Annotated in this window: 50 protein-coding genes, 3 tRNA genes and 1 pseudogene; 39 read left to right on the top strand and 15 right to left on the bottom strand. The window is 64.0% G+C overall.

Translation table 11 applies throughout. The annotated features are described in order from the left end of the window. Positions 1–29: 29 nt before the first annotated feature. Positions 30–407: a helix-turn-helix domain-containing protein gene (locus FXV83_RS32600; RefSeq protein ID WP_148743675.1), complete on the top strand. Its 378-nt coding sequence runs from the start codon at positions 30–32 to the stop codon at positions 405–407. Positions 408–512: 105 nt separating this feature from the next. Here FXV83_RS32600 and glnA read toward each other — a convergent pair whose 3' ends face one another. Beyond that, positions 513–1,922, bottom strand: a complete 1,410-nt coding sequence (glnA, locus tag FXV83_RS32595; RefSeq protein WP_148743674.1) for a type I glutamate--ammonia ligase — start codon at positions 1,920–1,922, stop codon at positions 513–515. Between the two features lie 152 nt (positions 1,923–2,074). Beyond that, positions 2,075–2,413, bottom strand: a complete 339-nt coding sequence (locus FXV83_RS32590; protein ID WP_007603495.1) for a P-II family nitrogen regulator — start codon at positions 2,411–2,413, stop codon at positions 2,075–2,077. A gap of 377 nt (positions 2,414–2,790) precedes the next feature. Here FXV83_RS32590 and FXV83_RS32585 point away from each other — a divergent pair, with 377 nt between their 5' ends. Beyond that, positions 2,791–4,290, top strand: a complete 1,500-nt coding sequence (locus FXV83_RS32585; protein WP_148743673.1) for an NAD(P)H-hydrate dehydratase — start codon at positions 2,791–2,793, stop codon at positions 4,288–4,290. 4 nt (positions 4,291–4,294) lie between these two features. Here the strand turns inward: FXV83_RS32585 and FXV83_RS32580 are convergent, their stop codons facing one another. Continuing rightward, complete coding sequence (locus tag FXV83_RS32580; RefSeq protein ID WP_148743672.1) at positions 4,295–5,599, bottom strand: multicopper oxidase domain-containing protein; 1,305 nt, start codon at positions 5,597–5,599, stop codon at positions 4,295–4,297. Between the two features lie 153 nt (positions 5,600–5,752). On the opposite strand from FXV83_RS32580, the gene FXV83_RS32575 reads away from it, so the two are divergent. The 6 genes from FXV83_RS32575 (at position 5,753) to FXV83_RS32550 (ending at position 13,270) form a co-directional block, all read left to right on the top strand. Beyond that, positions 5,753–5,837, top strand: a tRNA-Leu gene (locus FXV83_RS32575). A gap of 181 nt (positions 5,838–6,018) precedes the next feature. Continuing rightward, positions 6,019–7,380: a trigger factor gene (gene tig, locus FXV83_RS32570; RefSeq protein ID WP_148743671.1), complete on the top strand. Its 1,362-nt coding sequence runs from the start codon at positions 6,019–6,021 to the stop codon at positions 7,378–7,380. Between the two features lie 277 nt (positions 7,381–7,657). Continuing rightward, positions 7,658–8,293: an ATP-dependent Clp protease proteolytic subunit gene (locus tag FXV83_RS32565; protein WP_148743670.1), complete on the top strand. Its 636-nt coding sequence runs from the start codon at positions 7,658–7,660 to the stop codon at positions 8,291–8,293. 472 nt (positions 8,294–8,765) lie between these two features. After that, complete coding sequence (gene clpX, locus FXV83_RS32560) at positions 8,766–10,037, top strand: ATP-dependent Clp protease ATP-binding subunit ClpX (protein ID WP_148743669.1); 1,272 nt, start codon at positions 8,766–8,768, stop codon at positions 10,035–10,037. Positions 10,038–10,365: 328 nt separating this feature from the next. Continuing rightward, positions 10,366–12,789: an endopeptidase La gene (gene lon, locus FXV83_RS32555; protein ID WP_148743668.1), complete on the top strand. Its 2,424-nt coding sequence runs from the start codon at positions 10,366–10,368 to the stop codon at positions 12,787–12,789. A gap of 76 nt (positions 12,790–12,865) precedes the next feature. After that, positions 12,866–13,270: a GFA family protein gene (locus FXV83_RS32550; RefSeq protein WP_148743667.1), complete on the top strand. Its 405-nt coding sequence runs from the start codon at positions 12,866–12,868 to the stop codon at positions 13,268–13,270. A 119-nt stretch (positions 13,271–13,389) separates the two neighbouring features. On the opposite strand, the gene FXV83_RS32545 is transcribed toward FXV83_RS32550, so the two are convergent. Both FXV83_RS32545 and FXV83_RS32540 read right to left on the bottom strand, forming a co-directional pair. Further along, positions 13,390–13,466: transfer RNA gene (locus tag FXV83_RS32545), tRNA-Val, on the bottom strand. Positions 13,467–13,772: 306 nt separating this feature from the next. Further along, the gene (locus tag FXV83_RS32540) at positions 13,773–14,135 is read right to left on the bottom strand and encodes a hypothetical protein (RefSeq protein WP_148743666.1); all 363 of its coding nucleotides are present in this window, start codon (positions 14,133–14,135) and stop codon (positions 13,773–13,775) included. Positions 14,136–14,360: 225 nt separating this feature from the next. Here FXV83_RS32540 and FXV83_RS32535 point away from each other — a divergent pair, with 225 nt between their 5' ends. After that, on the top strand, positions 14,361–15,221 hold the full coding sequence (locus FXV83_RS32535) for a class I SAM-dependent methyltransferase (protein WP_148743665.1): 861 nt from the start codon (positions 14,361–14,363) through the stop codon (positions 15,219–15,221). A gap of 223 nt (positions 15,222–15,444) precedes the next feature. Here FXV83_RS32535 and FXV83_RS32530 read toward each other — a convergent pair whose 3' ends face one another. The 10 genes and pseudogenes from FXV83_RS32530 to FXV83_RS32485 form a co-directional block, all read right to left on the bottom strand. Then, a complete protein-coding gene (locus FXV83_RS32530) occupies positions 15,445–16,434 on the bottom strand; it encodes a cation diffusion facilitator family transporter (protein WP_187436315.1) in 990 nt (329 codons plus the stop codon). Positions 16,435–16,436: 2 nt separating this feature from the next. Beyond that, positions 16,437–19,649: an efflux RND transporter permease subunit gene (locus FXV83_RS32525; protein WP_148743664.1), complete on the bottom strand. Its 3,213-nt coding sequence runs from the start codon at positions 19,647–19,649 to the stop codon at positions 16,437–16,439. After that, positions 19,642–20,619 (bottom strand): divalent metal ion exporter adaptor subunit IhpB, encoded by a 978-nt coding sequence (ihpB, locus tag FXV83_RS32520; RefSeq protein WP_148743663.1) that lies wholly within the window; start codon positions 20,617–20,619, stop codon positions 19,642–19,644. The genes FXV83_RS32525 and ihpB overlap by 8 nt, the downstream gene beginning before the upstream one ends. Further along, complete coding sequence (ihpA, locus tag FXV83_RS32515; protein ID WP_148743662.1) at positions 20,616–21,890, bottom strand: divalent metal ion exporter subunit IhpA; 1,275 nt, start codon at positions 21,888–21,890, stop codon at positions 20,616–20,618. Before ihpA ends, ihpB begins: the two co-directional genes overlap by 4 nt. Positions 21,891–21,943: 53 nt before the next feature. Next, positions 21,944–22,312: a hypothetical protein gene (locus FXV83_RS32510; RefSeq protein ID WP_148743661.1), complete on the bottom strand. Its 369-nt coding sequence runs from the start codon at positions 22,310–22,312 to the stop codon at positions 21,944–21,946. A 119-nt stretch (positions 22,313–22,431) separates the two neighbouring features. Continuing rightward, the gene (gene pepT, locus FXV83_RS32505) at positions 22,432–23,682 is read right to left on the bottom strand and encodes a peptidase T (RefSeq protein ID WP_148743660.1); all 1,251 of its coding nucleotides are present in this window, start codon (positions 23,680–23,682) and stop codon (positions 22,432–22,434) included. Between the two features lie 118 nt (positions 23,683–23,800). Further along, positions 23,801–24,100 carry an HU family DNA-binding protein gene (locus FXV83_RS32500; protein ID WP_148743659.1) on the bottom strand — a complete coding sequence of 100 codons (300 nt, stop codon included), beginning with the start codon at positions 24,098–24,100 and terminating at the stop codon, positions 23,801–23,803. A gap of 207 nt (positions 24,101–24,307) precedes the next feature. Continuing rightward, positions 24,308–24,384: transfer RNA gene (locus FXV83_RS32495), tRNA-Asp, on the bottom strand. A 159-nt stretch (positions 24,385–24,543) separates the two neighbouring features. Next, on the bottom strand, positions 24,544–24,747 hold the full coding sequence (locus FXV83_RS43175) for a hypothetical protein (protein WP_187436314.1): 204 nt from the start codon (positions 24,745–24,747) through the stop codon (positions 24,544–24,546). Between the two features lie 120 nt (positions 24,748–24,867). Then, positions 24,868–25,011: pseudogene (locus FXV83_RS32485) on the bottom strand (spinster family MFS transporter); the annotation flags it as partial. A 54-nt stretch (positions 25,012–25,065) separates the two neighbouring features. Between FXV83_RS32485 and FXV83_RS32480 the strand changes: the two are divergent. The 30 genes from FXV83_RS32480 to FXV83_RS32340 all read left to right on the top strand — a co-directional run bounded on the left by FXV83_RS32480 (position 25,066) and on the right by FXV83_RS32340 (position 55,703). Further along, positions 25,066–25,578, top strand: a complete 513-nt coding sequence (locus FXV83_RS32480) for a MarR family winged helix-turn-helix transcriptional regulator (protein ID WP_148743658.1) — start codon at positions 25,066–25,068, stop codon at positions 25,576–25,578. Between the two features lie 177 nt (positions 25,579–25,755). Then, positions 25,756–28,008: a TonB-dependent siderophore receptor gene (locus tag FXV83_RS32475; protein WP_187436313.1), complete on the top strand. Its 2,253-nt coding sequence runs from the start codon at positions 25,756–25,758 to the stop codon at positions 28,006–28,008. 22 nt (positions 28,009–28,030) lie between these two features. Continuing rightward, positions 28,031–29,167 (top strand): PepSY-associated TM helix domain-containing protein, encoded by a 1,137-nt coding sequence (locus FXV83_RS32470; RefSeq protein WP_148743656.1) that lies wholly within the window; start codon positions 28,031–28,033, stop codon positions 29,165–29,167. A 53-nt stretch (positions 29,168–29,220) separates the two neighbouring features. Continuing rightward, positions 29,221–29,397, top strand: coding sequence for a hypothetical protein (locus FXV83_RS43170; RefSeq protein WP_187436312.1), 177 nt, complete (start codon positions 29,221–29,223; stop codon positions 29,395–29,397). A 247-nt stretch (positions 29,398–29,644) separates the two neighbouring features. After that, positions 29,645–30,010 carry an NADH-quinone oxidoreductase subunit A gene (locus FXV83_RS32465; RefSeq protein ID WP_148743655.1) on the top strand — a complete coding sequence of 122 codons (366 nt, stop codon included), beginning with the start codon at positions 29,645–29,647 and terminating at the stop codon, positions 30,008–30,010. Then, positions 30,001–30,588 (top strand): NuoB/complex I 20 kDa subunit family protein, encoded by a 588-nt coding sequence (locus FXV83_RS32460; protein ID WP_187436311.1) that lies wholly within the window; start codon positions 30,001–30,003, stop codon positions 30,586–30,588. The genes FXV83_RS32465 and FXV83_RS32460 overlap by 10 nt, the downstream gene beginning before the upstream one ends. A gap of 11 nt (positions 30,589–30,599) precedes the next feature. Further along, positions 30,600–31,214: an NADH-quinone oxidoreductase subunit C gene (locus tag FXV83_RS32455; protein ID WP_148743653.1), complete on the top strand. Its 615-nt coding sequence runs from the start codon at positions 30,600–30,602 to the stop codon at positions 31,212–31,214. Positions 31,215–31,216: 2 nt separating this feature from the next. Then, entirely contained in the window at positions 31,217–32,413 is a 1,197-nt protein-coding gene (locus FXV83_RS32450) for an NADH-quinone oxidoreductase subunit D (protein WP_148743652.1), read from the top strand. After that, complete coding sequence (locus FXV83_RS32445; RefSeq protein WP_187436317.1) at positions 32,413–33,372, top strand: FkbM family methyltransferase; 960 nt, start codon at positions 32,413–32,415, stop codon at positions 33,370–33,372. The genes FXV83_RS32450 and FXV83_RS32445 overlap by 1 nt, the downstream gene beginning before the upstream one ends. Positions 33,373–33,384: 12 nt before the next feature. Further along, positions 33,385–33,996 carry an NADH-quinone oxidoreductase subunit NuoE gene (nuoE, locus tag FXV83_RS32440; protein ID WP_148743650.1) on the top strand — a complete coding sequence of 204 codons (612 nt, stop codon included), beginning with the start codon at positions 33,385–33,387 and terminating at the stop codon, positions 33,994–33,996. Then, positions 33,996–34,202 carry a hypothetical protein gene (locus FXV83_RS32435; RefSeq protein ID WP_148743649.1) on the top strand — a complete coding sequence of 69 codons (207 nt, stop codon included), beginning with the start codon at positions 33,996–33,998 and terminating at the stop codon, positions 34,200–34,202. The genes nuoE and FXV83_RS32435 overlap by 1 nt, the downstream gene beginning before the upstream one ends. A gap of 15 nt (positions 34,203–34,217) precedes the next feature. Then, positions 34,218–35,543: an NADH-quinone oxidoreductase subunit NuoF gene (gene nuoF, locus FXV83_RS32430; RefSeq protein ID WP_148743648.1), complete on the top strand. Its 1,326-nt coding sequence runs from the start codon at positions 34,218–34,220 to the stop codon at positions 35,541–35,543. Between the two features lie 5 nt (positions 35,544–35,548). Further along, positions 35,549–37,624 (top strand): NADH-quinone oxidoreductase subunit NuoG, encoded by a 2,076-nt coding sequence (nuoG, locus tag FXV83_RS32425; protein WP_148743647.1) that lies wholly within the window; start codon positions 35,549–35,551, stop codon positions 37,622–37,624. Positions 37,625–37,628: 4 nt separating this feature from the next. Continuing rightward, complete coding sequence (gene nuoH, locus FXV83_RS32420) at positions 37,629–38,696, top strand: NADH-quinone oxidoreductase subunit NuoH (RefSeq protein ID WP_148743646.1); 1,068 nt, start codon at positions 37,629–37,631, stop codon at positions 38,694–38,696. 8 nt (positions 38,697–38,704) lie between these two features. After that, positions 38,705–39,199 (top strand): NADH-quinone oxidoreductase subunit NuoI, encoded by a 495-nt coding sequence (gene nuoI, locus FXV83_RS32415; RefSeq protein ID WP_014494864.1) that lies wholly within the window; start codon positions 38,705–38,707, stop codon positions 39,197–39,199. A 9-nt stretch (positions 39,200–39,208) separates the two neighbouring features. After that, a complete protein-coding gene (locus FXV83_RS32410; protein WP_148743645.1) occupies positions 39,209–39,847 on the top strand; it encodes an NADH-quinone oxidoreductase subunit J in 639 nt (212 codons plus the stop codon). Further along, positions 39,844–40,152: an NADH-quinone oxidoreductase subunit NuoK gene (gene nuoK, locus FXV83_RS32405; RefSeq protein ID WP_092028826.1), complete on the top strand. Its 309-nt coding sequence runs from the start codon at positions 39,844–39,846 to the stop codon at positions 40,150–40,152. The genes FXV83_RS32410 and nuoK overlap by 4 nt, the downstream gene beginning before the upstream one ends. 7 nt (positions 40,153–40,159) lie before the next feature. Beyond that, positions 40,160–42,259: an NADH-quinone oxidoreductase subunit L gene (nuoL, locus tag FXV83_RS32400; protein WP_148743644.1), complete on the top strand. Its 2,100-nt coding sequence runs from the start codon at positions 40,160–40,162 to the stop codon at positions 42,257–42,259. After that, positions 42,260–43,768: an NADH-quinone oxidoreductase subunit M gene (locus FXV83_RS32395; protein WP_148743643.1), complete on the top strand. Its 1,509-nt coding sequence runs from the start codon at positions 42,260–42,262 to the stop codon at positions 43,766–43,768. A 22-nt stretch (positions 43,769–43,790) separates the two neighbouring features. Further along, positions 43,791–45,227, top strand: a complete 1,437-nt coding sequence (gene nuoN, locus FXV83_RS32390) for an NADH-quinone oxidoreductase subunit NuoN (protein WP_148743642.1) — start codon at positions 43,791–43,793, stop codon at positions 45,225–45,227. 1 nt (position 45,228) lies between these two features. Then, a complete protein-coding gene (locus tag FXV83_RS32385; RefSeq protein WP_148743641.1) occupies positions 45,229–46,035 on the top strand; it encodes a biotin--[acetyl-CoA-carboxylase] ligase in 807 nt (268 codons plus the stop codon). Continuing rightward, a complete protein-coding gene (locus FXV83_RS32380; protein ID WP_148743640.1) occupies positions 46,035–47,705 on the top strand; it encodes a ribonuclease J in 1,671 nt (556 codons plus the stop codon). Before FXV83_RS32385 ends, FXV83_RS32380 begins: the two co-directional genes overlap by 1 nt. Before the next feature lie 12 nt (positions 47,706–47,717). Next, complete coding sequence (mce, locus tag FXV83_RS32375) at positions 47,718–48,122, top strand: methylmalonyl-CoA epimerase (RefSeq protein WP_148743639.1); 405 nt, start codon at positions 47,718–47,720, stop codon at positions 48,120–48,122. A gap of 9 nt (positions 48,123–48,131) precedes the next feature. Continuing rightward, complete coding sequence (locus tag FXV83_RS32370; RefSeq protein WP_148743638.1) at positions 48,132–48,407, top strand: DUF1467 family protein; 276 nt, start codon at positions 48,132–48,134, stop codon at positions 48,405–48,407. Positions 48,408–48,650: 243 nt separating this feature from the next. Beyond that, entirely contained in the window at positions 48,651–49,943 is a 1,293-nt protein-coding gene (gene mtnK / locus FXV83_RS32365) for an S-methyl-5-thioribose kinase (protein ID WP_148743637.1), read from the top strand. Positions 49,944–50,274: 331 nt separating this feature from the next. After that, positions 50,275–51,864: an ABC transporter substrate-binding protein gene (locus tag FXV83_RS32360; protein ID WP_148743636.1), complete on the top strand. Its 1,590-nt coding sequence runs from the start codon at positions 50,275–50,277 to the stop codon at positions 51,862–51,864. Positions 51,865–51,924: 60 nt separating this feature from the next. After that, positions 51,925–52,848, top strand: coding sequence for an ABC transporter permease (locus tag FXV83_RS32355; protein ID WP_148743676.1), 924 nt, complete (start codon positions 51,925–51,927; stop codon positions 52,846–52,848). Further along, positions 52,845–53,666: an ABC transporter permease gene (locus FXV83_RS32350; RefSeq protein ID WP_148743635.1), complete on the top strand. Its 822-nt coding sequence runs from the start codon at positions 52,845–52,847 to the stop codon at positions 53,664–53,666. Before FXV83_RS32355 ends, FXV83_RS32350 begins: the two co-directional genes overlap by 4 nt. After that, positions 53,663–54,643, top strand: a complete 981-nt coding sequence (locus FXV83_RS32345; protein ID WP_148743634.1) for an ABC transporter ATP-binding protein — start codon at positions 53,663–53,665, stop codon at positions 54,641–54,643. The genes FXV83_RS32350 and FXV83_RS32345 overlap by 4 nt, the downstream gene beginning before the upstream one ends. Continuing rightward, positions 54,636–55,703, top strand: a complete 1,068-nt coding sequence (locus FXV83_RS32340) for an ABC transporter ATP-binding protein (RefSeq protein ID WP_148743633.1) — start codon at positions 54,636–54,638, stop codon at positions 55,701–55,703. Before FXV83_RS32345 ends, FXV83_RS32340 begins: the two co-directional genes overlap by 8 nt. The last annotated feature ends 461 nt before the right edge of the window (positions 55,704–56,164 follow it).

Here is a 56,164-nt window from a genome sequence, read left to right as displayed (position 1 = left end):
CAATTGAGTCTGAACCCTAGGGAGCTATCATGGATATCCGCCCCATCCGTACCGAAGCCGATCATGATGCGGCGATCGCCGAGATCGAGCGGCTCTGGGGAGCCGACCTTGGGACCGACGACGGCGATAAGCTCGATATCCTCGCGACGCTCGTTGAAAAATACGAGAACGAACATTGGCCGATCGATACGTCGCGCGTCGATCCCATCGACATGCTGAACTATCTGACTGAGGAGGGCGGGCATACACAGGCGGAGCTTGCTGAGTTGCTGGGCTCCCGCTCGCGCGCCTCCGAGATTTTGAACCGAAGGCGTGCGCTGACGGTGGAGATGATCTTCAAGATCAGCGAAGCCTGGAAAGTGCCTGCTGAGCTTTTGATCAGGCCATACCGTTTGGATGCCGCATAGATTGCAGGAGCGGCCTTGCAAGAGCTCTACTCATCGTATGCTCCTCAAAGCGAAAAGGCGCCCCTCGCGGAGCGCCTTTTGCTTGTTGCATACAGTCGGGCCAGATCAGCCCGAATAGTACATGTCGAACTCGATCGGATGCGGGGTCATCTCGAAGCGCTCGACTTCCGTCATCTTCAGTTCGATGTAGCTGTCAATGAAGTCGTCATCGAACACGCCGCCGGCTTTGAGGAAGGCGCGGTCCTTGTCGAGGTTTTCGAGCGCTTCGCGAAGTGAGCCGCACACGGTCGGGATCTGCTTCAGCTCTTCCTTCGGCAGGTCGTAGAGGTCCTTGTCCATCGCCGGACCCGGATCGATCTTGTTCTTGATGCCGTCGAGGCCGGCCATCAGCATCGCGGCGAAGCCGAGATAGGGATTGGCGAGCGGATCGGGGAAGCGCACCTCGACACGCTTGGCCTTCGGCGAAGCGGTGTAGGGGATGCGGCAGGACGCCGAGCGGTTGCGCGCGGAGTAGGCGAGCAGCACGGGGGCCTCATAGCCCGGGACCAGACGCTTGTAGGAGTTGGTCGACGGGTTGGTGAAGGCGTTGATCGCCTTGGCATGCTTGATGATGCCGCCGATGTAGTTGAGGCAGGTCTCCGAGAGGTCGGCATATTTGTTGCCGGCGAACACCGGCTTGCCCTCCTTCCAGATCGACTGGTGGACGTGCATGCCCGAACCGTTGTCGCCATAGACCGGCTTGGGCATGAAGGTGGCGGTCTTGCCGTAGATGTGCGCGACCTGATGGATGCAGTATTTGTAGATCTGGAGGTGGTCGGCCATCAGCGTCAGCGTGTCGAACTTCATGCCGAGCTCGTGCTGGGCGGAGGCGACCTCGTGGTGATGTTTCTCGACCTTGACGCCCATCTTGGCCATGGCGCCGAGCATTTCCGAGCGCATGTCCTGCACGGAGTCCTGCGGCGGGACCGGGAAGTAGCCGCCCTTGGTGCGGACGCGGTGGCCGAGATTGCCGCCTTCATATTCGGTGTCGGAGTTGGTCGGCAGCTCCGAAGAGTCGAGCCTGAAACCGGTGTTGTAGGGGGTCGAGGAGAAGCGCACGTCGTCGAACACGAAGAACTCGGCTTCGGGGCCGACGAAGACCGTGTCACCCACGCCCATCGACTTCACCATGGCTTCTGCCTTCTTGGCGATGCCGCGGGGGTCGCGGTTGTAGGGCTCGCCAGTTGTCGGCTCGAGCACGTCGCAGGTGATGACCATGGTGGTCTCGGCGAAGAACGGGTCGATCGTCGCGGTCACCGGATCGGGCATCAGGCACATGTCCGACTCGTTGATCGCCTTCCAGCCGGCGATCGAGGAGCCGTCGAACATCGTCCCTTCGGCGAAAATATCGTCATCGATCATGCTGACGTCGAACGTCACGTGCTGCCACTTGCCGCGCGGATCGGTGAAGCGCAGGTCGACGTATTTGACGTCGTTGTCCTTGATCGATTTCAGGACGTCTTTGGCGGTCTTCATGCATACCCCTTTTGGCTCTGCGGGTCGGTTTCCAGATGAGCAAAATTATTCTCGCTTTCGGCGAGTTTTGCGCGACCGCACAAACGAATTCAGGCCGCCGAAGCAGCCTTATTTCTTGTCAGAGTGTCGCAAAATGCGGGATAGCACCCGGCTCAGATAGCGTCCAGCCCGGATTCGCCGGTCCGGATGCGGATCGCCTCCTCGATATTGGAGACGAAAATCTTGCCATCGCCGATGCGTCCGGTCTGCGCGGCGCGGCGGATTGCGTCGATCGCACGCTCGACCAAATCGTCGCCGATCACGATCTCGATCTTCACCTTGGGCAGGAAGTCGACGATGTATTCTGCGCCGCGATAGAGCTCGGCGTGACCTTTCTGGCGGCCGAAACCCTTGGCCTCCGTCACGGTGATGCCCTGAAGGCCGACTTCCTGAAGCGCTTCCTTCACCTCGTCGAGCTTGAACGGCTTGATGATGGCTTCGATTTTCTTCACTGCGCGCCTCCCGGCCTTTCGAACAAATAGCAACGTCTTCGTCAGGATGCGCTTTTCTCACGCACGAGCTTGTCTTCGCTGTGCCGGGATGCCTGACCAACCCGGCAGCGGCCGGCCACACCATATATATGCCAGTGAGCACGACGAACCGAAGCGGCTTCCTCGAAAGCAGGGTCTATGCCAAGTTGCAAATCCCCTGATTGTTGGAGCGTTATCAGCCTTTTAACGAGCATCTCTAATAGGTGGAGCCGACCGGCTCAAAATACCGAAGACTACGAAATAGGCAAACGATCAATGTGTGTGCAGGCATCTATTCCCATGTATGGGATCGGCACGGAAGATGCCTGTTGAAGAGGCGTTTGTACCAGGGAAGTGGCATGGAAGTTTTGACCAACGCTGAAATGCAGCGAGCCGACCAGCTCAGCATTGCGGCCGGCACGCCCGGCTTCAAGCTGATGCTGAGCGCCGGCCAGGCGGTCGCCGAAGCCGCCAATGCGCTGGTGGAGGAGGGGCCGATCCTGATCGTGGCCGGCCCCGGCAACAATGGCGGCGACGGTTTTGTCGCGGCTGCCGAGCTTGCCGCCCAGGGGCGCGAGGTCTCGGTGATCCTGATGTGCGAGCGCGATCAGCTTCAGGGGGATGCGGCTTCCGCCGCGCGCGGCTGGAAGCACCCGGTGCTCCCGTTCAATCCGCAGGCGATCGGCAGGCCGGCGCTGATCGTCGATGCCCTGTTCGGCGCGGGCCTGAGCCGCGCCGTTGGCGGCGAGGCGCACGAGATGATCGAAGCGATCAACGCCAACGGCGCGCCGGTGCTCGCCGTCGACCTGCCGAGCGGCATCAACGGCACCAGCGCGGCCGTGATGGGCGTGGCGGTGAACGCCGCCGAGACCGTCACCTTCTTCCGCAAGAAGCCGGCGCATCTGCTGCTGCCGGGCCGGGTGCATTGCGGTGCCGTGCGTGTCGCCGATATCGGCATCGACGCGCAGGTGCTGGACGAGATCAGGCCGCAGATCTTCGAAAACGATCCGGATTTCTGGGGCGCAGCTTTTCCGGTGCCCCGCATCGACGGCCACAAATTTGCGCGGGGCCACGTCCTGGCAGTCTCGGGCGACGCCGCCGCCACCGGCGCGGCGCGGCTCGCCGCCCGCGGGGCCTTGCGCGCCGGCGCAGGGCTGGTGACGCTGGCGAGCCCACGCGATGCGCTCGCCATCAATGCAGCCGCGCTCACGGCAGTCATGGTCCGCCCCGTCGATACCGCGGTCGAGTTCGGCGAGCTCCTCAGTGACAAGCGTTACAACACCTGCATGATCGGCCCCGGTGCGGGCATCGGCGATCGCACCTGCGATTTCGTCCACACCGCGCTCACGGCGCAGCGGCGTCTGGTGCTCGATGCGGATGCGCTGACGAGCTTTGCCGCAAATCCCGAGCGATTGTTTGAAGCGATCAAGTCCTCGCAGGACAATGCGGTGGTGCTGACACCGCATGAGGGCGAGTTTCCGCGGCTGTTCTCCGATCTCAGCAACAAATATCCGCACCGCTCCAAGCTTGAGCGGGTGCGCGCCGCGGCCGAGCGCTCCGGTGCTGTCGTGCTGCTGAAGGGCCCGGACACGACGATCGCCGCGCCCGACGGTCGCGCCACCATCGCCGCCAACGCGCCGCCCTGGCTCGCTACCGCGGGCGCCGGTGACGTGCTCTCGGGCATCATCGCAGGGCTGCTGGCGCAAGGCGTGCCGGCGTTCGAGGCCGCCAGCATCGGCGTCTGGATGCACGGCGAGGCGGCGAGCGAAGCGGGCCCGGGACTGATCGCGGAAGACCTGACCGAGACGCTGCCGGCAGTGCACCGGCGGATTTATGGTGCGCTCGGGGTGGAGTACTGAGCGCTCACTCCACCGCATACCAGCGCACCAGCAGCGGCGCCGCCCAGTCGGTCACGACGGATTCGATCAGCCATCGTCCGGGTGAGGTCGCGGCGAACGCGATGCGCTGGGTTTGGCCGGGCTCGATTGCGAGCGTGTCGAGCCAGTAAGGCTTCCAGCCATCGTCGAGCCGGTCGAGCAGACGGAAGTGCTGCCCGTGGAGGCGGAAGACAGTGGTGACCGCCCCGGGGTTCTTGAGTGCCAGCACGACGGTGCGGCCGGCCTTGGCGCGAAAGGCGGGGGTGGACGCGGTGGAGAAGCTTGCAGGCCGCGTCCAACCGGCCTCGGATGCGCCGAGCGCGACATCGAACCGCAGGGCGCCTTTAAGGTCGAGTTGGTCAGGGAGGCCGTTCGACGGGAGGGGCTGTGGATCAGACAGCGGGACGCGCCGCTCCCGTCTGCCGGAGATTGTGAGGCTCCCGACCTGGCGCGCCTCCTTGCCGTCGTGCAGCAGGAACGGGGCCGATGTGGCCGTATCCACAAATGCGTCGACACGCGCGCCGGGGGCCAGCACCACAGCGCCGCTGCGAGCCGGGAACGGCTCGGCCGGCTGTCCGTCCATGGCCACTACGCGGACGTCGTGGTTTTCCAATTTGATCGCCAGGACAGTACGTTGGGAGCCGTTGATAAAGCGCAGCCGCAGCCGCTCGTTGGCTGCGGTTGAGAGTTCGAATGAAGTTTGCCCGTTGATTGTATAGAGCGGCTGAGTGTCCTTCGGGTCGCGGCCCGGGGGAAGCGCGGTCCCATCCGGCCGCAGGCGCCATTCCTCGATCAACAGCACCTCGTCACGGTCGACGGCCGGGCGGCTCGTCTCCTCGGCGATGATCGAAAGCGGGCGGCCGGGCGCTGTCAGACCGTCCTCGAAGAGGCGAAAGTCAACCAGCAAGGTTCCTGCGCTTGGTATTGAAATAATTGATGTTTCAGTCGTGTCTGGCGGGGTGGGCGCGCGCCCCCGCAGCGGGTCGGCCGCGGCCGCGCCGTTAAGGCCGTACCAGACTGGACCAAGCGGTACTGGCAGGTCGTTCCGAAACACCAGCTCGCAGCCGTCGCCGCGCTTGAGATGGACGTTCCCGATATGGCTTACGGCAGCCAGCTCCCAGATTGGTGTAGGCGGCTGAGCCGGCATCAGAACCAGACTCGCGAGGCGGGCCTGGAGGGCGAGCTGGGCGGTGACGGACGGGCCTGCCCCGCCGACAATCATCCCCGCGGCCGACGCCCCAAGGCCGGCCACAACCTCGCGTCGGGAGGGGGCAAAAATCGGCGTTTTCATGCGACGATCCGGACCATGCTGCGCTGGATAAGTCCAGCCGCCATGCCTAGTTGAGGTGGGTGTCGACACGGCCATTTTTTTGCTGCGAACGGGCAGGCTCATGCTATAAGCCCGCCGCCCTCGGCATCGCGGCCGGTCTTGATGCAAATTCTCGCGGGCGTGGCGGAACTGGTAGACGCGCTGGATTTAGGTTCCAGTGACGAAAGTTGTGGGGGTTCGAGTCCCTCCGCCCGCACCAAGCGCTTTCAGCGTTTGCACGGATTACTGAAGGGGGCTGTTCCTCGCGGATGTTTTTCCGCAAGGAGCCAGGTCCGATGAACCCACTAGCGCAGGGGCATTGGCCTCGCGCGCTGGATCGATTGATGACAGCGTCCGGGCGCGCAACGTGCCGGGACCGAACGAGAAGAAGATTGGACGCCATGCAGGTCACAGAAACCGTCTCGGAAGGTTTGAAGCACGAATTCAAGATCAGCGTTCCGGCGTCTGATCTTGACGCCAAGGCCGGCGCCAAGCTCGTCGATCTCAAGGACAAGGTTCGCCTCAACGGCTTCCGTCCCGGCAAGGTGCCGGTCAATCACCTGAAGAAGGTCTATGGCCGTTCGGTGATGGCCGAGACCATCGACCAGACCATCCGCGACACTAACACGCAGCTCTTCTCCGAGCGCGGCTTCCGCCTCGCAACCGAGCCGAAGATCACGATGCCGACCGAGCAGGCCGAGGTGGAGGAGCTGCTGTCGGGCAAGTCCGACCTGACCTACACCGTCGCGATCGAAGTGGTGCCGGCGATCGCGCTCGCCGACTTCAAGTCGTTCCAGGTCGAGAAGCCGGTTGCTGAAGTCTCCGACACGGATGTCGACGAGGCGATCAAGCGCATCGCCGATTCGAACCGCGGCTACGCCGCGAAGGCCGAGGGCGCGAAGGCCGAATCCGGCGACCGCGTCACCATCAGCTTCAAGGGCACCATCAACGGCGAGGCCTTCGAGGGCGGCGCCGGCGAGGGCATCCAGGTCGCGATCGGCTCCAACACCTTCATTCCCGGCTTCGAGGAGCAGCTGACCGGAATCGGCGCGGGCGAGACCCGCACGCTGAAGGTCGCGTTCCCGAAGAACTACATGAACGACAAGCTGGCCGGCCAGCCGGCCGAGTTCGAGACCACCGCGACGCTGATCGAGGCGCCGCAGGACATCGCGATCGACGACGAGTTCGCCAAGGCGCTCGGCCTGGAATCGCTCGACAAGCTCAAGGAAGCTGCGCGCGAGCGGCTGGTTGCGGAGTTCGCGACCGCGACGCGCCAGCGCGTCAAGCGCGCGCTGCTCGATAAGCTCGACGAGGCGCATCGCTTCGAGGCGCCGCCCTCGCTCGTCGACGAAGAGTTCAATCTGATGTGGAACTCGGTCAAGGCCGAGATGGACTCCGCCGGCAAGACCTTTGCCGACGAGGACACCACTGAAGATGCCGCCAAGGAAGAGTACCGCAAGATCGCCGACCGCCGCGTGCGGCTCGGCCTGGTGCTGTCGGAGATCGGCGAGAAGAACAAGATCACCGTGACCGACGACGAGGTCGGTCGCGCCGTGATCGAGCGGGCGCGCTCGATGCCGGGCCGCGAGAAGGAAGTCTGGGATTATTACCGCAGCAACGCCCAAGCGTTGGCCCAGCTTCGTGCACCGATCTATGAGGACAAGGTCGTCGACTTCATCCTCGAACTCGCCAACGTGACCGAGAAGAAGGTCTCGCGCGAGGACCTTTACAAGGACGACGAAGCGGAAAAGACCGCCGCCTGAGGGCGTTGAGAACGCCTTCTGTTAAGGATGATCTGCGTAACAGGCCCAACTAGCCAGGTGGCCGGCTGGGCCTCTTTGCGCGAATCAGCTTCAACTGCCGCGACGATTAAGCCTTAATGCGCTCCGCACTTGTCTGGCGCGAATTGGGCTATATCTGTGGCTTACCCTCTACCAAAGTTCCTGCATCACGGGATGTCCGTCGGCCTTCAGGCAAATCCAGCCAGGAAACTGGCAGCCAAGAGTGGCGACGTCCGCGTCCGAAAAACCTAGGTGACTCATGCGCGATCCGGTTGAAACCTACATGAACCTCGTGCCCATGGTGGTCGAGCAGACCAACCGTGGCGAGCGCGCCTACGACATTTTCTCGCGCCTTTTGAAGGAGCGCATCATTTTCCTGACCGGGCCGGTCGAGGACGGCATGTCGACGCTGGTGGTCGCGCAGCTCCTGTTCCTTGAGGCGGAAAATCCGAAGAAGGAAATCTCGATGTACATCAACTCGCCGGGCGGCGTGGTGACGTCGGGCCTTGCGATCTACGACACCATCCAGTTCATCCGCCCCCCGGTCTCGACGTTGTGCACGGGCCAGGCCGCCTCGATGGGCTCGCTGCTGCTCGCCGCCGGCGAGAAGGACATGCGCTTCTCGCTGCCGAACGCGCGTATCATGGTGCATCAGCCCTCCGGCGGTTTCCAGGGCCAGGCCACCGACATCATGCTGCACGCCCAGGAAATCCTGAACCTGAAGAAGCGGCTCAACGAGATCTACGTGAAACACACCGGCCAGACCTACAAGGCGATCGAGGATGCGCTGGAACGCGACAAGTTCCTCACCGCGTCCGACGCCAAGGAGTTCGGCCTGGTCGACAAGGTCATCGACAAGCGCGCCGAGGAGCCGGCGGGCACGAAGGCCCCGTAACACTGTCGGGGCTGCAATATCGATCCTTGGAAGATCCTTGGAATACGTGTTGGGATTGCGGGATCGTCGGAGCGCCGTTGGCGTTAACGGCACACTTCGCACGGGCGCAAAAGAGCGCCTTTGCGCCCCGCGGCAGGCGGAAAGTTCCGCTTTCGTGCTTGTTTTTCGTGGCAATCCAGCAACGCCGGGGTGATTTCGATCACTTGGCCCGTGCCAAGACGTGAAATCACGGTATTGTCACGGGTAGCCAGCGGCTCCCCGATTAGCGAATTCTTGATAGTCGGGTGACAGCATGGTTGGCTACGATTGAGCGGCTATGATCGCGGAGAATCGAGTGACCGTGATTCGCACGGGATGTTGCGCATAGGGTCTTTTTTGGTACGGAATTTGCTCTATTTGATGGTCTGTACCGGCTGTCGTGCCGGAATAGAGCGATCGAGCGGACGGGATCGAACCGCGGACGGAGACATGAATGAGTAAGGTCGGCACGAGCGACTCCAAGAACACGCTGTATTGCTCGTTCTGCGGCAAGAGCCAGCACGAAGTCCGCAAACTGATCGCGGGTCCCACGGTCTTCATTTGCGACGAATGCGTCGAGCTGTGCATGGACATCATCCGCGAGGAAAACAAATCCTCGCTGGTCAAGTCGCGCGACGGCATTCCGACGCCGAAGGAAATCTGCAAGGTGCTGGACGATTACGTGATCGGCCAGAGCCATGCGAAGAAGGTCCTCTCGGTCGCAGTGCACAATCACTACAAGCGCCTCAACCACCAGACCAAGCACAACGACGTCGAACTCGCGAAGTCGAACATCCTGCTGATCGGTCCGACCGGCTCGGGCAAGACGCTGCTCGCGCAGACGCTCGCCCGCATCCTGGATGTGCCGTTCACGATGGCCGATGCGACGACGCTGACCGAAGCCGGCTACGTCGGCGAGGACGTCGAGAACATCATCCTGAAGCTGCTCCAGGCCGCCGACTACAATGTCGAGCGCGCCCAGCGCGGGATCGTCTACATCGACGAAATCGACAAGATCAGCCGCAAATCCGACAACCCGTCGATCACGCGTGACGTGTCGGGTGAGGGCGTGCAGCAGGCGCTGTTGAAGATCATGGAAGGCACGGTGGCTTCGGTCCCGCCGCAGGGCGGCCGCAAGCATCCTCAGCAGGAGTTCCTGCAGGTGGATACCACCAATATCCTCTTCATCTGCGGCGGTGCGTTCTCCGGGCTTGAGAAGATCATCTCGGCGCGCGGACGTTCCACCTCGATCGGTTTCGCTGCCCAGGTGCTGGCGCCGGAAGACCGCCGTACCGGCGAGATCTTCCGTCACGTCGAGCCCGAGGATCTCCTGAAGTACGGCCTGATCCCCGAGTTCGTCGGCCGTCTGCCGGTGGTGGCGACGCTGGAGGATCTCGACGAGACGTCGCTCAAGAAGATCCTGGTCGAGCCGAAGAACGCGCTGGTGAAACAGTACCAGCGGCTGTTCGAGATGGAGAACATCGAGCTGACCTTCGCCGACGAGGCGCTTGGCGCGGTTGCCCGTAGGGCGATCGAGCGCAAGACCGGCGCGCGTGGCCTGCGTTCGATCCTCGAGGCGATCCTGCTCGAGACTATGTTCGACCTGCCGGGCCTGGAAGGTGTGGAAGAAGTCGTGATTTCGCGAGAAGTCGTGGAAGGCACGGCCCGTCCGCTCTACATCTACGCCGATCGCTCTGATCGCGCCGTCGAGAACGCCAGCGCCTAAACCGAGGGCGCTGGGAGCTCTAATCGTCCTGTCAGAAATGACGGCTGCGGAACGTATCTCCGCAGCCGGTGTTGCGTCGCTTGTCCGCGTGCGTAAGCGCCTGATGGCGTGCGTCTTTCGATGACTTGACACCCCCCGGGTCGATAGCCACCTAATGTCGGCGGCGAGTAAGAATTTTCTTCAAGATTCGCCTCAGTTCCGATCCGGCAGAGCCCGGTCCGACCCTGCGAAGGACCGACCGGTTTTGCCGATCACCTCGGCACCTTGTGGCGGTTGCGCATGAGCATGGCGGGCTGCGTGCAAGGGGGCAAAGCAAAAGGAAAAGGCCATGACCAATCCAAAACCCAGGCCAACCATCGTCCATGGCGAAACGCACGCTTATCCTGTGTTGCCGCTGCGCGATATCGTCGTCTTCCCGCACATGATCGTGCCGCTCTTCGTCGGCCGTGAGAAGTCGATCCGTGCGCTCGAAGAGGTGATGAAGAACGATGCGCTGATCATGCTCGCGACGCAGAAGAACGCGTCCGACGATGATCCGGCGCCCGATGCCATTTACGAGACCGGTACGCTTGCCAGCGTGCTCCAGCTCTTGAAGCTCCCCGACGGCACCGTGAAGGTGCTGGTCGAAGGGCTCGAGCGTGCGCGCGTGCAGAAGTATACCGATCGCGCGGACTATTACGAAGCGACTGCGATTGCGCTCGCCGACACCGATGCGAAGTCGGTCGAGGCCGAGGCCATGGCGCGCTCGGTGGTGTCCGACTTCGAGAGCTATGTGAAGCTCAACAAGAAGATCTCGGCCGAAGTCGTCGGCGTCGTGCAGGCGATCACCGATTTCGCCAAGCTCGCCGATACGGTCGCCTCGCATCTCGCCGTCAAGATCGCGGATCGCCAGGGCATCCTGGAGACGCTGTCGGTCACGCAGCGCCTGGAGAAGGTGCTGGGCCTGATGGAGAGCGAGATCTCGGTGCTCCAGGTCGAGAAGCGCATCCGCTCGCGCGTCAAGCGCCAGATGGAGAAGACCCAGCGCGAGTACTATCTCAACGAGCAGATGAAGGCGATCCAGAAGGAGCTCGGCGACGACGAAGGCCGCGATGAGCTCGCTGATCTTGAAGAGAAGATCTCCAAGACCAAGCTCTCCAAGGAAGCGCGCGAGAAGGCGCAGCACGAATTGAAGAAGCTGCGCCAGATGTCGCCGATGTCCGCGGAAGCGACCGTCGTGCGCAACTATCTGGATTGGCTGCTGTCGATCCCGTGGAACAAGAAGTCCAAGGTGAAGAAGGATCTGGAAGCCGCACAGGCGGTTCTGGATGCGGATCACTATGGGCTTGAGAAGGTCAAAGACCGCATTGTCGAGTATCTGGCGGTGCAGACACGCGCCAACAAGCTGACCGGACCGATCCTGTGCCTCGTCGGGCCTCCCGGCGTCGGCAAGACATCGCTCGGCAAGTCGATCGCGAAGGCGACGGGCCGCGAGTTCGTGCGCGTCTCGCTCGGCGGCGTGCGTGACGAGGCCGAGATCCGCGGCCACCGCCGCACCTATATCGGCTCCATGCCCGGCAAGATCATCCAGTCGATGCGCAAGGCGAAGTCGTCAAATCCGCTGTTCCTGCTGGACGAGATCGACAAGATGGGCGCCGACTTCCGCGGCGATCCGTCCTCGGCACTGCTTGAGGTCCTCGACCCCGAGCAGAACGCGACCTTCAACGACCATTATCTCGAGGTCGACTACGATCTGTCCAACGTGATGTTCATCACGACCGCGAATACGCTCAATATTCCGGGGCCGCTGATGGACCGCATGGAGATCATCCGGATCGCGGGCTACACCGAGAACGAGAAGGTCGAGATCGCGCGCAAGCACCTGATCCCGAACGCGGTGTCCAAGCACGGCCTGGACTCCAAGGAGTTCTCGATCGACGACGAGGCGCTGCTGCTTCTGATCCGGCGCTACACCCGCGAAGCGGGCGTGCGCAATTTGGAGCGTGAGCTTTCGACACTCGCCCGCAAGGCGGTGAAGGAGCTGATGATCTCCAAGAAGAAGTCGGTCAAGGTCACCGAGAAGTCTCTCGAAGAGTTTCTGGGTGTGCCGAAGTACCGCTTCGGCGAGATCGAGAGCGAGCCGCAGGTCGGCATCGTCACCGGTCTTGCCTGGACCGACGTCGGCGGCGAGCTGCTGACGATCGAAGGCGTCATGATGCCGGGCAAGGGCAAGATGACGGTCACGGGCAATCTGCGTGACGTGATGAAGGAATCGATCTCGGCGGCGGCGTCCTACGTCCGTTCGCGCGCGATCGTCTACGGTATCGAGCCTCCGCTGTTCGACCGGCGCGACATCCACGTGCACGTGCCGGAAGGTGCGACGCCGAAGGACGGTCCGTCGGCGGGCGTGGCAATGGCCACCGCGATCATCTCGGTCATGACCGGCATCCCGGTCCGCCATGATGTCGCGATGACCGGCGAGATCACGCTGCGCGGCCGCGTGCTGCCGATCGGCGGCCTGAAGGAGAAGCTGCTCGCCGCTGCCCGCGGCGGCATCAAGACGGTGCTGATCCCCGAGGACAACGCCAAGGATCTCACGGAGATTTCCGATGCGATCAAGGGCGGCATGGAGATCATTCCGGTCTCGCGGCTGGATGACGTCGTCGCCAAGGCATTGGTGAAGAAGCCGGTGCCGATCGTCTGGGAAGAGGACACCAAGGTGACGGTGAAGCCGGACGGTGACGAAGCCGCCGGCGGCCTGACCGCTCACTAAGCTCCATAAGATGATAAAACGGCGCCTTCGGGCGCCGTTTTTTTGTTGTGGGAGCCGTTCTCTGGAGGACATGGTGATGCAGATCGACGGGCAATGCCATTGCGGCCAGATCACCTATGAGGCCGAGATCGATCCGGAGGCCGTCTCGGTCTGCCATTGCACCGATTGCCAGACCCTGACCGGATCGCCGTTCCGCGTCACGGCGGTCTGTTCCGGTGCCGCAATCCGGCTTACGGGCGGCAAGCCAAAGATCTACGGCAAGCGCGGCGACAACGGCCGCATGCGCCTCCAGCACTTCTGCGCCGACTGCGGTTCCCCACTGTTCACCAGCGGCGAGGGCGACCAGGCCGACGATTGGGGCATCCGCTGGGGCAGCATCCGCCAGCGCGACGCGTTGCGGCCGAGCCGCCAGATCTGGTGCCAGTCGGCCGCTGTGTGGATCGATGCGGTGCCGCTGCTGCCGGGCCGGCCGCAGGATTGAGCCGGGCTTGTAGAGACACTGCTCATATTGAGGAGCCCGCCTTCGCCTATACGACTTCGGCGCGCCTTCGCCCGCTTCGTGTGGCTTGCCGAGCCGTAGCTCGCGAAGCGAGCGAAGGCTGGTGGGCGGTCACGGATTCGAACCGCGGACCCTCTCGGTGTAAACGAGATGCTCTAACCAGCTGAGCTAACCGCCCCACAGCGTCTCTTTAGCCCCGCGGCGGGTGTTGGAGCAAGGGGCCGTACGCGTCGTAGTTCGGCCCCAGGCAATTGGGCGCGGGGCAGGTTTCCGACGGAATTTTGGCAGCGGACCCTTGGCCAATGCTGTGAGCATTTGACCGCTGGCGTCGCACGAGAAACCCCGCAGCAGATCCCGCTGCAGGGCATTTCTTGCAGTGTAAATCCGTCATCGGATCAGAATCATTCTCGACGCCCTTCGCGACCAGGAGGCGACGATCGTGCCCCCGCCGCCGCAGCATTTCGACGAGCCTTCCCGCCTGGTCTCAGGCGGTCTTGGTGAACATCGTCAGGACGCCGTCGGCGATGTTGATCGCGACGACTTGCGACGAATTCAAGCCCTTGGCCTTGAGGACAGAGGCTGCCTGCGGCGTGGCGTCGATAGACTTCCGAAGCGTCTGTATGTCTTCGTCGCTTGTATGCGCCACGATTTCATCGACTTTGGCGCGCACTGCCGGCTGCAATTCCTTGACATCGACGACCTCTATGCTCCGTATCACTGTCTTGGACTGATCGGACTGAGACTCGGCGCCGGGTTGCGAAGGTGCTCGCTGTGCCTGCACCAGAGCCGGCGTTCCGAGGGAGAGAGCTGCAACGATGACGGATGCCGTGAAGCTGCGCATGGTCATGCCTTTCCTTTCCGGTTTGAGGAATGGGAAAACTATCGACCAAATCTGGTTGGCGTCTGATTCTGATGTGGCCGTTCGGTGAAACCAATGCGGCTGCAATGCGCACGCGCCGCGGCGGCTCTGGTGATGTTCCCTCATCTGCCGGCCTTGCTCTGAAGTCGATGCGATGAACCGGGCGGGATGCAGTCACACGACATGTCGTCTTGACAATATTGGAGAGGAATAATGGGCAGCGCTACCGGCCACGAACCGAATGCCGACCAGATCGCCTACTGGAACGGGCCAAGCGGGCAGCGCTGGGCCGATCGTCATGCGGTGCAGGAGACGCTGCTCGGACCGATCGCGGATGTCTTGATCAGCCGCGCCAAGCCGAAGCCGGGCGAGCGCGTGGTCGATGTCGGCTGCGGCTCGGGTGCTACGACCGTCGCGTTCGCGAAAGCGGTGGCGCCGAACGGTTTTGCGCTTGGCCTCGACGTCTCCGACCCGATGCTGTCGCAGGCGCGCGCGCTGGCGCCGAAAAGTCTGCCGCTCGATTTCGTGCTGGCGGATGCGACGGTTTATCCGTTCGAGCCGGCCAGCTTCGACCTGCTGGCGTCGCGCTTCGGCGTGATGTTTTTCGCCGATCCGATTGCGTCCTTCACCAATCTGCATCGCGCGCTGAAACCGTCGGGACGGCTGGCGTTTGCCTGCTGGCGCGAGCCAAAGGAAAACCCGTGGATGATGACGCCGCTGATGGCGGTCTACAAGCACGTGCCGAAGATGCCGCCGGTCGGGCCGGAGGAGCCGGGCCCGTTCGCCTTCGCCGCGGAAGAGCGCGTGATGCAGATCCTGAAAGGCGCTGGCTTCGTCGACGTGGCGATGGAGCCGCACAATCTCGCCATGGACGTTGCGATTGGCGGCGGACTGGATGCCGCCGTGGACGGCTCGCTTCAGATCGGCCCCGCCAGCCGCGCCCTCCAGGGCCATCCGCCGGAGACCTATGAAGCCGCAAAAGCCTCGATCCGCGAGGCGCTCGCTCCGTTCCTGAAGGGGCAGAGCGTTGCGTTGCAGGGCGCGATCTGGATCGTGACGGCGAAGGCGGCGTAGGGAGGCGTGTTCGGGCGACCGTAGGCCGTAATCTGGCGCCACACATTCGGTGTCGTCCCGGCGAAGGCCGGGACCCATAACCACAGGGAGTGGTTGTGGTGCGAAGCTGGCAACTCCGAGTCTTCGCCAAACCACTCCCTGTGGCTATGGATCCCGGATCTACGCGCGCTTTGGGCGCGCTTGTCCGGGACGACACCAAATTGGGGCTGCAAGTGAGCGCCCCTCACACCACATCATCCGGCGCCAGCGCGCAGCCGCTGTCGGGATGCGTCTCGACCTGAAGCGTGGTGTGGCCGATGCGGAACGATGCTTTCAGCAGTTGCGCGGTCTCCATCAGGAACGCGTCGCCAGTGGTGCCGGCGGGCACGACGAGATGGCAGGTCAGCGCGGTCTCGGTAGTCGAGATCGGCCAGACGTGGAGATCGTGGATCCCGGCGACTCCGGGCCGTGCCAGCAGAAACGCTTTGATCGCCTCGAGGTCGGTGCCCTTCGGCGCTGCCGCCATCGACATGGCGATGGAGCCGCGCAGCAGGCTGGTCGTGCTCCAGAGGATGGTGGCGCAGATCACGAGGCTGGTGACGGGATCGAGCCAGAGCCATCCGGTCCAGATGATCAGCGCCGCCGAGACCACGACGCCGAGCGAGACCGCGGCGTCGGCTGCCATGTGCAGGTAGGCGCCCTCGATGTTGATGTCGTCCTTGCGTCCGCGCGCGAACAGCATCGCGGTGAATCCGTTGACGAGGATGCCGATGCCGGCGACCACCATCACGGTGACGCCCGCGACCGGCTCCGGCTCGCGCAGGCGCAAAATCGCCTCCCAGCCGATCGCGCCCGTGGCGACCAGCAGGAACACCGCGTTCGCAAGCGCCGCCAGGATGGTCGAGGCGCGCAGGCCATAGGTGAAGCGGCCGCTCGGCGCGCGCCGGGCCGCGATCGATGCGCCCCAGGCCACGACCAGGCCGAGCACGTCGGAAAGGTTATGGCCGGCATCGGCCAGCAGCGCGGTGGAGTTGCCGATATAGCCGTAGACCGCCTCGGCCACGACCAGCGCGGTGTTGAGCGAAATGCCGATCGCAAACGCCTTGCCGAAATTGGCGGGCGCGTGGACATGCGCATGACCAAGACCATGTACATGGCTGCGGCCGTGATCATGACCGTGCGCGTGGCCGCGGTGATCATCGTGGTGGTGACCGTGATGGTCGTGCCCGCCCAAATCTATCGCTCCCCCGAGGTCGCCAAATCAGGCGCCATTGTAGGCGTTTCGCTCGCTCCGTCACGCCGGAACAGCATATAGAGCGCCGGCAGCACCAGCAGCGTCAGCACGGTCGAGGAGATGATGCCACCGATCACCACGGTGGCCAGCGGCCGCTGCACCTCGGCGCCGGCGCCGGTGGCGAGCGCCATCGGCACGAAGCCGAGGGAGGCGACCAGCGCGGTCATCAGGACCGGGCGCAGGCGCGTCAGCGCACCTTCGCGCACGGCCTCCGCAATGGGTCGGCCCTCGCTGCGCAGCCGCTCGATGAAGGCGATGATGACGAGCCCGTTGAGCACGGCAACCCCTGACAGCGCGATGAAGCCGACGCCGGCGCTGATCGACAACGGGATGCCGCGCAGCAACAGCGCTGCGACACCGCCGGTCAGCGCCAGCGGCACGCCGGAGAACACCAGCAGCGCATCGGCCACCGATCCCATGCTCATGAACAGCAGCAGGAACACCAGCAGCAGTGCCACCGGCACGACGATTGTGAGCCGCTTGGTCGCGGAGACCAGTTGCTCGAACTGCCCGCCCCAGCCGATCCAGTAGCCCGGCGGCAGCTTGACCTTCTCTGCGACAGTTTCCTGGGCCTCGGCGACGAAGGAGCGCAGGTCGCGTCCGCGGACGTTGGCCATCACCACCACGCGGCGCTTGCCGTTCTCGCGGCTGATCTGATTGGGGCCGGGGGCGATCTCGATCGCCGCGACGGAGGACAATGGGACGTAGCGCAGCCCTGTATTCGCGGTCCCCGCCCATGCGGTCTTGGTGACGGCCGCCGTGTCCTCGCCCGGCGGCAGCGGGATCGGTATCGACTTGATTGCATCGGGGTTGGCGCGCAGGCTTTCCGGCAGGCGCACCACGATGTCGAAGCGGCGATCGCCCTCGAACAGTTTTCCGACCGGTTTTCCCCCGATTGCGATCTCGACGAGGTTTTGCACCTCGCCGACGCTTAGGCCGTAACGCGACAGCGCCTGGCGGTCGAGCTTCACCGTGAGGATCGGCAGGCCGGCAATCTGCTCCGTCTTGACGTCAGCGGCGCCTTCGATGCCGCGAACCACGCCGTGGACCTGCTGGGCGATGCCCGCGAGCACGTCGAGGTCATCGCCGAAAATCTTGACGCCTACATCGCTCCGGATGCCCGCGATGAGCTCGTTGAACCGCATCTGGATCGGCTGGGTCATGCCATAGGCCGTGCCGGGCAGGGTGTTGGCGGCACGCTCGACTTCGGCGACCACTTCATCCTTCGGCTTCGCTGGATCGGGCCATTCCTCGCGCGGCTTCAGCGTGACATAGGTGTCGGCCACGTTCGGCGGCATCGGGTCGTTGGCGATCTCGGCGGTTCCGACCTTGGAGAAGATGGTCGCCACCTCCGGGACCTGCTTGATTGTCTTCTCCAGCCGAAGTTGCATGTCGACGCTCTGGCTGAGGCTGGTGCCGGGAATCCGGATGGTTTCCACGGTGATGTCGCCTTCGTCGAGGCTCGGGATGAACTCGCCGCCCATGCGCGTCGCGGCGAACAGGCTCCCGGCGACGATCAGGACGGCGCCAAGTGCGACGCTGCCGCGGTTGCTGATGGCACGGTCGAGCAAGGGAACGTAGAGCCGCTTGGCCGCGCGCATGAAGATGTTCTCCGTCTCCGAGACCCTGCCGGTGACGAGGATCGCGATGGCGGCTGGAACGAACGTGATCGATAGCAGCGCTGCGCCGCCGAGTGCCATCAGCACGGTGAGCGCCATCGGCGTGAACATCTTGCCCTCGGTCCCCGTCAGCGTCAGCACCGGCAGATAGACCACGGCGATGATCAGCGTGCCGAACAGGCTCGGCTTGATGACCTCGCTGGCGCCCTCGCGAATGGTGTGCATCCGCTCTTCCAGCGAGAGCAGGCGCCCGCGGCGGTGCTGCTCGGCGGCGAGTAGCCGCAGGCAGTTCTCGACGATGATGACGGCGCCGTCGACGATGATGCCGAAATCGATCGCCCCCAGGCTCATCAGATTGGCGCTGACCTTGCTTTCGACCATGCCGCTGATCGTGAACAGCATGGAGAGGGGAATGACACAGGCGGTGATCAGCGCGGCGCGGAGGTTGCCGAGGATCAGGAACAGCACCGCGATCACCAGCGCTGCGCCCTCGACCAGATTCTTCTCGACAGTCTGGATGGTGGCTTCGACCAGATGCGTGCGGTCGTAGACCGCGCGCGCAATCACGCCCTCGGGGAGCGATTTCGTGATCTCCTTGAGCCTTGCGGCCACGCGCTGGGCCACGCTGCGGCTATTCTCGCCGATCAGCAGCATGGCGGTGCCGAGCACGGTCTCCTTGCCGTTCGCCGACGCCGCGCCCGTGCGCAGGTCCTGGCCTTCCTGCACCTCTGCGACATCGCGGACGCGCACCGGGATGCCGCCGCGCGAGCCGATCACGATGTCCTTGATTTCCTGAATATTGGCGACCTGGCCGGGGGCGCGGACTAGATATTGCTCGCCGTTGCGCTCGATATAGCCGGCGCCGACATTGGCGTTGTTGGCCGCAAGCGCCGTCATGATGTCGCGGAAGCCGAGGCGATAGGCCATCAGCCGGCCGGGGATCGGCAGCACGTGGAATTGCCGCTCATAGCCGCCGATCGAATTGACCTCGATCACGCCGGGGATGGTGCGGAGCTGCGGCTTGATGATCCAGTCCTGGATGGTCCGCAGTTCGGTCGGGGTGAAATCGGCGCCGGTCGCCGATTTCGCGCCGGGCTGGGTTTCGACGGAATAGACGTAGATTTCGCCGAGGCCGGTCGAGATCGGCCCCATCGCGACCTCGGTGCCGGAAGGCAACTGGTCGCGGGCTTGCTGGATACGTTCATTGACGAGCTGGCGCGCGAAATAGATGTCGGTGCCGTCCTGGAACACGACGGTGACCTGGCTCAGGCCATAGCGCGAGATCGAGCGCGTGTAGTCGAGCTTCGGCAAGCCTCCCATCGCAGTCTCGATTGGGAAGGTGATGCGCTGCTCGGCTTCGAGCGGCGACAGGCCGGGTGCGCGGGTGTTGATCTGGACCTGGACGTTGGTGACGTCGGGTACGGCGTCGATCGGCAGGCGCGTGAAATTCCAGGCGCCGAAGGCGCCGGCTGCGAGCGCGAAGAGGACAACGAGCCATCGTTGACGAATGGACGCGGCGAGGACGCGATCAATCATGATCGGCGTCTCCCTTGCCCATCTCGGCCTTGACCACAAAACTGTTCTCGGCGACGTAGCGCTCGCCGGCCGATAACCCTGCACGGACCTCCACGAATTTCGGGTCGGAATCGCCGAGCTCGACCTGACGCGCCTCGATCTTGTCGCCGTCCTCGCGGACGAACACGATGGTCCTGTTCTCCAGCGTTTGGATCGCGCTCTTGCGGACGGCAACGGCGACGTCGCGGGCGGCCAGGATCAGCCGCGCCGTGACGAACAGGCCGGGACGCAGCCGGCCATCCGGGTTGGGCAGCACGACGCGGGCGAGCGCGGTCTGGGTCTCGCTCGCGCCGATCGGGGCCATATAGGAGATCGTGCCCGGGATTTCGCCGCGGCCGTCGTCGGGATCGATCAGCACCTGGTCGCCAAGGCGAACCCGCCTGAGGTCCTGGCGATAGATCGAGAGGTCGACCCAGATACTGGAGAGATCGGCGACGACGAAGGCCGGCTTCTGCTCGGAGGCATATTCGCCGAGCGAGACCTGCCGCTCGATGATGGTGCCGCCGATCGGCGCCTTGAGCTCGTAGATCGTGAGGCTCTGGTTGCTCTCGATGGAAGCCAGCAAATCGTCCTTGCCGACCTTGTCGCCGATCCGCTTCAGGATCGATTTGACGACGCCGGGAAAGCGCGGCGTCACTTGCACCACGGCTTCCTGGTTGGCGCGCAGAATGCCGTTGAAGGCGAGCGTGTCGGTCAGCGTGGCGCTGGCGGCCTCCGCCAGCATCACGCCCGCGGCGGCAAGCTTGACGTCGGAGATGCGGATGCGATCGGCGCCGTGCTCGTCCTGCTCGACATGGTCGTTCGGCTTCTCCGGCTTGTTGTCTGCGGCATGTTCGGATGGCGCAACGCGGGCCGGCGCCAGCATCGCATAGCCGTAGGCGCCGAGCGCGGCCGTGACGATTCCCACGAGGATGGTCGAGGATGTCTTCATCGTGCGCCCTCTCGGGCGAACGAGAACGGATTGCCGACCAGGCCCTCGATGGTGGCAACGCCCGCGTGGAAATTCTGCAGCGCCTCCTGCTCGCGCAGCCGCGCCTGCGCGACGCTGGCCTGGGCGTCCAGCACTTCGAGCAGGGTGAATCGGCCCTGGCCGTAGCCCTGCGAGATCGCCTCGGCCGCCTCCTGTGCCTTCGGGATCGCGGTCTCGCGCAGCACGGCGAGTTCGCGCAGCGAGCCCTGGATCGAGTCGTAGGCGCGGCCGGCGATCACGACCAGCGTGTTGCGGTTGGCCTCGCGCTCGGCCTTGGTCTTGGCCAGGCTGTCTTGCGCCGAGAGGATGTTGCCCTGGTTCTGGTCGAACACGGGAATCGGCACCGAAACGGTGAGGCGCACCGCATCGTCATTGGTCTCGTTGAAGTGGCGCCAGCCGGCGGCAATCCGGACGTCAGGATAAGGCTTGAGCCGCGCCAGCAGCAGCTCGGCATTGCGCTGGGCATAAACGGCGGTCCAGCGCGCCAGCTGCGGATTGGCATCGATGGCGGCGACCACGGACTGGAACGACGGCGGTCGCCCCGTGGTGTCGAGGCGGCCGGAGACCTCGGCGAATTTCGGTGTCGGATCGCCCATCAGCACGGCAAGCTCGCGCCGGGCACTGGCAAGCGTCGCCTTGAAGCGCTCGCGATCGGCTTTCACCAGAGCGGACGCCACCTCGGCGCGGCCGGTTTCGGCCGGCGAGGAGGCGCCGGCCTCGACGCGGCGCCGCAGCAGCGGCGTCAGGCGGTCGATGGCGACTATTTGCTCGTCGAGGATCTGGATGCGTCGCTGCGCTCCGAGCACGCCGAGGAAGGCGATCGCGGTCTCGGAGAGCAGCTCGAGCCTGACGGCCTTGCGCTGGATTGCCGCGACCTCGAGTCCGGCCTCGCCTGCGGCGATCCGCGCCTCGCGCTTGCCGAACAGCTCGAACGCCTGGCTGATCTGGAGCGCGGTCTCGGCCGATTTGGTGCCGCGGTAGATGCCGGAGCCGAGAGAGTTGTCCTGTTCATAGGACAGCTCCGGATTGAGTAGTGCGCCCGCCTGGATGCGCTGCCCCGTGGCAACGCCGACATCGCGCTCGGCCGCGGTCAGGCGCGGGCTCGCGGCCAGCGCCCGCGACAGCGCGCTCCGCATCGTCAAAGTCTGGGCGTGCGACGGTGCAAGCGCCAGCCCGGCAATCAGACACGCCGCCGCGCACGCCAGGCGCGCAGCCATTCCCCTGCAAAACATAAAACGACCTGTGAAGGATGAACCTAGTGGGCGCGAGCGCCCGACCAATCCGTTCAGGCAATATGTTTGGGAGGCGGGGAGTCGGTATCGGGGACGATGCCCACGAGCCGGGTCGCGCATTGCGGGACTGAAGCGGACACAAGCTCGCTCGATGCGGCAGACGGCGCCGGCTGCTCCACCGTCACCGAGAAGCAGCCATGGCAATGATGGCCGCCGAGCGCTTTGTCGTCAGCGTGGCCCGAGCTGTCGAGCACCGCGGCGATCTCCGAGCCGCCGGCGGGCGTGGTGACGCCGATGTCGTGCAGCCCGTGCAGCCCGTGCAGCACGCCCGTCAGCAAATAGACCGCCGCGATCAGCACAGCGAGCAGCCCGCGCCAGTTGCGCAGGTGGCTGGATCGATTGGCTCGGCGGATCGCGGTCACGGTATCGCTCTGGTTCCCGGTCCGGCTGCGGTAGCATGGCGGCCGCAACAGTGTCGACCCGCAACATTGTTACGTGTGGGGAACTTGATGTCGCTTCGCGTCTTGCATGCGCGCGAGCGCTACGCCTTTTCCTCCCAGATCATGGCGAGGTGCACGATGGTCTGCACCGCCTTCTCCATGTCCTGCCGGCTGACCCATTCGAGGCGTGAGTGGAAGGCGTGCTCCCCCGCAAAGATGTTGGGGCAGGGCAGGCCCATGAAGGACAGGCGCGAACCGTCAGTGCCGCCGCGGATCGCGGTGCGCATTGGGCGCAGGCCGGCACGGCGGATCGCCTCGATGGCGTATTCGAGAATGTGCGGGTGACGGTCGATCACCTGCTTCATGTTGCGGTACTGCTCCTTGACCTCGAACTTGTAGGTCGAGCGCGGATAATCCTTCATCACATCCTTGACGATGCCCTCGAGCAGGATCTCCTTCTCCTTCAACCCTTCCTCGGTGAAGTCGCGCACGATGAAGGACAGCGTCGCCTGTTCCAGCGCGCCGTCGATGCCGATCGGATGCAGAAAACCCTGCTTGCCTGACGTTGTCTCGGGCGAGCAGCCTTCCTTGGGCAGGCGCTCGACGATCGCGGCTGCGATCTTGATGGCGTGCTCCATCTTGCCCTTGGCATAGCCGGGATGGGCGCTGACGCCGTTGATGGTGATGGTGGCGCCGTCGGCCGAGAACGTCTCGTCCTCGACGCAGCCGGCGCTCTCGCCGTCCATGGTATAGCCGAAATCGGCGCCGAGCTTCTTCAGGTCGACATTGTCGACGCCGCGCCCGATCTCCTCGTCGGGCGTGAACAGGATCTTGATGGTGCCGTGCTTCACTTGCGGATTGTTGATGAAGAAGTGCGCGGCATCCATGATCTCGGCGACGCCGGCCTTGTTGTCGGCACCTAGCAGCGTGGTGCCGTCGGTCGTGATGATGTCGTTGCCGATCTGGTTCTTCAGCGCGTGGTGCTCGGCGAAGCGGATCACCTGGCTGGGATCGCCCGGCAGGGTGATGTCGCCGCCGCGATAGTTCTTGACCATTTGCGGCTTGACGTCCTTGCCCGAGCAGTCGGGTGAGGTGTCCATGTGCGAGCAGAAGCAGATCACCGGCACCTTCTTGTCAGTGTTGGCCGGGATCGTTCCATAGACGTAGCCGTAGTCGTCGAGATGGGCATCCGCGACGCCCATCTCTTTCAGCTCGGCGGCGAGCACCCGGCCGAGGTCTTTCTGTTTCTCGGTCGAGGGCGAGGCCGGGGATTCCGGATCGGACTGGGTGTCGATGGTGACGTAGCGCAGGAAGCGCTCGGTCACGGTATGCGAAAAGGTGAGGGAGGACATTTCTGGTCAAACCGCCGGGCCTGAGGGAAGCCACGCGATATACCAGAAAAGCGTCATTCCGTGGGCTGCGTTGATGCGGGGCACGACGCCTGGATCAGCCTTAACGAAGCGTAAGCGGCTAGATCGCCTCCTTGAGCTCCTTGACCGGGCGGAACGAGACCTTCTTGCTGGCCTTGATGTGGATGGGCTCGCCGGTGGCGGGATTGCGGCCGGTGCGGGCGGCGCGCTTGCGGACCTGGAGGATGCCGAGGCCGACGATGCGGACGCGGTCGCCCTTCTTCAAGTGTTTTGCAATCAGGTCGACCATATCGGTCAGCACGGCCTCGGCGTGCTTCTTCGACAGGTCCTGGCTTTCGGCAATATCCGCGGCGAGGTGCCTGAGGGTGATGGTGACGGGAGCGGCTGCCTTCTTCGCCATGCTGTCTGGCCTTCCTCGATGATCCAACGGCAGGGCATCCCCGGAAAAGTCGAACAATGTGAGGGAAACCTGCAAAAACCCCGGCAGGCGTAGACGATTCGGGCGGAGGCTGACTACGCCCCGGATGCGGCCAGACGCCGTCAACGGCCTAGCGGATGCGAAAGGCGTCGAGAAGTTCGTGCTAAGGCTATGAAGGGATTGCCAAAATGGCGCGAGAGACGGGGCTCGAACCCGCGACCTCCGGCGTGACAGGCCGGCGCTCTAACCAACTGAGCTACTCCCGCGTGGTTCGCTGAAAGCGCGCGGAACGAGGGGGGACTTAAAGGCGGGGCTTGGTGAAGTCAAGGACGTTGCGCTTCGCCTGCGCGCCTCGGCTAAGTATTGCTCGGGAAAACGAAAAGGCCGCCCGGAGGCGGCCATCGGACTTTCCCGGAATGGGCCCGTTAGCGGATATCCGACGTCCCTGCGCTGGTGACCACCACCGGCTTACCGGCCTTGATCACATGGGTCGACTGGGCGGTCTGACTGTAATCGGCGTTGGTGCGGGCGGCGATCCCGAAGCCGGCCACTGCGATGCCGGCCACAAGCGCCACCACCACGATCTTCATGTGGGTCCCACGATCAGCCGAATGAATTGAGTGGTTCATCTGAGCCTCCCGACGGGCTTTGCCGTCGTCTGTTGGCTCTTGTCTTAAGGACTGTCTGTTTCCGGATGGTTTCGCGGGTTCCGCAAAATGGTTTCATCTGGCTGGTTTCACCGGGCCGTCTCAGGCGGCGGCCCGGCCGATATCGGTGCGGATGGACCGGGCGGCGCAGACGAACAGCAGGGCGCCGAGCGTGGTCGTGACCGCCGCCGAGAGCAGGGAATAACGCACGGCATCCGCGCCATAGCTGCCCTTCAGCGCGTCGTTGGGATCTTCCGCGCGGGCTTGGCAGGACATGGCTTTCTTGGCAGAGGTGGGACCATGAGCCAGACACCGAGCAGGGGCGGGTCGTCGCCCGGGACGGACGAGAACGATCCGCCGGCGCCGATCACCGTGATGCTGTCGTCACGGGTGATGGTGCTGGCCAATTTGCTCAAGCGCGGCGCCATCCTGCGTTACAAGCGCCTCGCCGGATTGTCCTCGGTCGAGTTCGGCCTGGTCGCCTCGCTCGGCCGGCGACCGCCGATGAGCGTGGCGCGGCTCGCCGAAGCCGTCGGTCAGGACAAGGGTCAGATCAGTCGCGCGCTGGCGGAACTTGTGTCGCGCAAGCTGATCGCGAAATCGGCCAACCCGAAAGACAGCCGCGAAGTGCTGGTCTCGCTGACTCCGGCCGGCCTTGCCGCGCATGATGCAATCGTCGCCGGCGCGCAGGAGCGCAATCGGCGTCTGCTGGAACATCTGAGCGAAGCCGAGCTCCAAACGCTGCTGCGACAGCTTGATCAGCTCACGACGATCGCGGCCGAGATGCTCGAAGCCGAAAAAGTTTCACGCTGATTTCACGGCAATACTTGGAAATCTTGGAGCGTTTCTAAGACTCGTTCTAAGAAGTTTTCAATTAGGGAAATCGCGCTTCCTCACCTAAGCGTCACCTTAAGCGCATGTCGTCATGGGACTGAACGCATGACGCATGAACGACGTAAGTTTCGGGGTGGCGCGTTGAACAGTCTTGGAATGCTGCGGTCAGCCGTATTGGCGACCGCATCCGCTTGGGTATTGATGCCGCAAGCATCTTTCGCACAATCGTCCGCGCAAGGCGGCGCGCAGAATCTGCCGCCAGTGACAGTCGCCGCGCCGGAACAACGCCGCCGCGCAGCCATGAGCACGCCGCGCCGCGCCCAGCGGTCGCCGCAGAGTGCCAACAGCCAGAAGCCGCAGCCGCAGCGCAACGTCGGCTTCGTCGAGACACCGCGCGGCCCCGTGAACGGCTACGTCGCAGGCCGCAGCTCGTCGGGTACCAAGACCAACACGCCGATCATGGAGACGCCGCAGGCGGTGTCGGTGATCGGAGCCGAGCAGATCCGCGACCAGAAACCGAACAAGCTCGACGAAGTCCTGCGCTACACTGCCGGCGTGCGTGCCGGAACGTTTGGCACCGACACCCGCAACGACTGGTGGCTGATCCGCGGATTCAAGTCCGAGGACATCGGACTGTTTCTCGATGGGATGCAACTGTTCTACACGTCCTATGCGAGCTGGAAGCTACAGACGCCCAACATGGAGCGGGTCGAGGTGCTGCGCGGTCCCTCGGCCGTGCTCTATGGCGGATCGAGCCCGAGCGGCATCGTCAACGTCATCAGCAAGCTGCCCCCGGCCGAGCCGATCCGTTACGTCGAGACCGGCGTCAATAATTTCGGCAATGCCTATGTCAGCTTCGATTTCGGCGGACCAGTCGCGACGAGCCCTGAGAACGGCAAGCTGTTCGCCCGCGTGGTCGGACAGGTCCAGAATGGCGGCACGCAGGTCAACTTCACGCCCGACAACAACTACTTCATCGCGCCGTCGGTCACCTGGAAGCCGGATGCCGACACGACGTTCACGGTGCTGGCGTCGGCCTCGAAGCAGGACACCCGCGGCATCAACTTCCTGCCTTATCAGGGCACGGTGACCAATGCTCCATTCGGCAAGATCCCGACCAGCTTTTTTGCGGGCGATCCCAGCGTTGACAAATTCACGCGCGAGCAGGAGATGCTCGGCTACCAATTCGAGCGCAATCTCACCGACGACCTGACCTTCCGCCAGAACGCGCGGTTTGCGCATGTCGACATTACCTACCGCGGCTATGTCGGCAACGATTGGGCCGACATCAACACGGCTACCCTCAACCGGTACAATTGGTATGCGAAGAACACCGCCAACCAGGCCAATCTCGACAACCAGCTTGAGTATCGCTTCAACACCGGCCCGGTCAGGCACACGACGCTGTTCGGGGTCGACCTGAGGGGGTACCAGATTGACGACTACCAAGCTTTCGGGTTCGGCGTGCCCGCAATCAACGTCTTCAATCCCGCCTATGGGGGAGCCGAGGTTCCGTTACCGAGCGCGCCTTTCCGCAACTTCCTCATCACGCAGAAGCAGGCCGGCACTTATCTTCAGGATCAGATGAAGCTCGGCAACTTCACGCTGGTGCTGAGCGGCCGAAATGATTGGGTCGAGACGACGCAGGATGCCCGTGACACGGGGGCCGTGGTCGCCAGTCACGACGACAGCCGGTTCAGCGGCCGTGCTGGGCTGATCTATAATTTCGACAACGGCATCGCGCCCTACGTGTCCTACGCGACCAGCTACAATCCGGTTATCGGCCTCAATGCCCAGAACCAGTTGTTTCTGCCGGAGACCGGCAAGCAGGCCGAGATCGGCGTGAAGGTCGCGCCAAAGGGGTTCGACGGCTATTTCACGGTCTCGGCCTTCGATCTGGTCCGTCAAAATGTCGCGACGACATTGCCGGGCAGCGTTCCTTTGTTGCAGAATCAGACTGGCGAGGTGACCTCGCGCGGCATCGAGCTCGAAGCGGTGGCCAATGCCACAAGGGAGCTGAAGCTGATCGGCTCCTTCACGGCCTATCATCTCTTCAACAGTAGGGATCTCGATCCGGCGCTGGTTGGCAAGACGCCGACCAACACGCCTGAGCTTCTGGTCTCGGGCTGGGCCGACTACACCTTCAAAGACGGACCGCTCGAAGGCTTCGGTTTCGGTGGCGGCGTGCGCTACATCGGCTCGTCCTGGGCGGACCCCGCCAACACGCTCGAGGTTCCGTCGGTGGTGCTCGGCGATCTCGCGCTCCATTACGAATGGCAGAACTGGCGCACGGCCATCAACGTGATCAATCTGACCGACAAGATCTACGTCGCGAGTTGCGCCTCGGCCACGTCCTGCTTCTACGGCGACCGCCGGCGCGTCACCGCCAGCGTCTCCTACAAATGGTGAGGACAACCGAGGGAGCGCCATCGTGAAAGCGCGAACGGTCAGACTCTGGTCCGTGGTCCATACCTGGACCAGCCTGATCTCGACCGTGTTCCTGTTGCTGCTCTGCCTGACCGGCCTGCCGCTGGTCTTCCATCACGAGATCGATGAGCTCCTGGGCTATGCCCCCCAGCCCGAAGCTCATGCGAGCGCGGCGCGTGCGACAACCCAGCAAGTCGCCGATGCCGCGCTCGCCGCCGATCCCGGCCGGGTGCTGCAGTATATCTCCTGGGACAAGGACGAGCCCGGGATCGTGACGGCCTTCACCAACAGTGCCGTCGACGGGCTGCCGGACAACACCTCCGTGCGCGCCTTCGATGCGGTCTCGGCCAAGCTGCTCGGGCCGGTCGGCATCGGGCCGATGCTGATCGTGCTCAAGCTGCACACCGACATGTTTGCCGGCCAGGCCGGAAAACTGTTTCTCGGCGCAATGGGGCTGCTGTTCGCCGTCGCCATCGTCTCCGGCGTGCTGCTGTATTGGCCGTTCACCCGCCGGCTGCGCTTTGCCGCCATCCGCGACCGCGCCTCGCGCCGCGTGGTCTGGCTCGACTGGCACAATCTGATCGGCGTGGTGACCGTGGCCTGGGCCCTGGTGGTCGGGCTGACCGGTGTCGTCAACACCTGGGCCGAGTTGATGCTGAACCAGTGGAAAGCGACTGAGCTCGCCAGCATGGTCGCGCCCTATGCCGGCAAGCCGCCGCCCTCGCGTCTCGCCTCGCTCGACGACGTCGTTGCGCGCGCCAAAACGGCGGCGCCCAGCATGGAGGTCGCCTTCATCGCGTTTCCGGGCACGCCGTTCACCTCCTCGCACCACTTCGCCGCGTTCATGCGCGGCGACACGGCGCTGACGTCGCGGCTGCTGAAGCCGGTGCTGCTCGACGGCGAGACCGGGGAGATCGCCGACAGCCGGGCGCTGCCGGTCTATCTCCAGGCGCTGCTGATCTCCCAGCCGCTGCATTTCGGCGACTATGGCGGCATGCCGCTGAAGCTGATCTGGGCCGCGCTCGATATGCTCACGATTGTCGTGATCGGCAGCGGCCTCTATCTCTGGCTGGCCCGGCGGCGGAAACGGGCACCGGCTCGGACCGACGCATTCGCCAAAAGGGCCTCGGTTCCGTCGTGATGCATGGCTCCCGGGGTCGCTCGCGCCTGTGGATACGTGTCTTTGCGGCACCTATGCTGTTCGCGTGCGCGACCATCACAGGTCTCCTGGCGGCATTGCTTTGGGGCGCGATTGGCCAATATGTCGCCTGGGTGACGGTGGGAGCCCCCGTGGTGTTCATCGCCTGGGTTTGGGTGCGCCGCCGCACCCAAAAACCCGAGCAGTTTGGGCAGACGCTCCACGGCAAGTAGTTGCCGGGACCTGTGCGTCGCAATCTCAGGACTGCCACCTTGCAAAACTGCGGCCACACTTGCTGGCTTCGGCAATCTGCTCCATACCAGCGTGGGGTGATTCCGGGATTTCTACCGTTCTGGGGGCGGTAAAGGGCCTAAAAAGAGCGTGTCTTGCGCCCATTGGTGCACTGCGCTAAGGCTCAGAATAATTCCAAATCCGACGAATCCGTGGCTGTCCCGAGGCTGCGGGAAAAAGGGCTCGTCAATGAGCGGCATTCTACAGAACTACCTTCCACTCGTCGTCTTTATAGGGGTAGCTGCTATCATCGGCCTGGTGCTGCTGATCGCGCCCTTCGTCGTCGCGTTCCAGCAGCCGGACCCGGAAAAACTGTCGGCGTATGAGTGCGGTTTCAACGCCTTCGACGACGCCCGGATGAAGTTCGACGTCCGCTTCTATCTGGTCGCCATCCTCTTCATCATCTTCGACCTCGAGGTGGCGTTCCTGTTTCCCTGGGCGGTGGCGTTCGGCAAGCTTGGCGCGACCGGCTTCTGGTCCATGGTCGTGTTCCTCGCCGTGCTGACGGTCGGGTTCGCTTATGAATGGAAGAAAGGCGCGCTCGAATGGGATTGAACCTTGCACCGTCCGCCGGTCCGATCGTCGCACCGGTCGCCAAGGGCATCCTGGATCCTTCGACCGGCAAGCCGGTCGGGGCCAATGATCCGTTCTTCCTCGAGGTCAATCACGAACTGTCCGACAAGGGCTTCTTCGTGGCTGCGACCGACGATCTCATCACCTGGGCGCGCACCGGCTCGCTGATGTGGATGACCTTCGGTCTTGCCTGCTGCGCTGTCGAGATGATGCAGGTTTCGATGCCGCGCTACGACATCGAGCGCTTCGGCTTCGCCCCGCGCGCTTCGCCGCGGCAGTCCGACGTGATGATCGTTGCCGGCACCTTGACCAACAAGATGGCCCCGGCGCTGCGCAAGGTCTACGACCAGATGCCCGAGCCGCGCTACGTCATCTCGATGGGCTCCTGCGCCAATGGCGGCGGCTACTACCACTATTCCTACTCGGTCGTGCGCGGCTGCGACCGCATCGTGCCGATCGACATCTACGTGCCGGGCTGTCCGCCCACCGCGGAAGCGCTGCTCTACGGCGTGCTGCTGCTTCAGAAGAAGATCCGGCGCACCGGCACCATCGAACGCTAAGGTTTTACGTCATGGACGATGGCAAGCTCGACGCCCTTGGGCAAACGATCGTTAGCGCGCTGCCAGGCGCCGCCACCGGTCACTCGGTCGCCTTCAACCAGCTCACGGTTGATGTCGAGGTCAGCAAGATCGTCGAGGTGGTCAAGTACCTGCGCGACGATCCGAATTGCCGCTTCATCAACTTCACCGACATCACGGCGGTGGACTATCCCGACCGCGAGAAGCGTTTCGACGTGGTCTATCACTTCCTGTCACCGGCGCTGAACACGCGGATCCGGCTCAGGGCCCAGGCCGACGAAACCACGCAGGTGCCGTCGCTGATCGAGGTGTTTCCCGGCGCCGACTGGTTCGAACGCGAGGCCTACGACCTCTATGGCGTGATCTTCGTCGGCCATCCCGACATGCGCCGCCTCTTGACCGATTACGGTTTCGAAGGCCATCCGCTGCGCAAGGACTTTCCGCTCACCGGCTTCGTCGAGGTTCGCTACGACGACCAGGAGAAGCGGGTGGTTTACGAGCCGGTGCGGCTCAACCAGGAGTTCCGCAAGTTCGATTTCCTCTCGCCGTGGGAGGGGGGCGACTATCCGGTCCTTCCAGGCGATGAAAAAGCGGGGCCGAAGAGCTGAGCATGAACCAGCAACCGCAAGAACTCCGCAATTTCACCATCAATTTCGGGCCGCAGCATCCGGCGGCACACGGCGTGTTGCGCCTGGTGCTCGAGCTGGACGGAGAAGTGGTGGAGCGCGTCGACCCGCATATCGGCCTGCTTCACCGCGGCACCGAGAAGCTGATCGAGCAGAAGACCTACCTCCAGGCGATCCCGTATTTCGACCGGCTCGACTACGTCGCGCCGATGAATCAGGAGCATGCCTTCTGCCTCGCCGCCGAAAAGCTGCTCGGTATCGAGGTGCCGCGCCGTGCGCAGCTGATCCGCGTGCTCTATTGCGAGATCGGCCGCATCCTCTCGCATCTGCTCAACGTCACCACGCAAGCGATGGACGTCGGCGCGCTCACCCCGCCGCTGTGGGGCTTTGAAGAGCGCGAGAAGCTGATGGTGTTCTACGAGCGCGCCTCGGGCAGCCGCATGCATGCGGCCTTCTTCCGCGTCGGCGGCGTGCACCAGGATCTGCCGCAGAAGCTGGTCGACGATATCGAGGCTTGGTGCGATCCGTTCCTGAAAGTGGTCGACGATCTCGACCGGCTGCTCACCGGCAACCGCATCTTCAAGCAGCGCAACGTCGACATCGGCGTGGTGCCGCTGAAGCAAGCTTGGGAATGGGGTTTTTCGGGCGTGATGGTGCGCGGCTCGGGCGCGGCCTGGGACCTGCGCAAGTCGCAGCCCTATGAGTGCTACGCCGAAATGGATTTCGACATCCCGATCGGCAAGAACGGCGACTGCTATGACCGCTATCTGATCCGCATGGAAGAGATGCGCCAGTCCGTGCGCATCATGAAGCAGTGCCTCCAGAAGCTGAAGGCGCCGGACGGGCAGGGCCCCGTCGTCGTCGAGGACAACAAGATCGCGCCGCCGCGCCGCGGCGAGATGAAGCGCTCGATGGAAGCGCTGATCCATCACTTCAAGCTCTACACCGAAGGCGTCCGCGTCCCGGCCGGCGAGGTCTATGCCGCGGTCGAGGCGCCGAAGGGCGAATTCGGCGTCTATCTCGTCTCCGACGGCAGCAACAAGCCCTACAAGTGCAAGATCCGCGCGCCCGGCTTTGCGCATCTTCAGGCGATGGATCACATCTGCCGCGGCCACCTGCTCGCCGACGTCTCGGCGATCCTCGGCTCGCTCGACATCGTGTTCGGAGAGGTCGATCGGTGATGGCGCAGGCGCCGATCCAGTTTGACCGTGCCTCGGGGGCCCTTGAAGGGGCCAACCTGTGGGAGCGGACGGCTGCCTTGGCGCTCATGACGGGATCGAAGATCTCGTCGCACTTCTCGCATATGGGCTACATCGCCTGCGCCAACCTGCTGCGGAAAACACTGCCCGAGCGCAACATCGCGATCAAGCTCAACCCCGACGCCGTGTTCGAATTTCCCTATGGCGACGGCTATTGGAGCAAGCTGCTCAACCGCTCCTACAATTACGAGGACGAGCTCGAGCTGTTGTTCGTGGACTCCCTCGACGTCGACTACACGCTGCTCGATTGCGGCGCCAATTACGGCTACTGGTCGGTGCTGGTCTCGAGCAAGCCGTTCGGCGCCCACAAGGCGATCGCGATCGAGCCGTCGGGGCAGAACTATCCGAAGCTTGCCAACAACGCGCGCGTCAACGGCAACCGTTTCGAGACCCTGAAATGTGCGATCGGCGCGGCCCGCGGCAGTGCGCGGCTGTCCGGCACCAAGCACGAGGCTTTCAGCATCGCCGGCGATAGTTCGGTGGGCGAGGAAGTACCGGTCATTGCGCTCGATAACCTGATCGATGACGGCAAGGTCGCTCCAAGCGGCAAATACCTGATCAAGCTCGACGTCGAAGGCGTCGAGATCGAGGCTATCAAGGGCGGCGCCCGGCTGCTTCAGGCCGACAGCGTCATCATGTGCGAGGAGCACGGCAGCGATCCGACCCACGCGGTGTCGCGCTTCATCCTCGAACAGACTCCGCTGAAGCTGATCGTGTTCGATCCGCGCAGCAACCGGATGGAGACCGTGACCGAGCTGTCGATCCTCGATCGCATCAAGGTCTCGACCCACGTCGGCTACAACGTTTTCGGCACCGCAAGCGCATTCTGGCAGGACAGGATCAATGCCTTGAATGCGAAAACCGCGCGCCGCCTGCAGTGAGAGATTGAACAGATGTCCGTCCGCCGACTAGCACCGAAGGAAGTCCAGCCCGCGAGCTTTGCGTTCACGGAGGAAAACCTTGCGTTCGCCAAGCAGCAGATCGCGAAATATCCGGCCGGACGCCAGGCTTCGGCCGTGATCGCGATCCTCTGGCGCGCGCAGGAACAGCACGAGGGCTGGGTCTCGGAAGCCGCGATCCGCGTCGTCGCCGACATGCTCGACATGCCCTATATCCGCGTGCTCGAGGTCGCGACCTTCTACACGATGTTCCAGCTCGCCCCCGTCGGCAAGAAGGCCCACGTCCAGGTCTGCGGCACCACGCCGTGCCGGCTGCGCGGCGCGGAGGATCTGATCCACGTCTGCGAGAGCCGGATCCATCACGATCCCTTCCATCTCTCCAAGGACGGCAATTTCAGTTGGGAAGAGGTGGAGTGCCTTGGGGCCTGCGTGAACGCGCCGATGGTCTTGATCGGCAAGGACACCTATGAGGACCTGACCAAGGAGAGCTTTGGCAAAGTGCTCGACGGCTTTGCTTCGGGCAATCCGCCCAAGCCCGGTCCGCAGAACGGCCGCCAGTTCTCGGCGCCGATCGGCGGGCCGACCACGCTGAAGGAGACCACCTGATGGGTGATCTCGCGAGACCCGGAGCGGGGAGGGGCGTCGCCATGAAGAAATGGGGCTTCATCGCCATGCATGCCGCGGTGGCGGCCACGTTCATTTTCCTGCTTCAGCGCTTCGTAATGAACGCGTCGCTGGAATCCAGTCTGCTCTGGGCGCTGACCTTCGCCGTCTGCGCCGCCGGGCTTGCCTACAAGCAAGCCAACCGTTGATCGGAAAGCACTGAAATGCTCGAGGACAAGGACCGCATCTTCAAGAACCTCTACGGCCTCCACGACTGGGGGCTCGAGGGCGCGCGGCGCCGCGGCGCCTGGGATGGTACGAAGAATATTATCGATAAGGGCCGTGACTGGATCATCAACGAGATGAAGGCGTCGGGCCTGCGCGGCCGCGGTGGCGCCGGCTTCCCGACCGGGCTGAAATGGTCGTTCATGCCGAAGGAATCGACCGACGGGCGGCCGAGCTATCTCGTCGTCAATGCTGACGAGTCCGAGCCCGGCACCTGCAAGGATCGCGAGATCATGCGGCACGATCCGCATCTCTTGATCGAGGGCTGCCTGATCGCAAGCTGCGCGATGAACGCACATGCCTGCTACATCTATGTCCGCGGCGAGTTCATCCGCGAGCGCGAGCATCTTCAAGCCGCGATCGACCAGGCCTATGAGGCCAAGCTGGTCGGCAAGGACAATATCAATGGCTGGCCGTTCGACATCTATGTCGCCCACGGCGCCGGCGCCTATATCTGCGGCGAGGAGACTGCGCTGCTCGAAAGCCTCGAGGGCAAGAAGGGCCAGCCGCGGCTGAAGCCGCCGTTCCCGGCGAATGTCGGCCTGTTCGGCTGTCCGACCACCGTCAACAATGTCGAGTCCATCGCGGTTGCGCCGGACATCCTGCGCCGTGGCGCGGCCTGGTTCGCCGGGATTGGCCGTCCGAACAATGTCGGCACAAAACTGTTCTGCATCTCCGGCCATGTCGAGCGGCCCTGCAACGTCGAAGAGGCCATGGGCATTCCGTTCCGTGAGCTGATCGAGAAGCATTGCGGCGGCATCCGCGGCGGCTGGGACAACCTCAAGGCCGTGATCCCCGGCGGCTCCTCGGTGCGCATGGTGCCGGCCGAGCAGATCATCGACACGCCGATGGATTTCGACAGTCTGAGCAAGCTGCGCTCGGGCCTCGGCACCGCGGCCGTGATCGTGATGGACAAGTCGACCGATTTGATCCGTGCGATTGCCCGCATCTCCTATTTCTACAAGCACGAGAGCTGCGGCCAGTGCACGCCCTGCCGCGAGGGCACCGGCTGGATGTGGCGCGTGCTTTCTCGCATGGCCGAAGGCCGCGCCCACAAGCGCGAAATCGACATGCTGCTGGAAGTGACAAAACAGGTCGAGGGCCACACCATCTGCGCGCTCGGCGATGCAGCCGCCTGGCCGATCCAGGGCCTGATCGCGCATTTCCGTCATGAGATCGAAGCGCGCATCGACCAGTATTCGCACCAGGCCGACATTGACGATATCGGCGTCCGCGATCCCGTGAACATGGTCGCGGCGGAGTAGGAAGAATGACCAAGCTCATCATCGACGGCAAAGAGATCGATGTCCCGCCGGAGTACACGCTGCTCCAGGCGTGCGAAGCCGCCGGCGCCGAGATTCCGCGCTTCTGCTATCACGAGCGGCTGTCGATCGCCGGCAATTGCCGGATGTGCCTCGTCGAAGTGAAGGGCGGCCCGAAGCCGGTCGCCAGCTGCGCCTGGGGCGTGCGCGATTGCCGTCCGGGTCCCAAGGGCGAGCCGCCGGAAATCTCCACCCGTTCGCCGATGGTGAAGAAGGCGCGCGAAGGCGTGATGGAATTCCTGCTGATCAACCATCCGCTGGACTGCCCGATCTGCGACCAGGGCGGCGAGTGCGATCTCCAGGACCAGGCGATGGGCTATGGTGTCGACACCAGCCGCTTCGCCGAGAACAAGCGCGCGGTCGAGGACAAATATCTCGGCGCGCTGGTCAAGACCTCGATGAACCGCTGCATCCAGTGCACGCGCTGCGTCCGCTTCTCGGCGGAAGTCGCCGGCGCTCCCGAGATGGGCGCCACCGGCCGCGGCGAGGACATGGAGATCACGACCTATCTTGAGCACGCGCTGAGCTCGGAACTCCAGGGCAACCTCGTCGACATCTGCCCGGTCGGCGCGCTGACGTCGAAGCCTTACGCCTTCGCCGCCCGCCCGTGGGAGCTGGGCAAGACCCAGTCGATCGACGTAATGGACGGCATTGGCTCGGCGATCCGGGTCGATACCCGCGGCCGCGAGGTGATGCGCATCCTGCCGCGCATCAACGAGGCCGTGAACGAGGAGTGGATCTCCGACAAGACCCGTCACGTCGTCGACGGCCTGCGCACCCAGCGTCTCGACCGGCCCTATATCCGCGAAGCCGGCAAGCTGCGCGCGGCGAACTGGCCGGAGGCCTTTGCCGCGATCGCCGCCAAGGCGGCGCGCACCGACGGCAAGCGGATCGGCGCGATCGCGGGCGATCTCGCCGGCGTCGAAGAGATGTTCGCGCTGAAGGACCTGCTCGGCAAATACGGCTCGGCCAATCTGGCCGTGCAGGGCGGCGATGCCTTCGATCCCGCGCTCGGCCGCGGCTCCTACATCTTCAATCCGACCCTGGTGGGCGTCGAGCAGGCCGACGCGCTGCTGATCATCGGCGCCAATCCGCGCAAGGAGGCGGCCGTGTTCAACGCCCGCATCCGCAAGCGCTGGCGTGCCGGTGGCTTCAAGATCGGCGTGATCGGTGCCAAGGCCGATCTGACTTACGATTACGATCATCTCGGGGCGGGAACTGACACGCTCGGCGATCTCGCGGCCGGCAAGCACTCCTTCATGGACGTGCTGAAGACCGCCAAGCATCCGATCATTTTGGTCGGCGCGGGCGCAGCCTCGCGTCATGACGGTGCCGCCATTCTCGCCGGCGCCGCCAAGCTTGCGCTCGATGTCGGCGCGGTCAAGGACGACTGGAACGGCTTTGGCGTGCTGCACGAGAGCGCCTCGCGTGTCGGCGCGCTCGATATCGGCTTCGTTGCTGGTCCCGGCGGGCTGAATGCGGCGCAGATGACGACGTTCGGTACGCTGGATTTGCTGTTCCTGCTCGGCGCCGACGAGATCAAGGCGCCGGACGGCACCTTCGTCGTCTATATCGGCACCCATGGCGACCGAGGCGCGCATCGCGCCGACGTGATCCTGCCGGCGGCCGCCTACACCGAGAAGTCCGCGATCTACGTCAACACCGAAGGTCGCGTGCAGATGACCGGCCGCGCCGCGTTCCCGCCGGGCGAGGCCCGCGAGGATTGGGCGATCGTCCGCGCGCTGTCGGAGGCGCTCGGCAAGAAGCTCGGCTATGACTCGCTGTCCGCGTTGCGCCAGGCGATCTTCAAGGCGGTGCCCCATTTGATCCGTCTCGACCAGATCGAGGCCGGCTCCGCCGACCAGATCAAGAAGCTGGCGGGGAAGGGCGGCACGACGGAGAAGGCGCCGTTCAAGCCGCTCGTCGAGGACTTCTATTTGACCAACCCAATCGCGCGTGCGTCCGCCGTGATGGCGGAATGCTCGCGGCTTGCCTCCGGGCAGATGCTGACCGCAGCGGAGTGAGCTGATGGAATTCTTCGAAAGCGCATTCTGGACCGGTTTCCTCTGGCCACTGATCATCATGATCGCGCAGAGCGTCCTGGTGCTGGTCGTGCTGCTGGTCGCGATCGCCTACATCCTGCTCGCCGACCGCAAGATCTGGGCGGCGGTGCAGATCCGGCGCGGCCCGAACGTGGTCGGCCCCTGGGGCCTGTTCCAGTCCTTCGCCGACCTGCTCAAGTTCGTACTGAAGGAGCCGATTATCCCGTCCGGCGCCAACAAGGGCGTATTCCTGCTGGCACCCCTGGTGTCCTGCGTGCTCGCGCTCGCGGCCTGGGCGGTGATCCCGACCAATCTCGGCTGGGTGATCTCCGACATCAATGTCGGCATCCTCTTCATCTTCGCGATCTCGTCGCTGTCGATCTACGGCATCATCATGGCCGGCTGGTCGTCGAACTCGAAATACCCGTTCCTGGCCGCACTGCGCTCGGCAGCGCAGATGGTGTCCTATGAGGTCTCGATCGGCTTCGTCATCATCACGGTGCTGCTCTGCGCCGGCACGCTGAACCTGTCGGCGGTCGTCGAGGCCCAGCATGCGCGCGGCCTTGCCAGCCTGATCGGGCTGCCGCAGCTCACCATCCTGAACTGGTACGTCTGGCCGCTGTTCCCGATGTTCGTGGTGTTCTACGTCTCGGCGCTGGCGGAGACCAATCGGCCTCCGTTCGATCTCGTCGAAGCCGAGTCCGAGCTGGTCGCCGGCTTTATGGTCGAGTACGGCTCGACGCCGTACTTGCTATTCATGCTCGGCGAGTATGTCGCGATCGTCACGATGTGCGCGATGGCCACGATCCTGTTCCTCGGAGGCTGGCTGCCGCCGGTGGACCTGCCGCCCTTCAACTGGGTGCCGGGGATCATCTGGTTCTCGCTCAAAGTGTTCTTCATGTTCTTCCTGTTCGCGATGGCAAAGGCGATCGTGCCGCGCTACCGCTACGATCAACTGATGCGCCTCGGTTGGAAGGTATTCCTGCCGCTGTCGCTGGCGATGGTGATCGTGGTGGCGGGCGTGCTGCATTTCGCCGGCATCGCGCCGAAGTGAGGGCCGTCATGGGTATCAACGTCAACGCCACCGCACGCTCGCTTCTTCTGTCGGAATTCGTCTCGGCGTTCTTCCTCGCCATGCGCTATTTCTTCCAGCCGAAGCCGACACTGAACTATCCGTTCGAAAAGGGGCCGATCTCGCCGCGCTTCCGCGGCGAGCATGCGCTGCGCCGCTATCCGAACGGCGAAGAGCGTTGCATCGCCTGCAAGCTGTGCGAAGCAATCTGCCCGGCGCAGGCCATCACCATCGAGGCAGGCCCGCGCCGCAACGACGGCACCCGCCGCACCGTTCGCTACGACATCGACATGGTGAAGTGCATCTATTGCGGCCTCTGCCAGGAGGCATGCCCGGTCGACGCCATCGTCGAAGGTCCGAACTTCGAGTTCGCGACCGAGACCCGCGAGGAACTGTTCTATGACAAGGCCAAGCTGCTCGCCAACGGCGACCGCTGGGAACGCGAGATCGCCAAAGCGATCGAGCTCGACGCGCCGTACCGGTGAGATGAGAGCATGATCCTTCCCGCGCTGTTCTTCTATCTCTTCGCCGGCGTCTGCGTCGCCTCGGCGGTGATGGTGATTGTCTCGCGCAATCCCGTGCACTCCGTGCTGTACCTGATCCTGGCCTTCGTCAACGCCTCCGGCCTGTTCGTGCTGATGGGCGCCGAATTTCTGGCGATGATCCTGATCGTGGTCTATGTCGGCGCGGTCGCGGTGCTGTTCCTGTTCGTGATCATGATGCTCGACGTCGACTTCCTCGAGCTGCGCGAGGGCTTCATCGAATACCTGCCGATTGGCCTGGTGATCGGCGGCATCTTCCTGTTCGAGCTGCTGCTCACCGTCGGCTTCTGGGTCATCAACCCCGGCGTCGCCAAGACCATCACGGCGGCGATCCCGACCAATGTCTCCAACACCGAGGCGCTCGGGCTCGTGCTCTACACGAAGTACATCCACTACTTCCAGCTCGCAGGCATGGTGCTGCTGGTTGCGATGATCGGCGCCATCGTGCTGACGCTACGGCACAAGGCGAGCGTGAAGCGGCAGGACATCAACGTTCAGAACGCGCGCACGCCCGAGATGGCGATGGCGATGCGCAAAGTGGCGCCGGGGCAGGGGCTCTCGGATGCCGATGCGGCGGAGTGGGTGAAATGACGGTCGGGCTTGGGCACTATCTGGCGGTCGGCGCGATCCTGTTCACGCTCGGCATCCTCGGCATCTTCCTGAACCGCAAGAACATCATCGTCATCCTGATGTCGATCGAGCTGATCCTGCTCTCGGTCAACATCAACCTCGTGGCGTTCTCGACCTTCCTCGGCGACATCGTCGGCCAGGTCTTCGCACTTCTGGTGCTGACGGTCGCGGCTGCGGAAGCCGCGATCGGTCTCGCCATCCTGGTGGTCTATTTCCGCAACCGCGGCTCGATCGCGGTTGAGGACGTCAATCTGATGAAGGGTTAACCCGGCTATGGTCCAGGCAATTGTCTTTCTGCCTCTGCTGGGCGCCATTCTGGCTGGCTTGATCGCGCTGTTCGGCGCGCATGCCCGTAACCCCTCAGGCGACACGGTCGAGCATCACGACAACCACGGTCGCGGCGCGCAGGCGCATGCGTCCGATACGATCAACGAGGATGCGTCCGTCATCCACGAGACCCACCACGAGCCCGGCGACGGGCACGACGACCACGACGTCTCGGAGCCGCCGGCGCAGGGTTCGCGCGCGGCTGAGCTGATCACCACCGCGCTGCTGTTCGTGTCGGCGGCGCTGTCCTGGATGACGCTGGTCGATGTCGGCTTCATGCACCACGACGCCCGGATCCAGCTGTTGCCGTGGATCTTCTCCGGCGATCTCCAGGTCTACTGGTCGCTGCGGGTCGACACGCTCACCGCCGTGATGCTGGTGGTGGTGACCACCGTGTCCTCGCTGGTGCACCTCTATTCCATCGGCTACATGGACCAGGACCCGTACCGGCCACGTTTCTTCGGTTATCTCTCGCTGTTCACCTTCGCCATGCTGATGCTGGTGACCGCCGACAACCTCGTGCAGCTGTTCTTCGGCTGGGAAGGCGTGGGTCTCGCCAGCTACCTCTTGATCGGGTTCTGGTACCAGAAGCCGTCGGCGAACGCGGCCGCGATCAAGGCCTTCGTGGTCAACCGCGTCGGCGATTTCGGCTTCGCGCTCGGCATCTTCGCGATCTTCATGCTGGCCGGCTCGACCGATTTGGAGACCATCTTCCACGCCGCGCCCGGCCTCACCGGCAAGACGATCGACTTCCTCGGCTGGCACGCCGACGCGCTGACCTTGACGTGCCTGCTGCTGTTCATGGGCGCGATGGGCAAGTCGGCGCAGTTCCTGCTGCACACCTGGTTGCCGGACGCGATGGAAGGCCCGACCCCGGTCTCGGCGCTGATCCATGCCGCGACCATGGTCACCGCCGGCGTGTTCATGGTGGCGCGGCTGTCGCCGTTGTTCGAGCTGGCGCCGAACGCCCAGGCCGTCGTGATGTTCTTCGGCGCGACCACCGCGTTCTTCGCCGCGACCATCGGCCTCGTCCAGAACGACATCAAGCGCATCGTCGCCTATTCGACCTGTTCGCAGCTCGGTTACATGTTCGTGGCGATGGGGGCGGGGGCCTATTCGGTCGGCATGTTCCATCTGTTCACGCACGCCTTCTTCAAGGCGCTGCTGTTCTTGGGCTCCGGCTCGGTGATCTACGCGATGCATCACGAGCAGGACATCCGCAGCATGGGCGGCCTGTGGCGCAAGATTCCCTACACCTATGCGGTGATGGTTGTCGGCACGCTCGCGCTCACCGGCTTCCCGCTCACGGCCGGCTATTTCTCCAAGGACGCCATCATCGAGTCAGCCTACGCCGCGCACAATCCGTTCGCGATGTACGGCTTCCTGATGACCGTTGTCGCCGCTGGCCTGACCTCGTTCTACTCCTGGCGCCTGATCTTCAAGACCTTCCATGGCGAGCCACATGACGACCATCACTATGAGGCGGCGCACGAGGCTCCGGTCTGGATGCTGGTCCCGATCGGCGTGCTCGCGGTCGGCTCGATCATGGCCGGCTTCCCGTTCAAGGAGCTGTTCGCCGGCCACGGCATCGAGGAGTTCTTCCGCGAGTCCGTGAAGATGAACCCGCATATCATCGAGGAGATGCACCACATCCCCGAGACCATCGCCTTGCTGCCGACGGTGATGATGGTACTCGGCTTCCTCGTCTCGTACCTGTTCTATATCCGCCGGCCGTATCTGCCGGTCGAGCTCGCCAAGACCCAGCCGATGCTGTACCAGTTCCTGCTCAACAAATGGTACTTCGACGAGCTCTACGACTTCATCTTCGTCCGCCCGGCGAAGTGGATCGGCTACCAGCTCTGGAAGAAGGGCGACGGTTTCATCATCGACGGCCTCGGTCCCGACGGCGTTTCGGCACGCGTGCTCGATCTCACCCGCCAAGTGGTCAAGATCCAGACCGGCTATCTCTATCACTACGCATTCGCCATGCTGATCGGTGCCGCCGGCCTGATCACCTGGTTCATGTTCGGCTTAGGAGGCCAGTAAATGACGACCTGGCCCATCCTATCGGTCACGACGTTCCTGCCGCTGGTCGGTGCGCTGATCGTCTATCTCAGCCGCGGCGATGACGAGGCCGCCCGGCGCAATTCGCGCTGGATCGCGCTATGGACCACGCTGATCACCTTCGCGGTGTCGGTGATCCTGGTGATGCGCTTCGACCCGTCCAACGCCGATTTCCAGTTCGTCGAAAAGGCGAACTGGCTCGCCACCGGCATCACCTACCACATGGGCGTGGACGGCATTTCGCTGCCGCTGTTGATCCTGACCACCGCCATCATGCCGTTCTGCATCATCGCGAGCTGGAAGGCGGTCACCAACCGCGTCCGGGAATACATGATGGCGTTCCTGATCCTGGAAACGCTGATGATCGGCACCTTCTCGGCGCTCGATCTCGTGCTGTTCTATCTGTTCTTCGAAGGCGGCCTGATCCCGATGTTCCTGATCATCGGGGTCTGGGGCGGCCCGCGGCGGGTCTACGCCTCCTTCAAGTTCTTCCTCTACACGCTGCTCGGCTCGGTCCTGATGCTGCTCGCCATCATGGCGCTGTACTGGAACGGCGGCACCACCGACATCCCGACCCTGATGCACACCGCCGTGCCGCGCAGCTTGCAGACCTGGGCCTGGCTCGCTTTCTTCGCCTCGTTCGCGGTGAAGATGCCGATGTGGCCGGTGCACACCTGGCTCCCCGACGCGCACGTCGAGGCGCCAACCGCGGGCTCGGTGGTGCTGGCCGCGATCCTGTTGAAGATGGGCGGCTACGGCTTCCTGCGCTTCTCGCTGCCGATGTTCCCCTTGGCCTCGCATGACTTCGCGCCGCTGGTGTTCACGCTCTCGGCGATCGCCATCATCTACACCTCGCTGGTGGCCTTGATGCAGGACGACATGAAGAAGCTGATTGCGTACTCCTCGGTCGCGCACATGGGTTTCGTCACCATGGGCATCTTCGCCGGCACCATGCAGGGCGTCGCCGGCGGCGTGTTCCAGATGGTCTCGCACGGCATCGTCTCCGGCGCGCTGTTCCTCTGCGTCGGCATCGTCTACGACCGCATGCACACCCGCGAAATCGCGGCCTATGGCGGCCTCGTCAACCGGATGCCGCTATACGCGCTGACCTTCATGGTCTTCACCATGGCCAATGTCGGCCTGCCCGGAACCAGCGGCTTCGTCGGCGAGTTCATGACGCTGCTCGGCACCTTCAAGGTCTCGATCCCGACCGCGTTCTTCGCCACTTTCGGCGTGATCCTGTCGGCCTGCTACGCGCTCTGGCTCTACCGCAAGGTCGTGTTCGGGGCGCTGGTCAAGCCCTCGATGATGAGCATGAAGGATCTCACCTTCCGGGAATGCCTGACGCTGTTTCCGCTGATCGCGCTGACGATCCTGTTCGGCATCTATCCGAAGCCGGTGCTCGACATGTCGGCGGCCTCGGTCCAGCAACTCGTCAACAATTACAACACCGCTGTGACGGCCGTGAAGGCCGCCGCACTGCTCCCGTGAGCGGGCAGGTCAGGATATCGCCATGAGCTTTGAGACTGCAGGTTATCAACTGGCGCCGGTGCTGCCCGAGCTCGTGCTCGCGGTCGGCGCCATGGCACTGCTGATGCTGGGCGCCTATCGCGGGCAGGAGACGACCAAAACGGTCACCTCGCTTTCGGTCCTGCTCCTGGTCGCGGTCGGCGTGCTCGTGTACCTCCAGCCCGCGGGCAAGCAGGTGACCTTCGGCGGCAGCTTCATCGTCGATGATTTTGCGCGCTTCATGAAGATCCTGGCCCTGATCGGCTCGGCGGTGACGCTGGTCCTCTCGACCGAATTCCTGTCCGATCCGTCGCGCCGCATCTTCGAATACGCGATCCTGGTGCTGCTCTCGACGCTCGGCATGATGGTGCTGATCTCGGCCGGCGATTTGATTTCGCTCTATCTCGGCCTCGAGCTGATGTCGCTCGCACTCTACGTCGTGGCGGCCTCGAACCGCGACAACGCCAAGTCGACCGAAGCCGGCCTGAAGTATTTCGTCCTCGGCGCGCTGTCCTCGGGCATGCTGCTCTACGGTGCCTCGCTGATTTACGGCTTCACCGGCACGGTCAGCTTCAGCGGCATCGCGGCGGCCGCGACGGTCTCGAATGTCGGCCTGGTGTTTGGCCTTGTCTTCCTGCTCGCGGGCCTCTGCTTCAAGGTCTCGGCGGTGCCGTTCCACATGTGGACGCCCGACGTCTACGAGGGCGCGCCGACGCCGGTGACCGCCTTCTTCGCCTCGGCGCCGAAGGTCGCTGCGCTCGCGGTCTTCACCCGCGTCACGCTCACCGCATTCCCCGGCATCCTTTCGCAGTGGCAGCAGATCCTGGTGTTCGTGGCGATCGCCTCGATGGCGCTGGGCTCCTTCGCCGCGATCGGCCAGAGCAACATCAAGCGCCTGATGGCCTATTCCTCGATCGGCCATATGGGCTTTGCCCTGGTCGGGCTCGCCGCCGGCACCGTCGAGGGCGCGCAGGGCGTCTTGATGTACATCGTGATCTACGTCGCGATGACGCTCGGTTCGTTCTCGATCATCCTTGCCATGCGCCGCAACGGCCAGGCCGTCGAGCAGATCAGCGATTTCGCCGGCCTGTCGCGGACCAATCCGCTGCTCGCCTTCATGTTCGCGATGCTGCTGTTCTCGCTCGCCGGCATCCCGCCGCTCGCCGGCTTCTTCGCCAAATGGTACGTCTTCGTCGCGGCGATCAAGGCCAATTTGTTCACGCTGGCGGTGATCGGCGTTCTGACCAGCGTGGTCGGCGCCTACTACTATCTCAGCATCATCAAGACGATGTATTTCGACGAGCCGGCCGGCCAGGTCGATCCCGTGCGCATCGAAGTGAAGACGGTGCTGGCGGTCGCGGGCCTGTTCAACATTCTCTTCGCGCTGTTCGCGGGCCCGGTGGTGAGCGTCGCATCCGCCGCGGCAAAGTCGCTGTTTTAGGATGGGGTTCGCGCTAGGTCCTCGCGCAGCGTCGGCGGGCTACAAGCTCGCAGCCTTCGAGCGGACCGGCTCGACCAACACCGAGGCGATCGCAAGCGCTCGCGCCGGCGAACGCGGCCCGACTTGGTTCGTGACGTCCGAGCAGACCGCCGGGCGCGGTCGGCGCCAGCGCCCCTGGATCGCGCCGCGCGGCAATCTGGCGGCCAGTGTGCTCGAGGTCGTCGACGTCGCCCCCGCGGTTGCCGCCACGATCGGTTTTGCGGCGGGGCTCGCGGAAGAAGCCGCGCTGCAGAAGGTCAGCCTCGAGGCCGCGCTGCGACTCGGTCCTGACAGGCCCAGATACGCCCTGAAGTGGCCGAATGACGTTCTTGCGAACGGCAAGAAGCTGGTCGGCATCGGGCTGGAAGCCGAAGCCGTCGGCGACCGCCTTGCCGTGGTCGTCGGCATCGGCACCAATGTCGTGGCGGCGCCAGAGGGCACACCGACCCCGGCCGTGTCGCTGGCCGCCCTCGGCGTCCAGATCAGCGCGGAAGAGCTGTTTGCAGCGCTGTCGGACGCCTGGGTGGAGTTCCGCGGTATCTGGGACAATGGTCGCGGCTTTGCCGAGATCCGCAAGCTGTGGCTGGAGCGTGCCGCCGGCCTTGGCGAGCGGGTCGCGATCAATACGGGAGCGACGACGCTGGAAGGCATTTTTGACACGATCGACGACGCCGGTTGCCTGATCGTCCGCACCACTGACGGCCGACGCCTGCCGGTGGCGGCCGGCGAGGTTTTCTTCGGCTCGGCCGCCTCCGTGGGAGCTGCGTGATGGCGAAATCTGACGAATTGGTCTTTGCGCCGCTCGGCGGCGTCGGCGAGATCGGCATGAACCTGTCGATCTACGGCCTCGGCAGCCGCCAGCAGCGCGCCTGGCTGGCGATCGATCTCGGCGTCTCCTTCGGCGACGAGGAGCACCTGCCGGGCATCGATCTGATCATGCCCGACATCAGCTTCCTGGAGAAGGAGCGCAAGAACCTGATGGGGCTGGTGCTGACCCATGCCCATGAGGACCATTTTGGCGCCATCATCGATCTCTGGCCGAAGCTGAAATGCCCGATCTATGCGACGCAGTTCAGCGCCGCGCTGTTCGAGGCCAAATGCGCCGCCGAGCGCAACGCGCCGAAGATCCCGGTGACGGTGGTGCCCTCGGGCGGGCGCGTCGATATCGGCCCGTTCAACGTCGAGTTCATCCCGGTCGCGCATTCGATTCCGGAATCGCATGCGCTGGCGATCCACACCGAGGTCGGCACGGTGCTGCACACCGGCGACTGGAAGATCGACCCGACCCCGATCATCGGCCGCCCGACCGACGAAAAGCGGCTTCGCGAGCTCGGCGACCAGGGCGTGCTCGCCCTGATCGGCGATTCCACGAACGCGGTGCGCGACGGCCGCTCGCCCTCGGAAGCCGAGGTCGCCAAGACCATCATCGAGCTGGTCAAGGCCGCCAAGGGACGCGTCGCGGTCACGACCTTTGCCTCCAACGTCGCCCGCATCAAGGCGGTTGCCGATGCCGCCAAGGCCGCCGATCGCGAGGTCGTCGTGGTCGGCCGCGCCATGGAGCGCGTGTCACAGGTCGCGCGCGAGACCGGCTATCTCGACGGCGTGCAGAGTTTCCGCTCGACCGACATCTACGGCCACCTGCCGCAGGACAAGGTGCTGGCGCTCTGCACCGGCAGCCAGGGCGAGGCCCGCGCGGCACTGGCGCGCATCGCCAATGACGACCATCCCGAGATCACGCTCAACCGCGGCGACAGCGTCATCTTCTCCTCGCGCACCATTCCCGGCAACGAGAAGGCCGTCGGCTCGATCATCAACAATCTGATCCTCCAGGGCGTCGAGGTCATCACCGACCGCACCCATCTGGTCCACGTCTCCGGCCACCCCCGCCGCGACGAGTTGCGCGACATGATCGCCTGGGTGCGCCCGCAGCTCCTGATCCCCGTCCATGGCGAGGCCCTGCACCTGCACGAGCACGCAAAACTCGCGCGGGCGGCCGGCGTGCCGCGCGTGCTGGTGGTGCGCAACGGCGACCTGATCAAGCTCGGCCCCGGCGATCCCGGCATCATTGGTGAAGTGCCCTCCGGCCGCCTCTACAAGGACGGCGCGATCCTGGAGGATTCCAAGTCGCGCGCGGTGGTCGAGCGGCGCCGGATGGGGTTCTCGGGCTGCGCTTTCGTCGCCATTGCCATGACCGAGCAGGGCGAGTTGGCCGACGATCCCGAGGTCGATCTCGTCGGCATCCCCGAGAAGAACAGGGCGGGCGAGCCCTTTGACGAGCTCGTCTTCGATGCCGTGATGTCCACCATCGAGGGTCTGCCAAAGGCGCGCCGCCGCGATGCGGATGCGCTGGCGGAATCCGTCCGCCGCACGGTGCGGGCCGTCATCAACGAACATTGGGGCAAAAAGCCTCTCTGTCTGGTACATGTCCTGACAGTCTAACGGGAGAGAACCATGCTGGGCCGGCTCAACCACGTCGCGATCGCGACCAAGGACGCCGTCAAGGCCGCGAAAATCTACGGCACGGCCTTCGGGGTGCAGATCTCGGAGGCCGTCGCGCTGCCCGAGCATGGCGTCACCACCGTGTTCGCGACGCTGCCCAACACCAAGATCGAGTTCATCGAGCCGCTCGGCGAGGGCTCGCCGATCGCGAAGTTCCTCGAGCGCAATGCCGACGGCGGCATCCACCATGTCTGCTACGAGGTGGTCGACATCATCGCCTCGCGCGACACGCTGGTGAAGGAGGGCGCGCGGGTGCTCGGCGACGGCGTGCCGAAGATCGGCGCGCACGGCAAGCCGGTGCTGTTCCTGCACCCCAAGGACTTCTCCGGCGCCCTCGTCGAAATCGAGCAGGCGTAGGGCCGAACCATGGCCGTCCAGATATCAACCGCGCTCGCGATCTACTTCGTCATCTGGTGGGTCGCGTTGTTCCTGACACTGCCGTTCGGCGTGCGCAGCCAGCATGAGGATGGCGTCGGAGCGCCCGGCACAGATCCCGGCGCGCCCATCCTGACGCGGATGAGAAGCAAGCTGATCTGGACCACGATCATCTCCGCGGTCGTCTATGGCCTCGGCATGATCGCCTACCAGGCCGGCTATCTGTCGGTCGAACGCTTGTCGAAATTGATGGGGATGCCGTTCTAGAGGTGCGAGCCGACGAGAGACGAAGACTCTTGACCAAGCTCGTCATTGCGAGCGCACGCACACCTCGGTCATCGGGCTCAATTCGGTCAAGCCAGATAAATACACTGTCAGCGCCAGCTACACGCTGGTGGCGGACAGCGTCTATTGTGATTACGATCCGATCAAAAGAAAGGCCGAGATCGGCTCGAGCTTCCTGGAGCGAGAGTAACGGTCCGGCCATGCCAAGCATGGGATGGGATCGACATGGCCGAGGAGCGGGCGGGGGACTATCGGATCTTGCATGAGGCGGCCTTGCGGGATTATCTCGCGGGCATCTTGGGGCTGGCGGCAACGCTCGGCAGTGAGCCGGCGTCCTGGTCGATCACCGAGGTCGGCGACGGCAATCTGAACCTCGTCTTCATCGTCAAGGGCGCCAGCGGCGGCGTCGCCGTGAAGCAGGCGCTGCCCTATGTCCGTCTGGTCGGCGAGAGCTGGCCGTTGCCGCTGTCGCGCGCCCATTACGAGTATCTGGCCCTCTCCAAGCAGGCCGAGCTCGCATCCGGCCTCGTGCCGGCGCTGCTGCATCACAATGAGGCGCTGGCGCTGACGGTGATGGAGCTGCTGGAGCCCCACATCATCATGCGCAAGGGGCTGGTCGCGGGCACTCAATATCCGCGCTTCGCCAGTGACATCACCACCTTCATGGCGGGGACGCTGTTCCTCACCTCCGACCTCGCGCTCTCTGCCGCCGAGAAGAAGAAAGCCATCGCCGCCTTCGCCGGCAACCATGCGCTGTGCAAGATCACGGAGGATCTGATCTTCACCGATCCCTACCGCATCGCCGAGCAGAACCGCTGGACCGCGCCGTACCTCGACGCGCTCGCCGCAAGCCTGCGCGATGACATGGACCTGCATGTCGCGGTCTCCCGGCTGAAGCTGAAATTCATGGCGAGCCCGGAGGCGCTGATCCATGGCGATCTCCACACCGGCTCGATCATGGTGACGGAGAGCCAGACGCGGGTGATCGATCCCGAATTCGCGTTCTACGGCCCGATGGGGTTCGACGTCGGCGCGGTGCTGGCCAATCTGCTGATGGCCTATTTCGCGTCAAGCGGCCACGAGCGCTCGCCGGGCGAGCGGCACGCGTTCGAGGGCTGGGTGCTGGAGACCGTGGAAACGGTATGGAACGAGTTCGCGCGCAAGTTCCTCGATCTGTGGCGTGCTGGAGCCACCGGTGACGCCTATCCTGCCGCGCTCTTCGCCGGCGAGAAGGGCGCCGCGCGGCTGGAGGCCGAACGCCACGCCTACATGCAGCGCCTGTTCGCCGACACCGTCGGCTTCGCCGCCGCCAAGACCATCCGCCGCATCTTCGGCCTCGCCCACAACATCGATTTCGAGCTGATCGAGGACCCGCGGAGGCGAGCGGCCTGCGAGGCCCGCGCCGTGAGGCTGGCGCGGGCGATGATGGTAGAGGCGGGGGCGTTTCCCGCCATCGCCGACGTCACCGGTGCAGCGCGAAGATTGCGAGACTGGCAGCCGGAGTTCGCGACTGGCTAGCAGGCGTTCTCACAAATCGGCGGAGCCCGAGCGCTGCTCTCGCATACGTCACCCGCTCAAAGGAGATCGCATATCGCTCAAAGCAGAGATCGCCTATGAAGTGTGCGCAAGGGAAACCGACGGTCTCCACAGCGTCATGGCCGGGCTCGTCCCGGCCATCCACGCCTTGCCGCGCAGCCCAAAGAACGTTGATGCCCGGGACAAGCCCGGGCATGACGACCTCTTGCGGACCTTCATATGCGATAGCCCTGGCATTGAAGGTGCTTGCATTCGACACACTACGAATGGTCAACTCGCCAAATCGGAACATGCCTGCATTGTCGGAGGGACCATGATGTTCAGGATGATGGCGATCGTCGCTGGGTTGGGGCTGGCGCTCGCGGCTACGGCGGAGGCCCAGACGCCGCGCAAGGGTGGAACCATCCGGATGACGGCGCCTTATGGTTCAAGTTTCACAAGTTTGGACATTCATACGACCCAGCGCGCCCAGGACGAGATCTACGCCAAGGGTCTGCATCGGTCGCTCTACATTTGGGACTCCGCTCAGGGCAAGCCGGTTCTGGAGCTTGCCAAGGAGGTTTTGGTCTCGGGCGGAGGTCTCGTTCACACCTTCAAGCTGCGCGACGACGCTTACTTCCACAATGGCCGCAAGATGACGGCCGACGACATCATCTGGTCCTACAACCGCATCATGGACGGCACCAAGGCCTATCCCGGCGCGCGCTATGTCCGCATCATCGAGGGCGCGGCCGCGGTCGAGAAGGGCCAGGCCAAGGAAATTTCCGGCCTGAAGAAAATCGATGACTTCACGCTCGAAATGAAGCTGACCGAGAAGGTCGATCCGGGTTTCTATTTCTGGAACGCCCTGACGTCGATCTATCCCGCCGACGAGGCCGCAAAGGAGAGCTTCATCCAGAAGCCGATCGGCCTTGGGCCCTTCAAATTCGTCGAGCACGTGCCGGGATCGCGCATCGTCCTGGAGCGGTGGGACCGGTTCTACAAGCCCGGCAAGCCCTACGCCGACAAGCTCATCGTGTCGGTCATGGGCGAAGCCGCGGCACGCGATGTCGCCTTCCGCAACAAGGAGATCGACACCTCGGTGCTGGGGCCGGCGCAGTATGTCGCCTATCAGGCCGACGCCGACCTCAAGGGCACCATCGTCGAGGTCGCCGAGGTCTTCACGCGCTACATGGGGATGAATCCCGCTTTCAAGCCGTTCGCCGACAAGCGCGTCCGGCAGGCGATCAACTATGCCATCGATACCGATTTGATCATCAACAAATTGGTCAAGGGTAAGGCCTATCGCGCCACCAGCTGGCTGCCGCTGACCTCTCCGCTCTACGACAAGACCATGAAGCCTTACGCCTTCGATCCCGCCAAGGCCAAGCAGTTGCTCGCGGACGCCGGCTATCCCACCGGCTTCGAATTCGAATGGACGACGAGCCAGAATGAAAGCTGGGGCCTGCCGATCGTCACGGCCGTGATCCCGATGCTGGACAGGGTGGGCATCAAGGCAAAGGTCAAGCAGGTCGAGACAGCCGTGCTGGCGGAGGTAGTTCGCACCGGCGACTACCAGGCCTTCGTCTATTCCCAGGCGAGCGGCCCGGATCCCCAGGCGGCGCTGAAATGCTTCCACTCCTCGACGCCGCCATCGGCCTGCAACTACATGAACTTCAAAAATGCCGAGTTCGACAAGCTGGTCGATGAGGCCGGGCAGGCCGACGATGCCGCCAAGCGCGGCCAGCTGCTGCAAAAGGCCAATGCCCTGCTTTACGAGGAGGCGCCGGTCTGGTTCTTCAACTACAACAAGGCGGTCATGGCGGTGCAGCCGTGGCTCAAGGGGATTCAGTTGAACGCGACGGAACTGACCCACCAGAACGTCGAAGACCTCTGGGTCGACGAAACCTCGCCCGCGAAGTGACACGCGCTCTCGCGCTCCCTCCATCGTGGCAAACGATGGAGGGAGAGAGGAACGATGCCGATGCTCTCCTTCCTGATCCGCCGTATCCTGCAGACCATTCCGACCGTGCTCGCTGTCGTGCTGCTGGTGTTCGTGCTGTTCGGCGTCGTTCCCGGCAGCATCGCATCGACCATGAGCGACGATGTCGATCCGCAGGTCGAGGCGCGTATGAAGAAGCAGCTCGGCCTCGACGAACCCGTCTACGTCCGCTTCGGCTCCTACATCGCCAAGCTCGCGACCGGTGATTTCGGCACCTCGTTCCGCACGCGCGAGCCGGTCACGGCCATGATCGCCAAACGGACCTGGCCAACGCTGCAACTGATATTCGCCGCCATGGCGTTTGCGATTGTGGTCGGCGTGCCGCTCGGCTTCGTCGCTGCATTGCGGCCGGGCAGCATCGTCGATACGGCCTCGATGGTCTTGGCGGTGTCGGGCCTTTCAATGGCCAAGTTCTGGCTCGGACTGCTGTTGATGTACCTGTTCGCGTTGAAGCTCGGCTGGCTGCCGAGTTTTGGCTACGGCGATGGGGGAGGCAAATATCTGATCCTGCCGGCCGTGACCCTCGGCGTCTCGCCGATGGCGCTGCTGGCCCGGACGACGCGCGCCGCGGTCCTCGAGATCATGACCGCCGATTTCGTCCGCACTGCGCGCTCGAAGGGCATGAGCGAGACCCGGGTCGTGAAGTGGCACGTGATGCGCAACGCGGCTGTGCTGATTCTCACGACAATCGGCCTGCAATTCGGCGCGTTGATGGGACAGGCGGTCGTCGTCGAGAAATTGTTCTCGTGGCCGGGCATCGGCTCGCTGCTCGTCGACAGTGTCCTGCAGCGCGACATTCCGGCCGTCCAGGGCTCCATTCTGGTGGTGGTGCTGTTCTTTCTCGCGATCAACCTGCTGATTGACCTGCTCTACGGCGTGATCGATCCCAGGATCAGATACGCATGAAGCTGAGAGCCAATCTCATCATCGGCGGTGCCTTGTTCGCGCTTGCGATTGTCGTCGGCCTGCTCGCGCCCTGGCTGGCGCACACGGATCCCGTCCTGGACGCCAACCTGATGAATGCAGAGGAGGCCCCGAGCTGGACCTGGTGGTTCGGCACCGACGCGCAGGGCCGTGACATCTATTCCCGCGTCGTCTACGGCGCGCGCATCTCGCTGACGGTCGGCATCGTCTCGCAGCTCATCAATAGCGTCATCGGCGTAGCGTTGGGCCTGAGCGCCGGCTATTGGGGCGGCTGGTGGGACGATTTCGTCAACGGGCTGACCAATCTCATGCTCGCGATCCCCTCGCTGATCTTCGCGCTCGCCATCATGGCGGTGCTTGGGCCGGGCCTGACCAGCCTTCTGATAGCGCTCGGATTGACCAATTGGTCGTTCACGTGCCGGCTAGCACGGGCATCGGCGCTTTCGCTTAGGAGCCAAGGCTATGTGCAGGCCGCAAGAGTGCTGGGCTACGGTGATTTGCGTATCATGATCTCGCAGCTGCTGCCGAACATGCTAGGCCCCATCATCGTCATCGGCACGCTGGGCATGGGCAGCGCGGTCTTGTCCGAGGCCGCGCTTTCGTTCCTCGGCCTCGGCGTTCGCCCGCCTTTTCCAAGCTGGGGCAGCATGCTGTCGGAGGCGCGCGAGCAGATCACGACGGCGCCGTGGCTCTCGGTTTTTCCTGGCCTCGCCATCTTCCTGACGGTGCTCGGTCTCAATCTGCTCGGCGATGGACTGCGTGACATTCTCGATCCACAATCGCGGAGCCGGCGCATATGACGGGCTCGCCGCTGATCGAAGTCGAGGACCTGCGCATCGATCTCAACCACGGATCACGCCGGGTTGCCGCTGTCGAGGGCGTTTCGTTCCGGATCGATCGCGGCGAGACGTTCGGCCTGGTCGGCGAATCCGGCTGCGGCAAGAGCATTACGGCGCTCGCTCTAATCGGCCTGTTGCGGCAGCCGTTGTCGATCGGCGGCGGCACCATCCGATTCGAGGGGCGGGAGATCCAGAACCTTCCAGCCGCCAGGCAGCGGGCGCTGCGCGGCGATCGCATTGCCATGATCTTTCAGGAGCCGATGACGGCGCTGAACCCGGTCTCTCCCGTGGGCCGGCAGATTGCCGAGATGTTCGTGCTGCACAAGGGAAAAAGCTGGCGGGAAGCCGACGAGATGGCGGTCGAGGCGCTGGCCAGCGTCCGCGTCCCCGCACCCGAGCGGCGCGTCAAGGATTACCCGCACCAGCTGTCGGGCGGCATGCGTCAACGCGTGATGATCGCCATCGCACTCGCATGCGGTCCGGATCTTCTGATCGCGGACGAGCCGACCACCGCGCTCGACGTGACCGTGCAGGCCGAGATCATCGAGCTGATGCGGAATTTATGCGCCGAGCGAGGAACAGCTGTTCTGATGATCAGCCACGATCTCGGCCTGGTCGCCAATGTCTGCCGCCGTGTCGCCGTGATGTATGCTGGCCGCATTGTCGAGGAGCGCGGCTCGGCCGATATCTTCCGGGCGCCCTCGCACCCCTACACGCAAGGGCTCGTCGATTCGCTGCCGCGGCTGGGGAGCAGGGCGGCACTTGGACGCACCCGGCTCACGGAGATCGCGGGCGTGGTGCCGGCGATCACGGATTTCCCGGCCGGTTGCCGGTTCAATCCGCGTTGCGCGCATGCGACCGATATTTGCCGGACCACCGCGCCGGAGACGACATGGCTGGGAGCCGGCGGTCTGGTCAGGTGTCATCACCATGCATGAACCCCAGAACATGCCGGGTAAGGACAGGGCGGCCAAGGGGAGGCCGGACGACGATGTCATTCTCAGCGTCGAGGATCTCGCGGTTCATTTTCCTGTGGGTGGCGGCTTGCTGGGCCGCGGCCGGCGGCTGCTCCGTGCCGTCGATGGCGTCGATCTCGAGCTCAAGCGCGGCGAGTGCCTCGGCCTAGTCGGCGAATCCGGCTCCGGCAAGTCGACGGTCGCACTGTCGCTGCTTGGTCTGCTGATGCCGACGCGCGGCCGCATCGTGTTGGACGGGCAGGTAGTGACGGGCGGGCAATCCGGCGATCGAAAGACGCTGGCCCGCATCGTGCAAATGGTGTTTCAGGATCCCTACGCCTCGCTCAATCCGCGCCAGACCGTGCGTCGCACGCTCGAGGATCCCCTGCGTGTGCATGGCGTCACCGCCGCAAGCGAGATCGAGGACCGCGTTGCGACGATGCTGCGGCATGTGGGCCTGCGGCCCGAGCAGTCGGGCCGCTACCCGCATGAATTCTCGGGCGGCCAGCGCCAGCGCATCGGCATTGCCCGCGCGTTGATCCTCAATCCCAAAATCGTCATCTGCGACGAGCCGGTCTCGGCGCTGGACGTCTCGATCCGCGCGCAGATCATCAATCTGCTGCTGGAATTGAAGGAAACGCTCGGCCTCTCCTACATCATGATCAGCCACGACCTCGGCGTCGTCGAACACATGAGCGACAGGGTGGCCGTCATGTATCTCGGCCGCATCGTGGAGGCCGGCGACTGGCGCGAAATCTTCGAGCGGCCGGCGCACCCGTATACCCAGACCCTGATCGCCGCCATCCCCGATCCGCTGCGCCGGGCACCGCTGGCGACGACAGGGGGCGATCTTCCCAACCCGCTCAACCCGCCGGACGGATGCGCGTTCAGCCCACGCTGTCGTTATGCCGGGGACGTGTGTCGCCGGGAGCCAGGGCCGGTGCTGGAAACGCGAGCGGACGGGCACGCGGTGAGGTGCTGGCGCGCTGACGAGATCGCGGGGGAGGTGGTCTTGGCCGCGACCGAGGACGGGTATCTTTAGGGACGGAGGGCGTGTCCGTTGTGGGTCATGAACGCAGCATTTTTTCCAATCCAGCATGAGAATTCCCTTCGATACAATGACAAGAGAACGCCAAATATGACTAACTCAGCTTCTTGTTCGGTAGCAGAAACTCAAATTCCGACAGCTCCGTATTGAAAGCCGGCTGCCGACTTTAGCGGAGTCCAGACGTGGTCCTGGATTGCCCTCCTGTCTCCACATCGTCATTGCGAGCGCAGCGAAGCAATCCAGAGTCTTTCCGCGGAGGGATTCTTGATTGCTTCGCTGCGCTCGCAATGACGAGGTGGCTGGCTCACTCCGCTTCATCACCGTCACCCTGAGGTGGCCGCTTCTTCAGCGGCCCCTCGAAGGGTGACGGCCCGGCTGCAACTCGGCCGTTCATCCTTCGAGGCTCCGCAGGCGATGCGTTCGCATCGCCTGCCCCGCACCTCAGATCCTATGGG

Origin of the sequence: Bradyrhizobium hipponense, assembly GCF_008123965.1 — a bacterium.
GTDB lineage: Bacteria > Pseudomonadota > Alphaproteobacteria > Rhizobiales > Xanthobacteraceae > Bradyrhizobium > Bradyrhizobium hipponense.
This window is presented reverse-complemented; position numbering and strand designations above follow the sequence as displayed.

Coding starts and splice junctions, on each gene's coding strand:
- FXV83_RS32600 (WP_148743675.1), top strand. CDS start 30: ATGGATATCCGCCCCATCCGTACCGAAGCCGATCATGATGCGGCGATC.
- glnA (WP_148743674.1), bottom strand. CDS start 1,922: ATGAAGACCGCCAAAGACGTCCTGAAATCGATCAAGGACAACGACGTC.
- FXV83_RS32585 (WP_148743673.1), top strand. CDS start 2,791: ATGGAAGTTTTGACCAACGCTGAAATGCAGCGAGCCGACCAGCTCAGC.
- FXV83_RS32580 (WP_148743672.1), bottom strand. CDS start 5,599: ATGAAAACGCCGATTTTTGCCCCCTCCCGACGCGAGGTTGTGGCCGGC.
- tig (WP_148743671.1), top strand. CDS start 6,019: ATGCAGGTCACAGAAACCGTCTCGGAAGGTTTGAAGCACGAATTCAAG.
- FXV83_RS32565 (WP_148743670.1), top strand. CDS start 7,658: ATGCGCGATCCGGTTGAAACCTACATGAACCTCGTGCCCATGGTGGTC.
- clpX (WP_148743669.1), top strand. CDS start 8,766: ATGAGTAAGGTCGGCACGAGCGACTCCAAGAACACGCTGTATTGCTCG.
- lon (WP_148743668.1), top strand. CDS start 10,366: ATGACCAATCCAAAACCCAGGCCAACCATCGTCCATGGCGAAACGCAC.
- FXV83_RS32550 (WP_148743667.1), top strand. CDS start 12,866: ATGCAGATCGACGGGCAATGCCATTGCGGCCAGATCACCTATGAGGCC.
- FXV83_RS32540 (WP_148743666.1), bottom strand. CDS start 14,135: ATGACCATGCGCAGCTTCACGGCATCCGTCATCGTTGCAGCTCTCTCC.
- FXV83_RS32535 (WP_148743665.1), top strand. CDS start 14,361: ATGGGCAGCGCTACCGGCCACGAACCGAATGCCGACCAGATCGCCTAC.
- FXV83_RS32525 (WP_148743664.1), bottom strand. CDS start 19,649: ATGATTGATCGCGTCCTCGCCGCGTCCATTCGTCAACGATGGCTCGTT.
- ihpB (WP_148743663.1), bottom strand. CDS start 20,619: ATGAAGACATCCTCGACCATCCTCGTGGGAATCGTCACGGCCGCGCTC.
- ihpA (WP_148743662.1), bottom strand. CDS start 21,890: ATGTTTTGCAGGGGAATGGCTGCGCGCCTGGCGTGCGCGGCGGCGTGT.
- pepT (WP_148743660.1), bottom strand. CDS start 23,682: ATGTCCTCCCTCACCTTTTCGCATACCGTGACCGAGCGCTTCCTGCGC.
- FXV83_RS32500 (WP_148743659.1), bottom strand. CDS start 24,100: ATGGCGAAGAAGGCAGCCGCTCCCGTCACCATCACCCTCAGGCACCTC.
- FXV83_RS43175 (WP_187436314.1), bottom strand. CDS start 24,747: ATGAACCACTCAATTCATTCGGCTGATCGTGGGACCCACATGAAGATC.
- FXV83_RS32480 (WP_148743658.1), top strand. CDS start 25,066: ATGAGCCAGACACCGAGCAGGGGCGGGTCGTCGCCCGGGACGGACGAG.
- FXV83_RS32475 (WP_187436313.1), top strand. CDS start 25,756: ATGCTGCGGTCAGCCGTATTGGCGACCGCATCCGCTTGGGTATTGATG.
- FXV83_RS43170 (WP_187436312.1), top strand. CDS start 29,221: ATGCTGTTCGCGTGCGCGACCATCACAGGTCTCCTGGCGGCATTGCTT.
- FXV83_RS32465 (WP_148743655.1), top strand. CDS start 29,645: ATGAGCGGCATTCTACAGAACTACCTTCCACTCGTCGTCTTTATAGGG.
- FXV83_RS32460 (WP_187436311.1), top strand. CDS start 30,001: ATGGGATTGAACCTTGCACCGTCCGCCGGTCCGATCGTCGCACCGGTC.
- FXV83_RS32455 (WP_148743653.1), top strand. CDS start 30,600: ATGGACGATGGCAAGCTCGACGCCCTTGGGCAAACGATCGTTAGCGCG.
- FXV83_RS32450 (WP_148743652.1), top strand. CDS start 31,217: ATGAACCAGCAACCGCAAGAACTCCGCAATTTCACCATCAATTTCGGG.
- FXV83_RS32445 (WP_187436317.1), top strand. CDS start 32,413: ATGGCGCAGGCGCCGATCCAGTTTGACCGTGCCTCGGGGGCCCTTGAA.
- nuoE (WP_148743650.1), top strand. CDS start 33,385: ATGTCCGTCCGCCGACTAGCACCGAAGGAAGTCCAGCCCGCGAGCTTT.
- FXV83_RS32435 (WP_148743649.1), top strand. CDS start 33,996: ATGGGTGATCTCGCGAGACCCGGAGCGGGGAGGGGCGTCGCCATGAAG.
- nuoF (WP_148743648.1), top strand. CDS start 34,218: ATGCTCGAGGACAAGGACCGCATCTTCAAGAACCTCTACGGCCTCCAC.
- nuoG (WP_148743647.1), top strand. CDS start 35,549: ATGACCAAGCTCATCATCGACGGCAAAGAGATCGATGTCCCGCCGGAG.
- nuoH (WP_148743646.1), top strand. CDS start 37,629: ATGGAATTCTTCGAAAGCGCATTCTGGACCGGTTTCCTCTGGCCACTG.
- nuoI (WP_014494864.1), top strand. CDS start 38,705: ATGGGTATCAACGTCAACGCCACCGCACGCTCGCTTCTTCTGTCGGAA.
- FXV83_RS32410 (WP_148743645.1), top strand. CDS start 39,209: ATGATCCTTCCCGCGCTGTTCTTCTATCTCTTCGCCGGCGTCTGCGTC.
- nuoK (WP_092028826.1), top strand. CDS start 39,844: ATGACGGTCGGGCTTGGGCACTATCTGGCGGTCGGCGCGATCCTGTTC.
- nuoL (WP_148743644.1), top strand. CDS start 40,160: ATGGTCCAGGCAATTGTCTTTCTGCCTCTGCTGGGCGCCATTCTGGCT.
- FXV83_RS32395 (WP_148743643.1), top strand. CDS start 42,260: ATGACGACCTGGCCCATCCTATCGGTCACGACGTTCCTGCCGCTGGTC.
- nuoN (WP_148743642.1), top strand. CDS start 43,791: ATGAGCTTTGAGACTGCAGGTTATCAACTGGCGCCGGTGCTGCCCGAG.
- FXV83_RS32385 (WP_148743641.1), top strand. CDS start 45,229: ATGGGGTTCGCGCTAGGTCCTCGCGCAGCGTCGGCGGGCTACAAGCTC.
- FXV83_RS32380 (WP_148743640.1), top strand. CDS start 46,035: ATGGCGAAATCTGACGAATTGGTCTTTGCGCCGCTCGGCGGCGTCGGC.
- mce (WP_148743639.1), top strand. CDS start 47,718: ATGCTGGGCCGGCTCAACCACGTCGCGATCGCGACCAAGGACGCCGTC.
- FXV83_RS32370 (WP_148743638.1), top strand. CDS start 48,132: ATGGCCGTCCAGATATCAACCGCGCTCGCGATCTACTTCGTCATCTGG.
- mtnK (WP_148743637.1), top strand. CDS start 48,651: ATGGCCGAGGAGCGGGCGGGGGACTATCGGATCTTGCATGAGGCGGCC.
- FXV83_RS32360 (WP_148743636.1), top strand. CDS start 50,275: ATGATGTTCAGGATGATGGCGATCGTCGCTGGGTTGGGGCTGGCGCTC.
- FXV83_RS32355 (WP_148743676.1), top strand. CDS start 51,925: ATGCTCTCCTTCCTGATCCGCCGTATCCTGCAGACCATTCCGACCGTG.
- FXV83_RS32350 (WP_148743635.1), top strand. CDS start 52,845: ATGAAGCTGAGAGCCAATCTCATCATCGGCGGTGCCTTGTTCGCGCTT.
- FXV83_RS32345 (WP_148743634.1), top strand. CDS start 53,663: ATGACGGGCTCGCCGCTGATCGAAGTCGAGGACCTGCGCATCGATCTC.
- FXV83_RS32340 (WP_148743633.1), top strand. CDS start 54,636: ATGCATGAACCCCAGAACATGCCGGGTAAGGACAGGGCGGCCAAGGGG.